At 37.7% G+C, this 57,671-nt stretch carries 56 protein-coding genes (2 of these 56 cut by a window edge); all 56 read left to right on the top strand.

From position 1 onward, the window contains the following. A protein-coding gene (gene plsX, locus C564_RS0105845; protein ID WP_018764721.1) for a phosphate acyltransferase PlsX crosses the window boundary here: on the top strand, positions 1-245 show its 3' portion. It extends 748 nt beyond the left edge of the window; 245 of the gene's 993 nt are visible here — the last part of the coding sequence; its start codon lies off the left edge, out of view; its stop codon occupies positions 243-245. A gap of 14 nt (positions 246-259) precedes the next feature. Next, on the top strand, positions 260-1,210 hold the full coding sequence (fabD, locus tag C564_RS0105840; protein ID WP_018764720.1) for an ACP S-malonyltransferase: 951 nt from the start codon (positions 260-262) through the stop codon (positions 1,208-1,210). Next, on the top strand, positions 1,204-1,944 hold the full coding sequence (gene fabG / locus C564_RS0105835; protein WP_016115974.1) for a 3-oxoacyl-[acyl-carrier-protein] reductase: 741 nt from the start codon (positions 1,204-1,206) through the stop codon (positions 1,942-1,944). Before fabD ends, fabG begins: the two co-directional genes overlap by 7 nt. A gap of 71 nt (positions 1,945-2,015) precedes the next feature. Further along, positions 2,016-2,249 carry an acyl carrier protein gene (acpP, locus tag C564_RS0105830; protein ID WP_000786062.1) on the top strand — a complete coding sequence of 78 codons (234 nt, stop codon included), beginning with the start codon at positions 2,016-2,018 and terminating at the stop codon, positions 2,247-2,249. Between the two features lie 59 nt (positions 2,250-2,308). Continuing rightward, a complete protein-coding gene (rncS, locus tag C564_RS0105825; protein WP_003199450.1) occupies positions 2,309-3,046 on the top strand; it encodes a ribonuclease III in 738 nt (245 codons plus the stop codon). A 148-nt stretch (positions 3,047-3,194) separates the two neighbouring features. Next, positions 3,195-6,764, top strand: coding sequence for a chromosome segregation protein SMC (gene smc, locus C564_RS0105820; RefSeq protein ID WP_018764719.1), 3,570 nt, complete (start codon positions 3,195-3,197; stop codon positions 6,762-6,764). A gap of 14 nt (positions 6,765-6,778) precedes the next feature. Beyond that, positions 6,779-7,768, top strand: a complete 990-nt coding sequence (gene ftsY, locus C564_RS0105815; RefSeq protein ID WP_006095745.1) for a signal recognition particle-docking protein FtsY — start codon at positions 6,779-6,781, stop codon at positions 7,766-7,768. A 279-nt stretch (positions 7,769-8,047) separates the two neighbouring features. Continuing rightward, positions 8,048-8,380 carry a putative DNA-binding protein gene (locus C564_RS0105810; RefSeq protein WP_000891062.1) on the top strand — a complete coding sequence of 111 codons (333 nt, stop codon included), beginning with the start codon at positions 8,048-8,050 and terminating at the stop codon, positions 8,378-8,380. A 12-nt stretch (positions 8,381-8,392) separates the two neighbouring features. Further along, entirely contained in the window at positions 8,393-9,742 is a 1,350-nt protein-coding gene (gene ffh, locus C564_RS0105805; protein ID WP_003199457.1) for a signal recognition particle protein, read from the top strand. Between the two features lie 101 nt (positions 9,743-9,843). Next, the gene (rpsP, locus tag C564_RS0105800) at positions 9,844-10,116 is read left to right on the top strand and encodes a 30S ribosomal protein S16 (protein ID WP_000268750.1); all 273 of its coding nucleotides are present in this window, start codon (positions 9,844-9,846) and stop codon (positions 10,114-10,116) included. 14 nt (positions 10,117-10,130) lie between these two features. After that, positions 10,131-10,358, top strand: a complete 228-nt coding sequence (locus C564_RS0105795; protein WP_018764718.1) for a KH domain-containing protein — start codon at positions 10,131-10,133, stop codon at positions 10,356-10,358. Between the two features lie 119 nt (positions 10,359-10,477). After that, positions 10,478-10,993, top strand: a complete 516-nt coding sequence (rimM, locus tag C564_RS0105790) for a ribosome maturation factor RimM (RefSeq protein ID WP_018764717.1) — start codon at positions 10,478-10,480, stop codon at positions 10,991-10,993. Continuing rightward, positions 10,993-11,727 carry a tRNA (guanosine(37)-N1)-methyltransferase TrmD gene (gene trmD / locus C564_RS0105785; RefSeq protein WP_018764716.1) on the top strand — a complete coding sequence of 245 codons (735 nt, stop codon included), beginning with the start codon at positions 10,993-10,995 and terminating at the stop codon, positions 11,725-11,727. The genes rimM and trmD overlap by 1 nt, the downstream gene beginning before the upstream one ends. Before the next feature lie 146 nt (positions 11,728-11,873). After that, positions 11,874-12,218 carry a 50S ribosomal protein L19 gene (gene rplS / locus C564_RS0105780; RefSeq protein ID WP_001186516.1) on the top strand — a complete coding sequence of 115 codons (345 nt, stop codon included), beginning with the start codon at positions 11,874-11,876 and terminating at the stop codon, positions 12,216-12,218. 101 nt (positions 12,219-12,319) lie between these two features. Beyond that, positions 12,320-12,871 carry a signal peptidase I gene (gene lepB / locus C564_RS0105775; protein ID WP_018764715.1) on the top strand — a complete coding sequence of 184 codons (552 nt, stop codon included), beginning with the start codon at positions 12,320-12,322 and terminating at the stop codon, positions 12,869-12,871. A 21-nt stretch (positions 12,872-12,892) separates the two neighbouring features. Next, on the top strand, positions 12,893-13,765 hold the full coding sequence (ylqF, locus tag C564_RS0105770) for a ribosome biogenesis GTPase YlqF (protein ID WP_003199468.1): 873 nt from the start codon (positions 12,893-12,895) through the stop codon (positions 13,763-13,765). 56 nt (positions 13,766-13,821) lie between these two features. After that, positions 13,822-14,595 (top strand): ribonuclease HII, encoded by a 774-nt coding sequence (locus C564_RS0105765; RefSeq protein WP_018764714.1) that lies wholly within the window; start codon positions 13,822-13,824, stop codon positions 14,593-14,595. Between the two features lie 193 nt (positions 14,596-14,788). Further along, the gene (sucC, locus tag C564_RS0105760) at positions 14,789-15,949 is read left to right on the top strand and encodes an ADP-forming succinate--CoA ligase subunit beta (RefSeq protein WP_003199470.1); all 1,161 of its coding nucleotides are present in this window, start codon (positions 14,789-14,791) and stop codon (positions 15,947-15,949) included. Between the two features lie 19 nt (positions 15,950-15,968). Then, positions 15,969-16,871, top strand: a complete 903-nt coding sequence (sucD, locus tag C564_RS0105755; protein ID WP_003199472.1) for a succinate--CoA ligase subunit alpha — start codon at positions 15,969-15,971, stop codon at positions 16,869-16,871. A gap of 89 nt (positions 16,872-16,960) precedes the next feature. Then, complete coding sequence (dprA, locus tag C564_RS0105750; protein ID WP_018764713.1) at positions 16,961-17,830, top strand: DNA-processing protein DprA; 870 nt, start codon at positions 16,961-16,963, stop codon at positions 17,828-17,830. A 144-nt stretch (positions 17,831-17,974) separates the two neighbouring features. Further along, positions 17,975-20,053: a type I DNA topoisomerase gene (gene topA / locus C564_RS0105745; RefSeq protein WP_016115962.1), complete on the top strand. Its 2,079-nt coding sequence runs from the start codon at positions 17,975-17,977 to the stop codon at positions 20,051-20,053. A 51-nt stretch (positions 20,054-20,104) separates the two neighbouring features. After that, positions 20,105-21,409: an FADH(2)-oxidizing methylenetetrahydrofolate--tRNA-(uracil(54)-C(5))-methyltransferase TrmFO gene (gene trmFO / locus C564_RS0105740; protein WP_003199478.1), complete on the top strand. Its 1,305-nt coding sequence runs from the start codon at positions 20,105-20,107 to the stop codon at positions 21,407-21,409. Positions 21,410-21,474: 65 nt separating this feature from the next. After that, complete coding sequence (gene xerC / locus C564_RS0105735) at positions 21,475-22,374, top strand: tyrosine recombinase XerC (RefSeq protein WP_016133222.1); 900 nt, start codon at positions 21,475-21,477, stop codon at positions 22,372-22,374. A gap of 42 nt (positions 22,375-22,416) precedes the next feature. Next, positions 22,417-22,959, top strand: a complete 543-nt coding sequence (gene hslV, locus C564_RS0105730) for an ATP-dependent protease proteolytic subunit HslV (protein WP_003199482.1) — start codon at positions 22,417-22,419, stop codon at positions 22,957-22,959. A 22-nt stretch (positions 22,960-22,981) separates the two neighbouring features. Next, on the top strand, positions 22,982-24,373 hold the full coding sequence (gene hslU / locus C564_RS0105725; protein ID WP_003199484.1) for an ATP-dependent protease ATPase subunit HslU: 1,392 nt from the start codon (positions 22,982-22,984) through the stop codon (positions 24,371-24,373). A gap of 77 nt (positions 24,374-24,450) precedes the next feature. After that, positions 24,451-25,230: a GTP-sensing pleiotropic transcriptional regulator CodY gene (codY, locus tag C564_RS0105720; RefSeq protein WP_000421292.1), complete on the top strand. Its 780-nt coding sequence runs from the start codon at positions 24,451-24,453 to the stop codon at positions 25,228-25,230. A 361-nt stretch (positions 25,231-25,591) separates the two neighbouring features. Further along, positions 25,592-26,293 carry a 30S ribosomal protein S2 gene (gene rpsB, locus C564_RS0105715; RefSeq protein WP_018764712.1) on the top strand — a complete coding sequence of 234 codons (702 nt, stop codon included), beginning with the start codon at positions 25,592-25,594 and terminating at the stop codon, positions 26,291-26,293. 102 nt (positions 26,294-26,395) lie between these two features. Continuing rightward, positions 26,396-27,283, top strand: a complete 888-nt coding sequence (gene tsf, locus C564_RS0105710; protein WP_018764711.1) for a translation elongation factor Ts — start codon at positions 26,396-26,398, stop codon at positions 27,281-27,283. A 66-nt stretch (positions 27,284-27,349) separates the two neighbouring features. After that, positions 27,350-28,072: a UMP kinase gene (pyrH, locus tag C564_RS0105705; RefSeq protein ID WP_003199491.1), complete on the top strand. Its 723-nt coding sequence runs from the start codon at positions 27,350-27,352 to the stop codon at positions 28,070-28,072. Positions 28,073-28,074: 2 nt separating this feature from the next. Continuing rightward, the gene (frr, locus tag C564_RS0105700; protein ID WP_003199493.1) at positions 28,075-28,632 is read left to right on the top strand and encodes a ribosome recycling factor; all 558 of its coding nucleotides are present in this window, start codon (positions 28,075-28,077) and stop codon (positions 28,630-28,632) included. A gap of 85 nt (positions 28,633-28,717) precedes the next feature. Then, positions 28,718-29,494 (top strand): isoprenyl transferase, encoded by a 777-nt coding sequence (gene uppS / locus C564_RS0105695; RefSeq protein ID WP_006095735.1) that lies wholly within the window; start codon positions 28,718-28,720, stop codon positions 29,492-29,494. Positions 29,495-29,511: 17 nt separating this feature from the next. After that, the gene (locus tag C564_RS0105690; RefSeq protein ID WP_018764710.1) at positions 29,512-30,303 is read left to right on the top strand and encodes a phosphatidate cytidylyltransferase; all 792 of its coding nucleotides are present in this window, start codon (positions 29,512-29,514) and stop codon (positions 30,301-30,303) included. Positions 30,304-30,323: 20 nt separating this feature from the next. Beyond that, positions 30,324-31,466, top strand: coding sequence for a 1-deoxy-D-xylulose-5-phosphate reductoisomerase (gene dxr / locus C564_RS0105685; RefSeq protein ID WP_018764709.1), 1,143 nt, complete (start codon positions 30,324-30,326; stop codon positions 31,464-31,466). 17 nt (positions 31,467-31,483) lie between these two features. Continuing rightward, on the top strand, positions 31,484-32,740 hold the full coding sequence (rseP, locus tag C564_RS0105680; RefSeq protein ID WP_018764708.1) for an RIP metalloprotease RseP: 1,257 nt from the start codon (positions 31,484-31,486) through the stop codon (positions 32,738-32,740). Between the two features lie 152 nt (positions 32,741-32,892). Further along, a complete protein-coding gene (locus tag C564_RS0105675; RefSeq protein ID WP_003208159.1) occupies positions 32,893-34,593 on the top strand; it encodes a proline--tRNA ligase in 1,701 nt (566 codons plus the stop codon). Positions 34,594-34,718: 125 nt separating this feature from the next. Then, positions 34,719-39,020: a PolC-type DNA polymerase III gene (locus C564_RS0105670; RefSeq protein WP_018764707.1), complete on the top strand. Its 4,302-nt coding sequence runs from the start codon at positions 34,719-34,721 to the stop codon at positions 39,018-39,020. 334 nt (positions 39,021-39,354) lie between these two features. After that, positions 39,355-39,825 carry a ribosome maturation factor RimP gene (gene rimP / locus C564_RS0105665; RefSeq protein ID WP_018764706.1) on the top strand — a complete coding sequence of 157 codons (471 nt, stop codon included), beginning with the start codon at positions 39,355-39,357 and terminating at the stop codon, positions 39,823-39,825. A gap of 17 nt (positions 39,826-39,842) precedes the next feature. Next, a complete protein-coding gene (gene nusA, locus C564_RS0105660) occupies positions 39,843-40,943 on the top strand; it encodes a transcription termination factor NusA (RefSeq protein WP_003199512.1) in 1,101 nt (366 codons plus the stop codon). Positions 40,944-40,954: 11 nt separating this feature from the next. Beyond that, positions 40,955-41,227, top strand: coding sequence for an RNase P modulator RnpM (rnpM, locus tag C564_RS0105655; protein WP_017151265.1), 273 nt, complete (start codon positions 40,955-40,957; stop codon positions 41,225-41,227). Further along, on the top strand, positions 41,228-41,539 hold the full coding sequence (locus C564_RS0105650) for a YlxQ family RNA-binding protein (RefSeq protein ID WP_003199515.1): 312 nt from the start codon (positions 41,228-41,230) through the stop codon (positions 41,537-41,539). A gap of 4 nt (positions 41,540-41,543) precedes the next feature. Beyond that, a complete protein-coding gene (infB, locus tag C564_RS0105645; protein WP_018764705.1) occupies positions 41,544-43,610 on the top strand; it encodes a translation initiation factor IF-2 in 2,067 nt (688 codons plus the stop codon). After that, positions 43,607-43,888: a DUF503 domain-containing protein gene (locus C564_RS0105640; RefSeq protein ID WP_018764704.1), complete on the top strand. Its 282-nt coding sequence runs from the start codon at positions 43,607-43,609 to the stop codon at positions 43,886-43,888. The genes infB and C564_RS0105640 overlap by 4 nt, the downstream gene beginning before the upstream one ends. Positions 43,889-43,903: 15 nt before the next feature. Beyond that, positions 43,904-44,260 (top strand): 30S ribosome-binding factor RbfA, encoded by a 357-nt coding sequence (rbfA, locus tag C564_RS0105635; protein ID WP_018764703.1) that lies wholly within the window; start codon positions 43,904-43,906, stop codon positions 44,258-44,260. 220 nt (positions 44,261-44,480) lie between these two features. Then, entirely contained in the window at positions 44,481-45,404 is a 924-nt protein-coding gene (gene truB, locus C564_RS0105630) for a tRNA pseudouridine(55) synthase TruB (protein ID WP_018764702.1), read from the top strand. 43 nt (positions 45,405-45,447) lie between these two features. Next, positions 45,448-46,419, top strand: coding sequence for a bifunctional riboflavin kinase/FAD synthetase (gene ribF / locus C564_RS0105625; protein ID WP_018764701.1), 972 nt, complete (start codon positions 45,448-45,450; stop codon positions 46,417-46,419). 100 nt (positions 46,420-46,519) lie between these two features. Next, a complete protein-coding gene (gene rpsO / locus C564_RS0105620; RefSeq protein WP_001229392.1) occupies positions 46,520-46,789 on the top strand; it encodes a 30S ribosomal protein S15 in 270 nt (89 codons plus the stop codon). A 160-nt stretch (positions 46,790-46,949) separates the two neighbouring features. Beyond that, positions 46,950-49,103: a polyribonucleotide nucleotidyltransferase gene (gene pnp, locus C564_RS0105615; protein ID WP_003199530.1), complete on the top strand. Its 2,154-nt coding sequence runs from the start codon at positions 46,950-46,952 to the stop codon at positions 49,101-49,103. Between the two features lie 162 nt (positions 49,104-49,265). Beyond that, positions 49,266-50,165 (top strand): polysaccharide deacetylase family protein, encoded by a 900-nt coding sequence (locus tag C564_RS0105610; protein WP_018764700.1) that lies wholly within the window; start codon positions 49,266-49,268, stop codon positions 50,163-50,165. 86 nt (positions 50,166-50,251) lie between these two features. Next, the gene (locus C564_RS0105605) at positions 50,252-51,490 is read left to right on the top strand and encodes a M16 family metallopeptidase (RefSeq protein ID WP_018764699.1); all 1,239 of its coding nucleotides are present in this window, start codon (positions 50,252-50,254) and stop codon (positions 51,488-51,490) included. Between the two features lie 197 nt (positions 51,491-51,687). Continuing rightward, on the top strand, positions 51,688-51,939 hold the full coding sequence (locus tag C564_RS0105600; protein ID WP_026008474.1) for a YlmC/YmxH family sporulation protein: 252 nt from the start codon (positions 51,688-51,690) through the stop codon (positions 51,937-51,939). A gap of 410 nt (positions 51,940-52,349) precedes the next feature. After that, positions 52,350-53,252, top strand: a complete 903-nt coding sequence (gene dpaA, locus C564_RS0105595; RefSeq protein ID WP_018764697.1) for a dipicolinic acid synthetase subunit A — start codon at positions 52,350-52,352, stop codon at positions 53,250-53,252. Beyond that, positions 53,249-53,848, top strand: a complete 600-nt coding sequence (locus tag C564_RS0105590) for a dipicolinate synthase subunit B (RefSeq protein ID WP_018764696.1) — start codon at positions 53,249-53,251, stop codon at positions 53,846-53,848. Before dpaA ends, C564_RS0105590 begins: the two co-directional genes overlap by 4 nt. Positions 53,849-53,997: 149 nt before the next feature. After that, on the top strand, positions 53,998-55,044 hold the full coding sequence (gene asd, locus C564_RS0105585; protein ID WP_003203711.1) for an aspartate-semialdehyde dehydrogenase: 1,047 nt from the start codon (positions 53,998-54,000) through the stop codon (positions 55,042-55,044). Positions 55,045-55,067: 23 nt separating this feature from the next. Continuing rightward, a complete protein-coding gene (dapG, locus tag C564_RS0105580; RefSeq protein ID WP_018764695.1) occupies positions 55,068-56,300 on the top strand; it encodes an aspartate kinase in 1,233 nt (410 codons plus the stop codon). Between the two features lie 11 nt (positions 56,301-56,311). Continuing rightward, the gene (dapA, locus tag C564_RS0105575; RefSeq protein ID WP_003203717.1) at positions 56,312-57,190 is read left to right on the top strand and encodes a 4-hydroxy-tetrahydrodipicolinate synthase; all 879 of its coding nucleotides are present in this window, start codon (positions 56,312-56,314) and stop codon (positions 57,188-57,190) included. A gap of 444 nt (positions 57,191-57,634) precedes the next feature. After that, a protein-coding gene (locus C564_RS0105570; protein ID WP_003203719.1) for a ribonuclease J crosses the window boundary here: on the top strand, positions 57,635-57,671 show its 5' portion. It continues 1,634 nt past the right edge of the window; 37 of the gene's 1,671 nt are visible here — the first part of the coding sequence; the start codon lies at positions 57,635-57,637; its stop codon lies off the right edge, out of view.

Below are 57,671 nucleotides of genomic sequence, written 5' to 3'. Positions count from 1 at the left end.
GTTCGTTCACAAGTAAATTAGCAGCGGCAGTATTAAAACCGAAGCTGATGATATTAAAAGATAAAATGGATTATTCGGAGTATGGCGGAGCAGCATTGTTTGGATTAAAAGCTCCTGTCATTAAGGCTCACGGATCTTCTAATGATCAATCGATTTTTAGTGCGATTCGTCAAACGAGAGAAATGGTAGCGAAAGAAGTCATTCCTACAATTTCAAGTGTAATGGAGAAAGAGCCGCTTCAATAAGAGGAGGGTTTGAAATGGGAAAACTAGCATTTCTTTTTCCGGGCCAAGGTTCACAGGCGGTTGGAATGGGACAGCAATTAGCAGGGAATAATAAAGAGGTTGCAAAAATATTTCAAAAAGCGGATGAAGTTTTACAGGAGTCTCTTTCATCATTAATTTTTGAAGGACCTCAGGAGAAGCTAACATTAACGACAAATGCGCAACCAGCACTATTAACGACAAGTATTGCAATCTTAACAGCTTTGAAACAATATGATATTACGCCTGATTATGTTGCTGGCCATAGCTTAGGTGAGTATAGCGCGCTTGTTGCAGCGGGAGCATTAACATTTGAAGATGCTGTTTATGCTGTGAGAAAACGTGGTGAATATATGGAAGAAGCTGTGCCAAGCGGAGAAGGTGCAATGGCCGCTATTTTAGGGGCAGATCCAGATGTTCTGAAACAAGTTACAGAAGAAGTAACGAGTGAAGGTCATGCTGTGCAAATTGCTAATATGAATAGTACGAAGCAAATCGTTATCTCTGGAACGAAACGAGGAGTAGAATTCGCTTCTCAAAAAGTGAAAGAAAATGGTGCGAAACGAGCAATTCCGCTTCGTGTGAGCGGTCCCTTCCATTCTTCATTAATGAAACCAGCAGCTGAGAAGTTTCAAAATGTTTTAAATGAAATTACAATTCAAGATGCAAACATTCCAGTTGTTGCAAACGTTACGGCTAATTGCGTTAATCGCAGTGAAGATATTCAAGAAAAGCTAATTGAACAGCTCTATTCACCTGTTTTATGGTACCCATCTATTGAACAGATGGTAGAACAAGGTGTAGATACATTTATTGAAATTGGTCCCGGGAAAGTTCTTGCTGGTCTTATGAAATCAATTGCTCCATCTGCAAAGGTATATGCGATATATGATGAAGAGACATTGAAAGGTACCATTTCAAGTTTGAGAGGAGAAAGCGGATGTTAAAAGGGAAAGTTGCATTAGTAACAGGTGCATCACGTGGAATTGGCCGCGCAATTGCAATTGATTTAGCGAAGCAAGGGGCAACAGTTGTAGTTAACTATGCTGGTAATGAGCAAAAAGCAAATGAAGTAGTTGATGAAATAAAAAAACTTGGTTCAGAAGCAATCGCAGTGAGAGCAGACGTTGCTAATGTTGAAGAAGTTACAAACCTGGTAAAACACACTGTGGATACATTTGGACGAGTTGATATTCTTGTGAATAATGCAGGGGTAACAAGAGATAATTTATTAATGCGTATGAAAGAAGAAGAATGGGATACAGTTATTGATACAAACTTAAAAGGTGTATTCTTATGTACGAAAGCAGTATCTCGTTACATGATGCGTCAGCGTCATGGTCGTATTATTAATATTGCTTCTGTTGTCGGTGTTACAGGGAATCCCGGTCAAGCAAATTACGTTGCAGCAAAAGCTGGGGTAATTGGATTGACAAAGACTTCCGCAAAAGAATTGGCTAGCCGAAATATAACAGTAAATGCAATTGCTCCAGGGTTTATTGCTACTGATATGACAGATGTATTAGGCGAAAACGTAAAAGAGGAAATGTTAAAATTAATTCCTGCTGCTAAGTTTGGAGAAGCGCAAGATATTGCGAATGCTGTAACATTTTTTGCTGCTGATCACAGCAAATATATTACAGGACAAACATTACATGTTGATGGTGGTATGGTAATGTAATAAAAGAAACGATTTCACCTAGTTTTTTTGTGAAATATTTAATATAATATTTGAGGGGAGGTGAATGAATTATGGCAGATGTTTTAGAGCGTGTAACGAAAATTATCGTGGATCGTTTAGGAGTAGAAGAAACAGAAGTAGTACCAGCTGCAAGCTTTAAAGAAGATTTAGGTGCAGACTCCCTAGATGTAGTTGAACTTGTAATGCAATTGGAAGATGAGTTTGAAATGGAAATTTCTGATGAAGATGCAGAAAAAATTGCTACTGTTGGCGATGCTGTGACTTACATAGAGAGTCATCTATAATGTTTGAGTGAAGTCCCGTTTTATAGCGGGGCTTTCTCGGCTTATATCTGGAGGGACCTATGCCGTACCGAAAATATAGAGAAAAAAAATATGAAACAAAATATCGTGAAGCTTTTAAAATGTTTCAACAAAAAATAGGTATTACGTTTACAGACGAAAAATTATTAATTCAAGCATTTACGCATTCATCGTATGTGAATGAGCATCGAAAAAAGCCACATGAAGACAATGAACGTCTAGAATTTCTTGGAGACGCTGTACTAGAATTAACTGTATCACAGTATTTGTTTCAAAAATATCCGACAATGAGCGAAGGAGAGCTAACAAAGTTGCGTGCAGCTGTTGTATGTGAACCATCTCTTGTCCGCTTTGCGAATGAATTGTCATTTGGTAACCTTGTTTTACTAGGAAAAGGTGAAGAAATGACGGGTGGACGTGAACGACCAGCTTTATTAGCGGATGTCTTTGAAGCGTTTATTGGTGCCCTTTATCTTGATCAAGGGTTGGAGACAGTTTGGGAATTCTTAAAAGAAATTGTATATCCAAAAATTAATGAAGGTGCTTTTTCTCATGTGATGGATTATAAGAGTCAACTACAAGAATTAATTCAGCGTGATGGTAGCGGTAATATTGAGTATCAAATTTTGCAAGAAAAAGGACCTGCTCACAATCGAGAGTTTGTGTCACGTGTTACATTAAATGGCGTGGCTCTAGGTCTTGGTAGCGGTAAGTCGAAAAAAGAAGCAGAGCAACAAGCTGCTTCAGAGGCGTTGAAAAAGTTAAAAGAACAATCATAAGGAATCCCCCTTTACATGAGGGGGATTCCTTATGCATAGAATGAAACTTTATTTTTATTTGGATATGAAAAGATAAATATGAATCCGTACAGTAGTTTGTTTTTATAGGCAGAGACTATAAAAACGGAGAATAGGGGGAAGGCCTTTCGTGTTTTTAAAGAGATTAGAAATAGTAGGATTTAAATCCTTTGCGGAGCGTGTATCTGTTGATTTTGTTCCAGGTGTAACCTCTGTAGTTGGTCCTAATGGAAGCGGAAAGAGTAATATTACTGACGCGATTCGCTGGGTACTTGGTGAACAATCTGCAAAATCATTACGCGGTGCAAAAATGGAGGATATTATTTTTGCGGGAAGTGATACGCGAAGAGCAGTTAATGTTGCAGAGGTAACATTAACCTTAAATAATGAAGATCAGCGTTTACCTATTGAGTATAATGAAGTGAGTGTTACGCGCCGCGTTTCTCGCTCTGGAGATAGTGACTTTTTTATTAACAAACAATCTTGTCGATTAAAAGATATTGTTGATTTATTTATGGATTCTGGTATGGGACGAGAAGCTTTCTCAATCATTAGCCAAGGAAAAGTAGAAGAAATTTTAAGCAGTAAATCTGAAGAGCGTCGTGGTGTATTTGAAGAAGCAGCAGGCGTATTAAAATATAAGCTTCGCAAAAAGAAAGCTGAAGGAAAATTAGCAGAAACACAAGAAAACTTAAATCGTGTGCAAGATATTATTCACGAATTAAGCACTCAAGTAGAGCCGCTTGAAAGACAAGCTTCTATTGCGAAAGACTATCTTGAGAAAAAAGAGGAACTAGAAAAAGTAGAAGCAGCTCTCATTGTATATGAAATTGAAGAATTACATGAAAAATGGGAAGCGCTTAGAAAGCAGTTTGGACACAATAAAGATGAAGAAGTAAAAATGTCAACGCATTTACAAAAAAATGAAGCAGAGCTCGAAGAATTACGCGGACAATTGCAAGCGATTGATGAATCTGTAGATTCCTTGCAAGAAGTTCTCCTTCTTTCTAGTAAAGAGTTAGAAAAGTTAGAAGGGCAGCGTGAATTGCTAAAGGAACGAAAGCAAAATGCAACAACGCACTGCACACAGCTTGAACAGTTAATTATTGAGTTAACAGAAAAAGCCAAGATTTATGATGTGGAAATTGAAACCAGTACAAAAGAACTAATGAAATTTGCAAATCAGGTAAAAGCATTAGAACAAAAGCTACACGAAAATGAGAAACTTCTTTCTACATATGCAGAAAACCTAGAAGAGCAAATTGAGCATTTAAAAGGAGATTATATTGAACTTTTAAATCAACAAGCAAGTAATCGTAATGAATTATCTATGCTTGAGGAACAATTCAAACAACAAAATTCTAAAAATCAACGCCTTGATGAAGAAAATGAAAAGTATGTACAAATGCGTATGCAAATTACAGCTAAAAAGGAAAAATTTGTAGAGAGTTATGAAGAAGTAAAAGAGAAAGTGACAAGCGTTATTACCAATATACAAAAAACAGAAGCGGCGCTTGGAAAATGCAAGGCACAATATAGTGAAAATGAAACAAAATTGTATCAAGCATATCAATTTGTTCAACAAGCTCGCTCTCGAAAAGAAATGCTGGAAGAGATGCAAGAAGACTATTCAGGGTTTTATCAAGGTGTACGTGAAGTATTAAAGGCCCGTGAAAGTAAACTACATGGCATTGAAGGTGCGGTCGCTGAACTACTTACTGTACCGAAGGCATATGAAGTTGCTATGGAGATTGCACTTGGTGCAGCAATGCAACACGTTGTTGTACAAACAGAAGAGCATGCTCGCGAGGCAATTGCCTTTTTGAAACAAAATCGCCATGGACGTGCGACGTTTTTACCACAGGCAGTTATTAAGGGAAGATCGTTATCATTTGAACAGCTACGTATGATAAAGCAACACCCAGCGTTTATAGGTGTGGCAGCAGAACTCGTGCATTACAATAATAAATATGAAAATATAGTTTCAAATTTATTAGGAACGGTCGTCGTTGCAAAAGATTTAAGAGGTGCGAATGAGTTAGCGAAGCAATTACAATATCGCTACCGTATTGTAACGATTGAAGGAGATGTTGTAAATCCTGGCGGTTCTATGACTGGTGGAGCTGTAAAACAAGCGAAATCTTCTCTACTAGGGCGACAACGTGAATTAGAAGAGTGGAGCAAGAAGCTTACTGAAATGGAAGAAAAAACTTCTAAGTTAGAAAACTTTGTTAAAGCGTTAAAACAAGAAATTCAAGAAAAAGAAGTTAAGATAAAAGAATTACGTCACGATGCAGAACAAGAGCGTGTAGATGAACAAAAATTAAAAGAAGAAATTAATCAGCTTGAGCTAGAAGAGCATCGTATTAATGATCGTTTATCTATTTATGATTTGGAAATAGAAGGATTTTTACAAGATCAAGTGAAAATGCAAGGGCGAAAACAAGAGCTGGATAGAATTTTAGTGGAGCTTCAAAAAGATATCACAGAGCTTGATGAAAAAATTGTTTCTTTAACGAAGCAAAAAAGTGACCAGCATTCTTCGAAAGAAAAAGTTCAGGCGGAGATGACGGAGCTGAAAGTACAAGCAGCAGAAAAGCAGCAACGTTTGTCTAATCAAAAAGAGAAAGTAGATCGTTTGACGAAAGAACAAGAGGAAACGCAGCGAACGCTTGTAAAAACAAAAGAAGATTTAGCATTCTTAAAGCAAGAAATGACATCGAATTCAAGCGGTGAAGAGCAAATTACGAATATGATTGAAAAGAAAGCACATGATCGAAATCAAACATCGGAATTAATTAGTTCCCGTCGTGAGCAACGCCTGAGCCTTCAAGAACGGGTAGAACATATAGAGCGTGAAGTGAAAGATACGAAAGGGCGTCATAAATATGTTCTCGAGGTTTTAAAAGATCAAGAAGTGAAAATCAATCGCCTTGATGTTGAATTAGAAAATAGATTGCAACATTTACGCGAAACGTATACGATTTCATTTGAAGCAGCAAAACTGAAGTATACAATGATAATGCCTGCAGAAGATGCGCGTAAAAAGGTGAAATTAATCAAACTATCAATCGAGGAGCTCGGAACAGTAAACTTAGGGGCAATTGTAGAGTATGAACGCGTAGCAGAACGACATACGTTCTTGTTAGAGCAGCGAGATGACTTAGAAGAAGCGAAAGCGACATTGCACCAAGTTATTATGGAAATGGATGAAGAGATGAAAAAACGCTTCTCTACTACATTCCAGGCAATTCGTACAGAATTCCAGACTGTCTTTTGTGAACTATTTGGCGGAGGAAGAGCAGACTTAGTGATGACAAATCCGCAAGATTTATTAAATACAGGCATTGATATTGTTGCGCAGCCACCGGGTAAGAAACTGCAAAATTTAGGTTTACTTTCAGGTGGGGAGCGTGCTTTAACTGCAATTGCACTGCTATTTGGTATTTTAAAAGTAAGACCTGTTCCGTTCTGTGTACTAGATGAGGTTGAAGCGGCGCTTGATGAAGCGAATGTAGCTCGTTTTGCGCAGTATTTGAAAAAGTTTAGTGATGAAACGCAGTTTATTGTTATTACACATCGAAAAGGTACGATGGAAGAATCAGATGTACTGTACGGGGTAACAATGCAAGAATCAGGTGTTTCTAAGCTTGTTTCCGTTCGTTTAGATGACGGAGAAGAGCTTGTTGCAAGCAAATAGGAAGGATGAGAAGAATGAGCTTCTTTAAAAAATTAAAAGAAAAGATTTCGAAACAAACAGATACTGTAACAGAGAAGTTTAAGCAAGGGTTAGAAAAAACGAGAAATTCATTTGCGGATAAAGTAAATGATTTAGTGTATCGCTATCGTAAAGTCGATGAGGATTTCTTTGAGGAATTAGAGGAAATTTTAATTGGTGCAGATGTTGGTGTTGCAACAGTAATGGAACTTATCGATCAGTTGAAGGAAGAAGTACAACGCCGCAATATTCAAGATCCGAGAGAAGTGCAAGCTGTTATTTCGGAAAAACTAGTAGGGATTTACAAAGGTGAAGAAGACTTCAGTAATGAACTTAACATACAACAAGATCAATTAACGGTTATTTTATTTGTTGGTGTTAATGGTGTTGGGAAAACGACAACAATTGGTAAAATGGCTCATAAGTTTAAATCCGAAGGTAAGTCTGTCTTATTAGCAGCAGGGGATACGTTCCGTGCAGGAGCAATCGAACAGCTAGAAGTATGGGGCGACCGAGTTGGTGTGGAAGTTATTAAACAAGGATCTGGTTCTGACCCGGCAGCGGTTATGTATGATGCTGTTCAAGCTGCAAAAGCGCGTAAAGTAGATATCTTGCTATGTGATACAGCAGGTCGCTTGCAAAATAAAGTGAATTTAATGAAGGAGTTAGAAAAGGTGAAACGTGTCATTGAACGCGAAGTTCCAGGTGCTCCTCATGAAGTATTACTTGTTATTGATGCAACGACAGGTCAAAATGGTTTAAGTCAAGCGAAAACATTCCGCGAAGCAACGAATGTTACAGGTATTGTTCTAACGAAATTAGACGGGACTGCTAAAGGTGGTATCGTATTAGCGATTCGTAATGAGATGGACGTACCAGTGAAATTTGTTGGACTTGGAGAACAAATGGACGACTTACAGCAATTTGATCCAGAACAATATGTGTATGGTTTATTTGCAAACTTAGTAGAAAAAGAAGAAGTATAAAGTGAAACTTCCATCCGTGGAGGCATTTTTCATGGATGGTTAGCCCTCACCAATCGGGTATTTATGGGTGGTTATCCTCCACCTATCTTCTTCGCTTCTTTTTGAATCTTAAGGTGGAGGTCTTACTGCCCGCAAATAGCGTGGGAAGTGAAAGAAGCGGTTTTTCCGCTTCTTTTTTATAAAAAATATATCATGTTAAGAAAAAAACTTGACACTCTTTTATACTCCATGTAAACTAATTCATGTAAAGGGAAATCACTTAACAAAGGATGATCCAACATGCTCGAAAAAACAACGAGAATGAATTATTTATTTGATTTTTATCAATCGTTGTTAACGCAAAAACAAAGAAGTTATATGTCGCTTTATTATTTAGATGATTTATCTCTTGGTGAAATTGCGGAAGAATTTGATGTAAGTCGCCAAGCCGTGTATGATAACATTAAACGGACTGAAGCGATGCTTGAAGAATATGAAGAGAAATTAGTATTACTTCAAAAGTTTCAAGAGCGACAGCGACTTGTTGCAAAGCTAAAACAGCTAATCAGCGAAGAAGAGCATGTGAATGAAGAAATGAAACAAGTTGTTGAAGCTATCGAAAAATTAGATTAGGAGGGCGGCAATATGGCATTTGAAGGATTAGCCGACCGACTTCAACAGACGATGCAAAAAATCCGCGGCAAAGGAAAAGTTTCTGAAGCCGATGTAAAAGAAATGATGAGAGAAGTTCGTCTTGCTCTTTTAGAAGCGGATGTTAACTTTAAAGTAGTAAAAGATTTTGTAAAGCGTGTGTCTGAGCGTGCTGTCGGACAAGATGTAATGAAGAGTTTGACACCTGGCCAACAAGTAATTAAAGTTGTACAGGAAGAACTTACAGAACTTATGGGCGGAGAGCAAAGTAAAATTGCTGTCGCTAATAAGCCGCCAACTGTTATTATGATGGTTGGTCTGCAAGGTGCAGGTAAAACAACGACAACAGGTAAACTTGCGAATTTGCTTCGTAAAAAGCATAATCGTAAACCGATGCTTGTTGCAGCCGATATTTACCGTCCTGCAGCGATTAAACAGCTTGAAACATTAGGGAAGCAATTGGACATGCCTGTTTTCTCATTAGGAGATCAAGTAAGTCCTGTTGAAATTGCGAAACAAGCGATTGCGAAAGCAAAAGAAGATCATCATGATTATGTTTTAATCGATACAGCGGGTCGCCTGCATATTGATGAAGAACTAATGGATGAATTAGCGAAAGTGAAAGAAGTTGCGAAACCGGATGAAATCTTCCTTGTTGTCGATGCGATGACAGGACAAGATGCGGTAAATGTTGCACAAAGTTTCCATGAACAGTTAGGTTTAACAGGTGTTGTTTTAACGAAATTAGACGGTGATACGCGCGGTGGTGCGGCACTATCTATTAAAGCAGTAACAAACACACCAATTAAATTTGCTGGTATGGGTGAAAAACTAGATGCGATTGAAGCGTTCCATCCAGAACGCATGGCATCCCGTATTTTAGGGATGGGTGACGTTTTAACATTAATTGAAAAAGCGCAAGCTACAGTTGATGAGGAAAAAGCAAAAGAACTTGAGCAAAAAATGCGTACGCTTTCGTTTACGCTAGACGATTTCCTAGAGCAACTTGGACAAGTGCGTCAACTTGGACCACTTGATGAATTGCTAGGAATGCTTCCTGGTGCAAATAAAATTAAAGGGCTGAAAAATGCACAAGTTGATGAAAAACAAATTGGGCATATTGAGGCAATTATTCGTTCTATGACAAAAGTAGAGCGAGAACATCCGGAAATTATCAATGCTAGTCGTAAAAAACGCATTGCCAAAGGTAGTGGTACAACAGTACAAGAAATTAATCGTCTACTGAAGCAGTTTGAAGATATGAAAAAAATGATGAAGACGATGACAGGCATGCAAAAAGGTAAGAAAAAAGGACTAGGTGGATTGAAGTTTCCATTTATGTAAGGAAAAAAAGATGGCTCTGTTAAGAAAAAATACTTTACAAAGCAATAGTCTTTTTGCTAATATAATTATCTGTGTGAAATAAATTCGGAGGTGCTTTATAAATGGCAGTTAAAATTCGTTTAAAACGTATGGGAGCTAAAAAAACTCCTTTCTATCGTGTAGTTGTTGCAGATTCTCGTTCTCCTCGTGACGGACGTTTCATTGAGGAAATCGGTACTTACAATCCGGTTGCTCAACCAGCTGAAGTGAAAATCAACGAAGAAGCAGCATTAAAATGGTTAGGAAATGGTGCGAAACCATCTGATACAGTTCGCAATCTTTTCTCTAACCAAGGTATCATGGAGAAATTCCACTTATCTAAACAAGGTAAGTAATTGAGGCAATGACAATGGAAAAGTTGATCGAAACAATTGTCAAACCTCTTGTAGATCATCCTGAAGATGTAAAAGTTTCACAGGAACTTTGCAACGGAGAGATAAAGTATCGATTGACTGTGCATCCTGAGGATGTTGGAAAAGTCATTGGAAAGCAGGGGCGAGTTGCGAAAGCAATTCGGATGCTCTTGTATTCAGTGGGACATCACAATGATGAGAAAGTCACACTGGAAATTCAATAAACGTTAAAAGGGCGAGGATTTTTCCTCTCCCTTTTTTAACATTTTTAAAGAAATTGCATGTTCCATATATGGAATGGAAATGCTTAACTTATATAGAAAACAGGGGTGACATGCTGTTTATGACAAAATGGTTTAACGTAGGTAAAATTGTAAATACTCATGGTGTTAGAGGGGAAATTCGAGTTATTTCTCGTACCGATTTTCCTGAAGAACGATATAAAGTAGGGAATACATTATACATATGGCATGATAAAGGGACGGAACCACTTTCGGTAAAGGTCGCTTCTCATCGCCAACACAAAACATTTGATTTATTGACATTTGAAGGGTATAACAATGTAGATGAAGTAGAGAAGCTAAAAGGTTCTTCAATCAAAGTACCAGAAGAGCAGTTAGGTGAACTTGCTGAAGGTGAGTACTATTACCATGAAATTATTGGCTGTAAAGTTGTAACAGAAGAGGGAGAGGATTTAGGTACGATAAAAGAGATTCTATCTCCTGGTGCGAATGATGTTTGGGTGATCAAACGCCCGAAAGGTCAAGATCTTTTAATCCCTTACATTGATGATGTTGTACTTCAAGTTAACATTGAAAATAAATTAGTAACCATTCATGTAATGGAAGGATTGCTATAATGAAAATCGATATTTTAACATTATTTCCAGAGATGTTCACCGGTGTTTTTGGATCTTCGATTTTAAAAAAAGCGCAAGAAAAAGAGGCAGTGGAGCTTAGGGTTGTAAATTTTCGTGATTATACAACAAGTAAGCATAACAGTGTAGATGATTATCCGTACGGTGGGGGCGCGGGGATGGTATTAACCCCACAGCCTATCTTTGATGCGGTGGAAGAGTTAACGAAGGAAACTGACCGTAAACCAAGGGTTGTCTTAATGTGTCCACAAGGAGAGCGTTTCACGCAGAAAAAGGCAGAAGAGCTTGCTGGAGAAGAGCATGTTATTTTTGTATGTGGTCATTATGAAGGATATGATGAACGAATTCGTGAACATCTTGTAACAGATGAGATTTCTATTGGTGATTACGTATTAACGGGCGGAGAATTAGCCTCTATGGTTGTTACCGATAGTGTTGTACGTCTTTTGCCAGGAGTACTTGGAAATCACGCTTCTCAGGTGGAAGATTCTTTTAGTACTGGTTTGTTAGAGCATCCGCACTATACACGTCCAGCTGATTTCCGTGGCATGAAGGTACCGGATGTACTTACGTCAGGGAATCATAAAAATATTGATGAATGGCGTCATAAAGAATCCCTGCGCCGTACGTATACACGTCGACCGGATTTACTTGAAGAACGTCAATTATCAAAGCAAGAAGAAAAATGGCTTGAACAAATTAAAAAAGAGCAATAAGAACTTCATATATTTTCTATTGCAACAGGCCTAGCAATATGATATTATAACATTTGTGTTACTGAAATCAGTAGCCGTATTAACGATGTTCCGCTGTAATTTATTAAGACTTTATAAGAGCATCCGTTTAAAGGAGAGAATTGAATATGCAACAATTAATCGCAGAAATTACAAAAGGCCAATTAAAAACTGACCTACCTTCATTCCGTCCTGGTGACACTTTACGTGTACACGTAAAAGTAGTTGAGGGTACTCGTGAGAGAATTCAGCTTTTTGAAGGTGTTGTAATTAAACGTCGTGGTGGCGGAATCAGTGAAACATTCACAGTACGTAAGATTTCTTACGGTGTAGGTGTTGAGCGTACATTCCCAGTTCACACGCCAAGAATCGCGAAAATCGAAGTACTTCGCCGTGGTAAAGTACGTCGTGCTAAGTTATACTACTTACGTAACCTTCGCGGTAAAAAAGCGCGTATCAAAGAAATTCGATAAGACATGTATGGGAGCTTGTAAATGCACAAGCTCCCTTTTTCCAATCTATATGAAATTTTGATATAATACGAACAGCTTACATAACCGTGGAGGGGAAATACATGAAAAAAGAGAAGAGTTCACTTTGGGAATGGATAAAAGCAATTTTGATTGCTATTGTGTTAGCGGGTGTTATTAGACAATTTTTCTTTGCTCCAATCCTTGTGGATGGTGTATCAATGTTACCGACGCTACATGATCGTGATCGAATGATTGTCAATAAGATCGGCTATCACATTGGTGAACCGAAACGTTTTGACATAATCGTATTCCAAGCAACAGAAGAAAAAGATTATATTAAACGTGTTATCGGCTTGCCAGGCGATGAAATTGAGTATCGAAATGATAAACTCTATATTAACGGAAAACCTTATGAGGAACCGTATTTAGACAAGCAGAAAAAACAACTTGCTGATGGACCACTTACATATGATTTCAAGCTTGAAGAAATTACAGGTAAGAAAACAGTTCCAAAAGGTCAATTATTTGTACTAGGTGACAATCGTCGTTTTAGTAAAGATAGTCGTACTATTGGAACGATTTCGATGGACCAAGTAATTGGAGAAGCGAATATGTTATATTGGCCATTAAAAGACGCACGTATTGTGAAATAAACGAAAAAAGAAGGTGGCAACATGGTAATTCAATGGTTCCCAGGGCATATGGCAAAAGCTAGGCGCCAAGTAACAGAGAAATTAAAGTTAATTGATGTTGTAATCGAACTTGTAGATGCTCGATTACCTTTATCTTCTCGAAACCCGATGATTGATGAAATTATTACACATAAGCCGAGGCTTGTTGTTTTAAATAAAGCGGATATGGCAGATGATCGCTTAACTAAGCAATGGATCGCCTATTTTGAGGAAAAAGGGCATAAAGCAATTTCAATTAATGCGCAGGCTGGACAAGGTATGAAAGAAATTGCAGCTGCATGTAAAGTGCTTGTAAAAGAAAAATTTGACAAAATGGTTGCAAAAGGCATTCGTCCAAGAGCAATTCGCGCTTTAATTGTAGGTATTCCCAATGTCGGTAAATCTACATTGATTAATAAATTAGCAAAGAAAAATATTGCAAAAACAGGTGATCGTCCAGGTGTTACAACAGCCCAACAATGGATTAAGGTTGGTAAGGAAATGGAACTACTGGATACACCAGGTATTTTATGGCCTAAATTTGAAGATGAATTAGTTGGACTTCGCCTTGCGACAACGGGTGCAATTAAAGATTCTATTTTAAATTTACAAGATGTAGCAGTATATGCACTTCGTTTTATGGAAAAGCATTATCCAGAACGTATACAAGAACGTTATAAAATAAGTGAAATTCCAGAAGACATTGTAGAATTCTTTGATGTGATTGGAAGAAATAGAGGTTGCTTAATGGGCGGCGGAATGATTGATTATGATAAAACATCTGAGCTTATTCTTCGCGAGCTTCGCGGTGGTAAACTTGGAAAAATGACATTTGAAACACCGGAAGAATTTGCAGAGGAAGTAGAAGAAGTATAAGACGTGCGTTTGTGCGTCTTTTCTTTTTGGTTATTTTTAAAAGGGAGTGTACATTGATGCAAAAAATCACAATCCAAGAGGCAGAATGTGTATTGCAAGAAATTAAGAATGAAGAAGATGAAAGATTTCAAGTGTTATTGAAGGATGAGCGGAAAGGCGTTCAAAAGCTCATTTTAAAATGGTATAAACAAAAAGAGTTAGCGCAAAAGGAAAAAGAAAAGTTTTTAGAGATGTCAAAATATGAAAAAGCATTACGTGAAAAAGGGCTCACATATATTGCTGGTATCGATGAAGTGGGAAGGGGGCCGCTAGCTGGGCCTGTTGTTACGGCTGCTGTCGTCCTTCCGGAAGATTTCTATATCCCAGGGTTAAATGACTCTAAAAAACTAAGTGAAGCGAAACGTGAGCGTTTTTATGATGAAATTAAAGAACAGGCAATCGCGATTGGGGTTGGAATTGTATCTTCGCAAGCTATTGATGAAATAAATATTTATCAAGCGACGAAACGAGCAATGTTAGATGCAATTGCGAATTTAGCATGTACACCAGAGCATTTATTAATTGATGCAATGAAGCTTTCTACACCAATTCCGCAAACATCTATTATTAAAGGTGATGCAAAAAGTATTTCTATTTCAGCTGCGTCTATTATTGCGAAAGTAACGAGAGATCGCATGATGAAAGAACTTGGGAAAGAATATCCAGCATATGGATTTGAGCAACATATGGGCTATGGAACGAAACAACATTTACAAGCCATTGAAATGTACGGAGTATTAGAAGAGCATAGAAAAACATTTGCGCCGATTAAGGATATGATTCAAAAATAAGCTGTGACTCACAGCTTATTTTTTTATTTTGGTATATAAACATTACTATTTTCAAAAAAGAATAAAGCGATTTCAGTTTTCTGACACTTTATTGTAGACAGCGTGCCAATCATTTTATACAATGGCAATGTAGTGTTTTTTAAACATTAAAAAACTTTTTGAGTAAAACAGGAAAACAGGGGAGGATGGGACCATGAATATCCATGAGTACCAAGGTAAAGCAGTCCTTAGAAGCTATGGGGTTAGCGTTCCGAACGGGAAGGTTGCATTTACAGTAGAAGAAGCTGTAGAAGCAGCGAAAGAATTAGGAACAGATGTATGTGTAGTGAAAGCACAAATTCACGCTGGTGGACGCGGCAAAGCTGGCGGAGTAAAAGTTGCGAAAAATTTAGATGAAGTTCGTACATATGCGGAAAGTATTTTAGGCACTACGCTTGTTACGCATCAAACAGGTCCTGAAGGTAAGGAAGTAAAACGCTTACTTATCGAAGAAGGTTGCGATATTAAAAAAGAATATTATGTTGGTTTAGTTTTAGACCGTGCGACTTCTCAAGTTGTTTTAATGGCGTCTGAAGAAGGCGGAACAGAAATTGAAGAAGTAGCAGAAAAAACACCAGAAAAAATCTTTAAAGAATATATTGATCCAGCAGTAGGTCTGCAAGGTTTCCAAGCACGCCGCATTGCATTTAACATCAATATTCCAAAAGAGCTTGTAGGACAAGCTGTGAAGTTTATGATGGGCTTATATCGTGCTTATATCGAAAAAGATTGCTCTATTGCAGAAATCAACCCACTTGTTACAACAGGTGATGGAAAAGTTATGGCATTAGATGCAAAATTAAACTTTGATTCTAATGCATTATATCGTCATAAAGACATTCTAGAACTTCGTGATCTTGAAGAAGAAGATCCGAAAGAAATTGAAGCTTCTAAATACGACTTAAACTATATTCCTTTAGATGGAAATATTGGTTGTATGGTAAATGGTGCAGGATTAGCAATGGCAACAATGGATATCATTAAACATTACCATGGCGATCCAGCTAACTTTCTAGATGTTGGTGGCGGTGCTACAGCTGAAAAAGTTACAGAAGCTTTCAAAATTATTCTTTCTGACAAAAATGTAAAAGGTATTTTCGTTAACATTTTTGGTGGCATTATGAAATGTGATGTTATTGCAGAAGGTGTTATTGAAGCGACAAAACAAGTAGGCCTTGAATTACCACTTGTTGTTCGTCTTGAAGGTACAAATGTTGAGCTAGGTAAGAAAATTTTAAATGAATCTGGTTTAAATATTGTTGCAGCAGAATCTATGGCAGACGGTGCACAAAAAATTGTTTCACTAGTGGGCTAATAGAAAGCGGGGGAGAAAAATGAGCGTATTAGTTAATAAAGATACAAAAGTTATTGTACAAGGTATTACTGGTTCACAAGGTTTATTCCATACAAAACAAATGATTGAATATGGTACGAAAATTGTCGGTGGTGTAACACCTGGTAAAGGTGGCACTGAAATTGAAGGTGTACCTGTCTTTGATACGGTAGAAGATGCTGTAAAAGCAACGGGCGCAAATGCTTCAGTTGTGTACGTTCCACCCGCTTTTGCGGCTGATGCGATTATGGAAGCGGTTGATGCAGAGATTGACTTAGTAGTATGTATTACAGAAGGAATCCCTGTATTAGATATGGTTAAAGTTAAGAAGTATATGGCAGGTAAACAGACGCGTTTACTTGGACCAAACTGCCCAGGTGTTATTACACCAGATGAATGTAAGATTGGTATTATGCCAGGATATATTCATAAAAAAGGTCATGTAGGTATTGTATCTCGATCTGGTACATTAACATACGAAGCTGTACATCAATTAACACAAGAAGGCATTGGTCAATCTACTGCTGTAGGTATCGGTGGCGACCCTGTCAATGGTACAGACTTTATTGATGCGTTAAAAGCGTTTAATGAAGACGAAGAAACACATGCTGTTATTATGATTGGTGAAATCGGTGGAACAGCAGAAGAAGAAGCTGCTGAGTGGGTAAAAGCAAATATGACAAAACCTGTTGTTGGATTTATCGGTGGTCAAACAGCGCCTGCAGGAAAACGTATGGGCCATGCTGGTGCGATTATTTCTGGCGGTAAAGGTACAGCTGCTGAAAAAATCAAAACAATGGAAGCTTGTGGTATTAAAGTTGCTGAAACACCAGCTGTTATGGGCGAAACTTTAATCGCTGTTTTAAAAGAAAAAGGATTATTTGAAACTTGTAAAAACTATTAATCTTTTTGAAAGACACCTTCGTGCTAGAGGGTGTCTTTTTACACTTTTTCCTGTTTACATAATAAAAATTATGGGTAAGGAGAATGATCATGAAAAGGGAACGATTGCTCCATCTTCATTATGTGTTAGCGGATCATTGGAAAGCGCTAACTCGCTTATTGCATATAGATCCAGAGATAAAGAAACTGTATAAATTTAGTTCAGTGGAATTTGAAAAGTATGCTGGGCTGACTCCGAAAAAATCTGCTGAATTAGTTAACTTCTTACAAACATCTACCCCGGCACAATGTATACATCATTTAGAAGAAAAGCATATTTTTTATGTCACAATATGGGATGATGATTATCCAGAATTATTACGTGAAATATCAGATCCGCCTTTCATTTTATATGGAAAGGGAAAGAGAGAATTATTAGGAGAAATAAATAAATTTGCAGTAGTTGGAACAAGAAAACCTTCTTTATACGGGAAAGAAAGCATACAATCTATTTTACAACCGCTAATAGACAAAGAATGGCTAATTGTAAGTGGTTTTGCAAATGGAATTGATACCATTGCTCACCAAATCGCAGTGCAACAACATAGCCCTACTATTGCTGTCTTAGGGCATGGATTACAGTATATGTATCCAAAAGAGAATTGCTACTTTTATAAAATATGGAAGAATACTGTACTGTTATTAACAGAATATCCGCCACATTACGCGCCTAGAAAATGGTATTTTCCAAAGCGAAATCGAATTATCAGTGGTCTTTGCAAAGGGGTTCTAGTAGTGGAAGCGAAATCGGAAAGTGGCTCGCTTATTACTGCAGATCTCGCTTTAGAACAAAATAGGGAGGTATTTGCTCTTCCAGGTCCTATTTTTACAGAAAGTGCAGCAGGAACAAATCAACTTATAAAGCAAGGGGCGAAACTTGTTCAAAAAGCAGAGGATATTCTCGAGGAATTTTTAAATTAACCGTATATTTTTATGTTTTTATTAAACAATTATTGACAAATGGTAGAGTGGCACTGTATGTTATACTCATTCTTGATTGACAAAAACAAGAGAAATCAATAAGATTAATGAAGACTTGAATCCACCTCTTAAGGAGGCACTAGCATGTCAGATTACCTCGTAATCGTGGAGTCGCCTTCTAAGGCGAAAACCATTGAGAAATATTTAGGGAAAAAATACAAAGTCGTCGCGTCTATGGGACATGTTCGCGATTTGCCTAAAAGTCAAATGGGGATAGAAGTAAAAAATAATTTCACCCCGAAGTATATTACCATCCGTGGTAAAGGTCCTGTTTTAAAAGATTTAAAATCAGCAGCAAAAAAAGCAAAAAAAGTCTATCTCGCGGCCGATCCAGACCGCGAAGGAGAAGCGATCGCTTGGCATTTAGCGAATACGCTAAATGTGGATGTTGAATCAGATTGCCGGGTTGTATTTAATGAAATTACAAAAGATGCGATTAAAGAGTCATTTAAGCATCCTCGTGCAATTAATATGGATTTAGTAGATGCACAGCAAGCAAGACGGATACTTGATCGCCTTGTTGGTTATAATATTAGTCCTTTATTATGGAAGAAAGTCAAAAAGGGATTAAGTGCAGGACGTGTACAATCTGTAGCGGTTCGCTTAATTATTGATCGTGAAAAAGAAATTCAAAGTTTTATTCCGGAAGAGTTCTGGACAATTAAAACAGAATTTGTCAAAGGAAAAGACACATTTGAAGCATCTTTTTATGGTGTGAATGGAGAAAAGGTTCAATTAACAAATGAAGCGCAAGTAAAAGACATAATTGAAACAATGAAAGACAATGCGTTTTCAGTTGAAAATGTAACGAAAAAAGAGCGGAAACGTAATCCTGCATTACCATTTACAACGTCTTCTTTACAACAAGAAGCTGCACGTAAATTAAATATGCGAGCAAAGAAGACAATGATGCTTGCGCAGCAGCTATACGAAGGGATAGATATTGGTAAACAGGGAACCGTAGGTCTTATTACGTATATGAGAACAGACTCAACGCGTATATCGGAAACTGCTCAAGAGGAAGCTCGCTCTTATATTACTGAGGCGTTTGGTTCAGAATACATAGGGACAGAGAAGAAGAAGGAAACGAAAAAAGCGAATGCACAAGATGCGCATGAAGCAATTCGTCCAACTTCGGTAATGAGAAAGCCAGAGGAACTAAAAAGTTTCTTAAGCCGTGATCAACATCGTTTGTACAAATTGATTTGGGAGCGATTTGTTGCAAGTCAAATGGCATCTGCTGTAATGGATACTGTTACAGCTAGACTCATTAATAATAACGTTCAATTCCGTGCAAGTGGCTCAGTAGTGAAATTTTCAGGGTTTATGAAAGTTTACGTAGAATCGAAAGATGATGGTGCGGAAGAAAAAGATAAAATGTTGCCTCCTTTAGAAATAGGAGAAACTGTATTTTCAAAAGATATGGATCCAAAGCAGCACTTTACGCAGCCGCCACCACGTTATACAGAGGCCCGTTTAGTTAGGATGCTTGAAGAGCTTGGAATCGGGAGACCGTCTACTTACGTACCAACACTTGAAACGATTCAGAAGCGAGGATATGTTGCGTTAGACAATAAACGCTTTGTTCCGACTGAACTTGGAGAAATTGTAATTGAACTTATTTTAGAGTTTTTCCCAGAAATTATTAACATTGAATTTACGGCCAATATGGAGCAAAACCTTGATGAAGTAGAAGAGGGGAAAGCAAATTGGGTGAAAATTGTTGATGATTTCTACGTAGGCTTTGAACCCCGCTTAGAAAAAGCGGAAAAGGAGATGCGTGAAGTCGAAATTAAAGATGAACCTGCTGGGGAAGATTGTGAATTATGCGGTCACCCAATGGTCTTTAAAATGGGCAAATACGGGAAGTTTATGGCTTGTTCTAATTTCCCTGATTGTCGCAATACAAAACCGATTGTGAAAGAAATCGGTGTAACTTGTCCGAAATGTGATAAAGGACAAATTATTGAACGTCGAAGTAATAAAAAGAAACGTCTTTTCTATGGATGTGGCACATATCCAGAATGTGACTTTGTATCTTGGGATAAACCGATTGGCCGGAAATGCCCGAAATGTGAAGGTATGCTCGTAGAGAAGAAGCTGAAAAAAGGCGTTCAAGTACAATGTATTTCTTGTGATTATGAAGAAGAACAACAAATGTGAGCGTAACTGCTCACATTTTTTTCGGGATAGAAAAGGAAAGGTGATAAATACATGACAACACAAGTAGTAAACGTCATTGGCGCAGGTCTTGCAGGAAGTGAAGCAGCTTATCAAATTGCAAAACGTGGTGTTCAGGTAAAATTATATGAAATGAGACCAGTAAGACAAACGCCGGCTCATCACACAGATAAATTTGCTGAGTTAGTATGCAGTAACTCACTTCGTGCAAATACATTAACAAATGCTGTTGGGGTCATTAAAGAAGAAATGCGCAAAATGGACTCTGTTATTATCCGTGCGGCAGATGAGTGTTCTGTGCCAGCAGGAGGAGCATTAGCGGTTGATCGGCATGAATTTGCAGCAAAAGTAACGGAGTATGTGAAAAATCATCCAAACGTAACTGTGATGAACGAAGAAATGACAGAAATTCCAGAAGGACCAACTGTTATCGCGACAGGTCCACTCACATCTCCAGAACTTTCTGCACAGTTAAAAGAGTTAACGGGTGAAGATTATTTTTATTTCTATGATGCAGCTGCACCAATTGTGGAAAAAGAAAGCATTGATATGAACAAAGTATATTTAAAATCTCGTTACGATAAGGGAGAAGCGGCTTATTTAAACTGCCCAATGACAGAAGAAGAGTTCGATCGTTTTTATGATGCTTTAATTGCTGCAGAGACAGTGCCATTAAAAGAATTTGAGAAAGAAGTATTCTTTGAAGGTTGTATGCCTGTAGAAGTAATGGCAAGCCGTGGTAGACAGACATTGTTATTTGGACCGATGAAACCAGTGGGGCTGGAAGATCCGAAAACAGGTAAAACGCCATATGCTGTTGTTCAATTACGTCAAGATGATGCAGCAGGAACGTTATACAATATTGTTGGGTTCCAAACACATTTAAAGTGGGGACCTCAAAAAGAAGTATTACAATTGATTCCTGGACTTGAAAATGCAGAAATTGTACGCTATGGTGTAATGCATCGTAATACGTTTATTAATTCACCAAGATTACTTCGTCCAACATACCAATATAAACATCGTGATGATTTATTCTTTGCTGGACAAATGACAGGTGTAGAAGGATATGTAGAATCGGCTGCTTCAGGGCTGTTAGCAGGTATTAATGCAGCTCGTCTTGTAAAGGGAGAAGAGCCTGTTGTATTACCTCCTGTAACAGCAATGGGCAGTATGGCGAATTATATTACTGCAACTAATGCGAAAAACTTCCAACCGATGAACGCAAACTTTGGTTTATTTGCGCCATTAGAAAAGAAAATTAAAAAGAAACAAGAGCGAAATGAAGCATACGCAACACGCGCTTTAGAGACGATTCAAAATTTTGTAAATATTTAGTTAAATTTCTTGCAAAGGCTACTGAGTTGTGATACGATTTAGTAGCCTTTATTGAGGTGAGTTATGTGAATGTGAAGAAATTGTTACAATTATTCGTTGGATATTTACAAATTGAAAGAAATTATTCAAAATATACAATTGCAAGTTATCAAAATGATTTAGAACATTTTGTGCAATTTATGGAGCGAGAAGGCATATCCTCTTTTTTAGACGTTACATACGTAGATGTTCGTTTGTACTTAACGACATTACACGATGAAAAGCTAGCCCGTAAATCTGTCGCAAGAAAAGTATCGAGCTTACGAAGTTTATATCGTTTTCTGATGCGTGAAGGATATCGAGAAGATAATCCGTTTGCACTTGCGTCACTCCCCAAAAAAGAACTGTCAATCCCAAAGTTTTTGTATGTTGAAGAATTGGAGAAATTGTTTGAAGTTTCTGATGTAAAAACACCACTTGGTCAAAGGGATCAAGCTTTATTAGAGCTTATGTATGCAACGGGAATCCGTGTGAGTGAATGTGTAAGTTTACAACTTACTGATATTGATTTCTCGGTAGGGACAATTCTAGTGACGGGAAAAGGCAAAAAACAAAGGTACGTTCCGTTTGGAAGTTATGCCCAAGATGCTTTAATTACTTATATAGAAAACGGTAGAAAACAGTTAGCTAAAAAAACAGAGGAACATTCTCAAATGGTGTTTTTAAATGCAAAGGGTAAGCCGTTAACGGATCGCGGTGTTCGTTATATTTTAAATGAGCTCATTAAGAAAGCTTCTCTTACAATGCGAATAAGTCCACATATGTTAAGGCATACATTTGCTACACATATGTTAGATGAAGGTGCAGATTTACGAACTGTGCAGGAGTTATTGGGTCATGAAAATCTATCAACGACACAAATTTATACGCATGTTTCAAAAGAAAGATTGCGTTCTGTTTACATGAAGCATCACCCGCGGGCATAAATTGCTTTTAAAGCTATAAAAACATATAAAGGAGTTTTTTCTATGGGAAATTTCCACGCTACAACGATATTTGCCATTCACCATAATGGAGAGTGTGCTATGGCCGGCGACGGACAAGTGACATTTGGCAATGCTGTTGTGATGAAGCACACAGCACGAAAAGTTCGAAAGCTATTTCAAGGGAAGGTGTTAGCTGGATTTGCAGGTTCCGTTGCGGATGCGTTTACTCTTTTTGAAATGTTTGAGGGGAAGTTAGAAGAGTATAATGGAAATTTACAACGTGCTGCAGTTGAAATGGCGAAACAATGGCGTGGTGATAAAATGCTGCGTCAATTGGAAGCGATGTTAATCGTTATGGATCAAACAACGTTACTTCTTGTTTCAGGAACAGGAGAAGTAATTGAACCGGATGATGGCATTTTAGCAATCGGTTCAGGTGGACATTATGCGCTTGCAGCTGGCCGCGCTTTAAAGCAACATGCGAGTGAACATTTAACAGCAAAAGCAATTGCGAAAGCAAGTTTAGAAATTGCTGGTGACATTTGTGTGTATACAAATCACAACATTATTGTGGAAGAATTGTAGAATCGTAAGGGAGGCATTTTATATGCATTTACATTTTACTCCGCGTCAAATTGTAGAAAAATTGGATCAATATATTATTGGTCAAAAAGATGCGAAAAAAGCGGTTGCAGTAGCGCTTAGAAATCGATATCGTCGCAGTAAATTAGCGGAAGATTTACGCGATGAAATTGCTCCGAAGAACATTTTAATGATTGGACCGACAGGGGTCGGAAAGACAGAGGTAGCACGACGAATGGCGAAGCTCGTTGGAGCACCTTTTATTAAGGTTGAAGCGACGAAATTCACAGAAGTTGGATATGTCGGTCGAGATGTAGAATCTATGGTGCGTGACCTTGTAGAAACTTCAGTTCGCATCGTAAAAGAAGAAATGGTCGTCAAGGTTAAAGATAAGGCTGAGGAACAAGCAAATCAACGGCTTGTTGAAATTTTGGTGCCAAGTCCGCAAAAACAATCCGGATTCAAAAATCCGTTAGAGATGTTATTTGGTGGAAATCAAAATGCGAATCAGACATCTGAAACACAAGATGACACAGAAATTGAAAAGAAGCGCAGAGAAGTTGAAAAGAAACTTGCCGCAGGTTTACTTGAAGATGAAATTGTATCGATTGAAGTGACGGAACAACAGTCTTCTATGTTTGATATGTTGCAAGGTACTGGTATGGAGCAAATGGGGATGAATTTCCAAGATGCATTAGGAAGTTTTATGCCGAAAAAAACGAAAAAACGTAAACTTTCTGTAAAAGAAGCAAGAAAAGTCTTGACAAATGAGGAAGCACAGCGCTTAATTGATATGGATGAAGTTACACAAGAGGCTGTTTATCGTGCTGAACAGCTCGGGATTATTTTTATTGATGAAATTGACAAAATTGCTGGTAAGCAGTCGAATAGCGTGGATGTATCGCGTGAAGGTGTACAGCGTGACATTTTGCCAATTGTAGAAGGATCGAACGTTGCAACGAAATATGGATCGGTGAAAACAGACTATATTTTATTTATTGCGGCTGGTGCCTTCCATATGTCCAAACCGTCTGATTTAATTCCAGAACTGCAAGGAAGATTCCCGATTCGAGTGGAATTAACAAAATTATCGGTAGATGATTTTGTTAAAATTCTTGTAGAACCTGATAATGCTTTAGTGAAGCAATATATAGCATTATTAGCAACTGAGGGTATAGAAATTGAATTTTCTGACGAAGCTATTCGTAAGATTGCTGAGATTGCTTATCAAGTTAATCAAGATACGGATAATATTGGAGCGAGAAGACTTCATACCATTATGGAGAAACTTCTTGAAGATTTATCGTTTGAAGCATCTGAGATTACGTTAGAGAAAATAACGATAACACCTCAATATGTAGAGGAAAAATTAGCAACGATTGCTAAAAATAAAGATGTGAGCCAGTTTATTTTGTAATAGTGTCATCAGGTGACTCGCCCTAGTTTCCAAGTGATGAAAAAATATGTAAGTAACATGTAGGAGGAACTTTTGAAATGGAATTATTAGCAAAAACGAGAAAATTAAATGCGTTATTACAGAGCGCAGCAGGAAAGCCTGTAAACTTTAGAGAAATGTCAGATACAATGTGTGAAGTAATTGAAGCAAACGTATTCGTTGTAAGTCGTCGTGGTAAATTATTAGGATATGCAATTCACCAACAAATCGAGAATGAGCGCATGAAACAAATGCTTGCAGAGCGTCAATTCCCAGAAGAGTATACACAAAGCCTATTCAACGTTACAGAAACATCTTCAAACTTAGATGTAAACAGTCAATTTACAGCATTCCCTGTAGAAAACAAAGAATTATTCGGTCAAGGTTTAACTACAATTGTACCGATCGTTGGTGGCGGTGAGCGTCTAGGTACACTAGTGTTAGCGCGTCTAGGTCAAGAATTTTTAGATGATGATTTAATTCTTGCTGAATACAGCTCAACTGTAGTAGGTATGGAAATCTTACGCGAAAAAGCGGAAGAAATCGAAGAAGAAGCGCGTAGTAAAGCGGTCGTTCAAATGGCAATTAGCTCGTTATCATACAGTGAGTTAGAAGCAATTGAGCACATCTTCGAAGAATTAAATGGAACAGAAGGTTTACTTGTTGCAAGTAAAATTGCTGATCGTGTAGGAATTACTCGTTCTGTAATCGTAAACGCACTTCGTAAATTAGAAAGTGCAGGCGTTATTGAATCTCGTTCTTTAGGTATGAAAGGAACATACATTAAAGTATTAAACGACAAGTTTTTACATGAACTTGCTAAATTAAAAACAAACTAATTGTTAAGGGAAGCTCTCCTCATGTGAGGAGAGCTTTTTTATTTTCTAAAAGATTCATTGCGTTCTGATGGGGAAAAAGCCGTAGTTTTGCTTTATTAGGTACGGCTGCTTAAAGTAAAGGAAGAGTGGTAATACTGAAGTTAGAATTGAGAAATAGATGAGTAAAATCATAATTAAAAAGAAAGTTTTACATTGTTCGCATTTTCGACTTGATTGTAATATTTCATTATGATATAGTAAGCAGTGGTGTCAGTACAAAGTACACACGTTTACCGATTTAAGTGTTGGTGCTACGCTTGTAGTTTCGCTTAAAGATGAAGTAAACGGAGGATATCAAAAACCATTTAGGAGGAACTAAATTATGTCAGTAATTTCTATGAAGCAATTGCTTGAAGCTGGTGTTCATTTCGGACATCAAACTCGTCGTTGGAACCCAAAAATGAAACGTTACATTTTCACAGAGCGTAACGGTATCTACATCATCGACTTACAAAAAACTGTGAAAAAAGTTGAAGAAGCTTTCAACGTAATGCGTAACATCGCTGCTGAAGGTGGCGACATTTTATTCGTAGGTACAAAAAAACAAGCACAAGAAGCTATTAAAGAAGAAGCAACTCGTGCAGGTATGTACTTCGTTAACCAACGTTGGTTAGGTGGAACGTTAACAAACTTCCAAACAATCCAAAAGCGTATCAAGCGTCTTAAAGACATCGAAAGAATGCAAGAAGATGGTACATTCGATGTACTTCCTAAGAAAGAAGTTGTTCAACTTAAAAAAGAGTTAGAGCGTCTTGAAAAATTCTTAGGCGGTATTAAAGATATGAAAGGTCTTCCAAGTGCATTATTCGTAGTAGACCCTCGTAAAGAGCGTATCGCAGTTGCTGAAGCACGCAAATTACACATTCCAATCATCGGTATCGTTGATACAAACTGTGATCCAGACGAAATCGATCACGTAATTCCAGCAAACGATGATGCAATTCGTGCTGTAAAACTTCTTACATCTAAAATGGCAGACGCGATCCTTGAAGCAAAACAAGGTGAAGAAACTGTTACTGCGTAACAAATTTGAAAGGTGATAAGGGGTTCGGCCTTTTATCACCTTTTTTAAGGTATAAACACCTTTTCAAAAGGTATAAATACATATTTTAGGAGGATGAAAAATATGGCAATCACTGCACAAATGGTAAAAGAACTTCGTGAAAAAACTGGCGCGGGTATGATGGACTGCAAAAAAGCTTTAACAGAAACTAACGGCGACATGGAGAAAGCAATTGACTTCTTACGTGAAAAAGGTATTGCGAAAGCTGCTAAAAAAGCAGACCGCATCGCTGCTGAAGGTTTAACTTTCATCGAAACAAACGGTAACGAAGGTTTAATCTTAGAATTAAACTCTGAAACTGATTTCGTTGCGAAAAACGAAGGTTTCCAAACATTAATTAAAGAATTAGCTGCTCATTTATTAGCTAACAAACCTGCTAACATTGAAGAAGCTATGGCTCAAACAATTGCAAACGGCAAAACAGTAGAAGAGTACATCAACGAAGCAATCGCTAAAATTGGTGAAAAACTTACACTTCGTCGTTTCGAAATCGTATCAAAAACTGATGCAGATGCATTCGGTGCTTACCTACACATGGGTGGACGCATTGGTGTATTAACAGTTCTTGAAGGTTCTACAGATGAAGCGGCTGCTAAAGATGTAGCAATGCACATTGCAGCAGTTAACCCTAAATACATCGACCGCGATGCTGTAACAGCTGAAGAAGTTGAGCACGAGCGTCAAGTATTAACACAACAAGCTTTAAACGAAGGCAAGCCTGAAAAAATCGTTGCTAAGATGGTTGAAGGCCGTCTAGGTAAATTCTTTGAAGAGATTTGCTTACTTGACCAAGCATTCGTTAAAAACCCTGATATGAAAGTTCGTCAGTTCGTTGAGTCTAAAGGCGGAACATTAAAAGGATTCGTTCGCTACGCTGTTGGTGAAGGTATCGAAAAACGCGAAGACAACTTTGCTGAAGAAGTAATGAACCAAGTAAAAGGTAACAACTAATACAGATTAGGGAACACATTGTGTTCCCTTTTTTAAAATAAAGATGTAAGCAATTGGAGGTTCATTATGAGTAAACCGAAATATGATCGTGTCGTTTTAAAACTAAGCGGAGAAGCTTTAGCTGGTGAACAAGGATTTGGAATTAACCCAGCTGTTATTAAGTCAGTTGCAGAACAAGTGAAAGAAATTGCAGAACTTGATGTAGAGGTTGCTGTTGTTGTTGGCGGCGGTAACATTTGGCGTGGGAAAATTGGAAGTGAAATGGGCATGGACCGTGCAGGAGCGGACTACATGGGCATGTTAGCGACAGTTATGAACTCATTAGCTCTTCAAGATAGCTTGGAGAACATTGGAATTCAAACACGCGTTCAAACTTCTATTGAAATGCGTCAAGTGGCAGAACCTTACATTCGCCGCAAAGCAGTTCGTCACTTAGAGAAGAAGCGTGTTGTTATCTTTGCAGCGGGTACAGGTAACCCGTACTTCTCTACAGATACAACTGCAGCATTACGTGCAGCAGAAATCGAAGCTGATGTTATTTTAATGGCGAAAAACAATGTAGATGGCGTATATAATGCAGATCCATCTATTGACCCAACAGCTACGAAATATGAAACACTTACTTACTTAGATGTATTAAAAGAAGGTTTAGGTGTAATGGATTCTACTGCTTCTTCTTTATGTATGGATAATGATATTCCATTAATTGTATTCTCGGTTATGGAAAAAGGTAATATTAAGCGTGCCGTTTTAGGCGAAAATATTGGAACAATTGTAAGGGGGAAATAAAAATGGGACAACAAGTATTAAAAGCTGCAAATGAAAAAATGGAAAAAGCAGTTGCTGCTTATTCTCGCGAATTAGCTTCAGTTCGTGCTGGTCGTGCAAGCGCGTCTGCATTAGATAAAGTACAAGTTGATTATTATGGTGCACCAACACCTGTTGTGCAATTAGCGAACATTACAGTTCCTGAAGCACGTTTGCTTGTTATTCAGCCGTATGATAAAACTTCTATCGGTGATATTGAAAAAGCAATTTTAAAAGCTGATTTAGGTCTAAATCCTTCTAACGACGGATCAGTAATTCGTATTGCATTCCCTGCATTAACAGAAGAACGTCGTAGAGACCTGGTGAAAACTGTTAAGAAATATGCTGAAGAAGCAAAAGTAGCAGTTCGTAACGTACGTCGTGATGCTAATGATGATCTTAAAAAGCTTGAAAAAGCTGGAGATATTACAGAAGACGACTTAAGAGGATATACAGAAGATATCCAAAAAGAAACAGATAAATATATTGCAAAAGTTGACGAAATCGCAAAAAACAAAGAAAAAGAAATCATGGAAGTGTAATAGCGATACCTTCGCAAATATGACCCTCTTCTTAAGGGGGTCTTTTTACACTTTTAGACATACGTCTGCTTGTTGGAGGGTATGAATGATGTTTAAAAAGTTTCCTTTTTTTAAAGGTAAAAAGGTCACATCGTTTGATCATCTCATTGAAAAAGTGAAAAAGGGACATATACCAGAGCACATTGCGATCATTATGGATGGTAATGGAAGATGGGCAAAGAGAAGAGCAATGCCCCGCATTGCCGGACATCATGAAGGAATGCAAGTAGTAAAAAAAATTACGAAATTTGCTAGTAAACTTGATGTGAAAGTGCTGACTCTTTATGCTTTTTCTACTGAGAATTGGAAAAGACCGAAAAAGGAAGTCGATTATTTAATGAAGCTTCCAGAAGAATTTTTAGGTGCATTTTTACCAGAATTAATTGAAGAAAATGTACAAGTTCGAGTAATTGGACAAAAAGATCGTCTTCCTACGCATACGCGCAGAGCGATGGAAAAAGCCATGGAAGATACAAAAGAGAACACGGGATTAATTCTCAATTTTGCGTTAAACTATGGAAGTCGCGATGAAATCGTTTCTGCTGTGCAACATATGATGAAAGATAGCGAAGAAGGGAAAGTTCGTTCAGAAGATGTAAATGAAGAAATGCTTTCTTCATACTTAATGACAAGCTCTTTACCTGACCCAGACTTGCTTATTCGTACAAGTGGGGAGCTACGTATTAGTAATTTCATGCTATGGCAAATTGCGTATTCGGAGCTTTGGTTTACAGATGTGTATTGGCCAGATTTTACCGAGGAACATTTGCTAAATGCGATTACAGACTTTCAACATAGAGGGCGCAGATTCGGAGGCGTGTAGAAAGAGAGGGTTTGGTAGTGAAACAGAGAATTATTACTGGAGTGATTGCTGCCGCGCTGTTCATTCCCATCGTAATTTACGGTGGCGTGCCTTTTACAGTTTTAGTGTATGCACTTGCTTCTATAGGATTATATGAATTAATTCGTATGAACAAGCTTACACTTATTTCGGTGCCAACAGTTTTAGCCGCATTATTATTGTGGAGTATTTTAGTTCCAAGTAATGCATCAGGAGTGTTCAATTGGATTGGATTAGATAAACTAGAAATCACATTTGTGATTGTTTTATTACTTTTATCATATACAGTCCTTTCAAAGAATACATTTACTTTTGACAATGCTTCTTTTTTACTTATGGCAACAACGTATGTTGCAATGGGATTCTTATATTTAAATGAAACGAGAATAGCGGGAATCCATTTTGTATTTTATGCGTTATTTGTCATTTGGGCAACTGATTCAGGTGCATATTTCATAGGGAAAGCAATCGGAAAAAGAAAATTGTGGCCAGAAATTAGTCCGAATAAAACGATAGAAGGTTCACTAGGTGGTATTGTTTGTGGGATTGTCGTTGCTTTTGTATACAATATGTTTTTCCAAGTTCAAGGGAACGTTGGGATGTTAATAATTGTTACAATTGCAATCTCCATTTTTGGACAACTCGGTGATTTAGTACAATCTGCTTTTAAACGCCATTACGGTGTGAAAGATTCAGGTACAATTTTACCTGGACATGGTGGAATCTTAGATCGAACAGATAGTTGGTTGTTCGTATTACCGATTTTACACTTCTTACATTTCATTTCATAATAAAACGAGGGGTTGGAGTCATGAAAAACATTAGTTTATTAGGGGCAAGCGGATCAATAGGGACGCAAACTTTAGATGTAGTACGCTCGCACCCAGACCAATTCCGTCTCGTTGCTTTTTCTGTAGGGAAAAATATTGACTACGCAGTAAAAGTTATTCAAGAATTTTCTCCTCAGCTTGTTTCTGTACAAAGAGAGGAAGATGTTGTAAGGTTACAATCAGTTTCTGGAAATACAAAAGTAGTATATGGTGACGAAGGACTATTAGAGGTAGCTCTTCACCCAAGTGCAGAAGTTGTAATAAATGCTGTTGTAGGTAGTGTAGGGTTGTTACCAACACTCCGTGCAATTGAGGCGAAAAAAACAATTGGAATTGCAAACAAAGAAACATTAGTAACTGCGGGACATATTGTAATGGAAGCTGCACGCAAACATAATGTGCCGTTACTTCCAGTAGATAGTGAGCATTCGGCTATTTTTCAATGTTTGAATGGAGAAAATGAAAAGCGAATTTCTCGCTTAATTATCACTGCTTCAGGTGGGAGTTTCCGCGATAAAACGAGAGATGAATTACAACATGTGACTGTGGAAGATGCGCTTCGTCATCCAAACTGGTCAATGGGTTCGAAAATTACAATTGATTCTGCTACAATGATGAATAAGGGGCTGGAAGTAATTGAAGCGCATTGGCTTTTCGGCATACCTTATGAGCAAATTGATGTTGTTTTACATAAAGAAAGCATTATTCATTCTATGGTTGAATTTGAAGATCGTAGTGTAATGGCACAGCTCGGCTCACCAGATATGCGTGTACCAATTCAATATGCACTTACATATCCAGATCGATTACCTCTCTCAGATACAAAACAGTTAAATTTATGGAAAATTGGAACACTGCATTTTGAACAAATGAATCAAGATCGTTTCCGTTGCCTACGTTTTGCATATGAAGCTGGAAAGATGGGCGGGAGCATGCCAGCTGTTATGAATGCAGCAAATGAAGTAGCTGTAGCAGCCTTTCTACAAAAGAAAATTGGTTTCTTAACAGTAGAAGACCTCATTGAAAAAGCAATGCACCATCACAATGTCATTGCACGTCCGAGCTTAGAAGAAATTCAGGAAATTGATGCGGCCACAAGACGGTTTGTGATGGAACAAATTTAGCAAAGGTGGTTATGGAATTGAATACAGCGATTGCCTTTATATTAATTTTCGGTGCACTCGTATTTTTCCATGAGCTAGGGCATCTATATTTCGCAAAAAGAGCGGGTATTTTATGTCGCGAGTTTGCAATTGGTTTTGGACCAAAAATATTTTCATTTGAAAAGAATGAAACAGTTTATACAGTTCGGCTGCTACCTCTTGGAGGCTATGTTAGAATGGCTGGTGAGGATGCAGAAACGGTTGAATTAAAACCAGGAAAAAAAGTTGGACTCGTGTTAAATGAAAACGAAGAAGTTATGAAATTAGTTTTAGACGGGCGCGAAAAGTATCCGAATGTTCGCGTGATTGAAGTAGAGCAAGCTGATTTGGAACACAATCTCACAATTGCTGGTTACGAAGAATACGAGGAGGAATTGCAAACATTCCGTGTGAGTGAAAAAGCTCGTATTGTTTCAGCAGGAGAAGAAATACAAATCGCCCCGTTTAACAGACAATTTGGTTCTAAAACGCTAGGACAGCGAGCATTAACAATCTTTGCAGGTCCTGCTATGAACTTCATTCTTGCATTTGTTATTTTTGTTATCATTGGATTGGTACAAGGTATTCCTGTTGATAAGCCAATGGTTGGGAAAGTAATGAAGGATAGTGTTGCAGAACAAGCAGGATTGAAACAAGATGATACGATTCAAGCAATCGATGGGAAAGACACGAATACATGGAAAGATGTTGTCACGATTGTACGTGAACACCCAAATAAAGAAATTACGCTTCATGTAAAACGTGACAGCGAACAATTGAATGTAAAAGTAACGCCATCAGCTGATAAAGAGGGGAAAGAAGAGGTTGGTAGAATTGGTGTATACTCGCCTGTAGAGAAATCTATTTTTGGTTCTATTAAATCAGGTTTTGAGCAGACGTATACATGGACAAAATTAATTTTTGATTCCCTTGTAAAACTAGTGACGGGTCAGTTTTCTATTAATGATTTATCAGGTCCCGTAGGAATTTATAATTTAACAGACCAAGTAGTAGATTATGGCTTTATTCGTGTTCTTAGTTTGGCGGCTGTTTTAAGCATAAACCTCGGTCTATTCAACCTATTACCGGTTCCTGCTCTTGATGGAGGACGCTTGTTCTTCTTCTTAATTGAAGCTTTGCGTGGGAAACCAATTGATCGCCAAAAAGAAGGAATGGTTCATTTTATTGGCTTTGCGTTATTGATGTTACTTATGTTAGTTGTAACGTGGAATGACATTCGGAGATTTTTCTTGTAAAATAAAGTGAAACTTGTAGTAAGTATAAAATTCACGATGTTTTTTGTGAATAGTGAATGAAATGAATAAAACTCTTAGAGTCGTAATCCCTCACCTAATTTGAGGTGGGGGGTTTTACTGCGTATTAGAGTAAATTAAAGAGGTGCGAATAGATGAAACAAAGTATGGTATTTAGTCCTACATTACGTGAAGTACCAGCCGATGCTGAGATTAAAAGTCATCAATTGCTACTTCGTGCAGGATTCATGCGTCAAAATGCTTCTGGTATTTACAGCTTTTTACCACTGGGGCTAAAAGTATTGCATAAAGTGGAACGTATTGTTCGAGAAGAGATGGAACGAGCAGGAGCTGTAGAATTATTAATGCCAGCATTACAAGCAGCTGAATTGTGGCAAGAATCAGGTCGTTGGTATTCTTACGGTTCTGAGTTAATGCGTATGAAAGATCGTAATGATCGTGAGTTTGCACTAGGAGCAACGCATGAAGAAGTTATTACAGACCTTGTACGTGATGAAATTAAATCTTATAAAAAGCTACCGTTAACATTATATCAAATCCAAACAAAATTCCGTGACGAGCAAAGACCCCGTTTTGGTTTATTACGCGGAAGAGAATTTTTAATGAAAGATGCTTATTCTTTCCATGCGACACAAGAAAGTTTGGATGAAGTTTATAGTGGCCTATACCAAGCATATTCTAATATCTTCGCTCGCTGTGGATTGAATTTCCGTGCGGTTATTGCTGATTCTGGAGCAATGGGTGGTAAAGATACACATGAATTTATGGCATTATCTGATGTAGGAGAAGATACAATTGCGTATTCTGATACATCTGATTATGCAGCAAATATTGAAATGGCACCTGTTGTTGCTTCCTATGCAAAAAGCGATGAAGCAGAAAAAGCACTTGAAAAAGTAGCAACGCCAGATCAAAAAGCAATTGAAGAGGTTTCTGCATTCTTAAATATGGAAGCGTCAAATTGCATCAAATCTATGGTCTTTAAAGTCGATGAAAAGTTTGTTGTTGTACTTGTTCGCGGGGATCATGAAGTAAATGATGTAAAAGTGAAGAATGTCTATGGTGCTTCAGTTGTTGAACTTGCTTCACATGAAGAGGTAAGAGAACTGTTAAATTGCGAAGTTGGTTCTTTAGGACCAATTGGTGTAACAGGAGACATTGAAGTCATTGCTGACCATGCTGTAGCAGCAATTGTAAATGGTTGCTGTGGTGCAAACGAAGAAGGATTCCATTATATAAATGTAAATCCAGAGCGTGATTTCAAAGTGAGTCAATATACAGATTTACGTTTCATTCAAGAAGGAGATCAATCTCCAGATGGAAATGGGACAATCCGTTTTGCTCGTGGTATCGAAGTTGGACATGTGTTTAAATTAGGTACACGTTATAGCGAAGCAATGAATGCAACGTTCTTAGATGAGAATGGAAAAACGAAGCCACTTATCATGGGATGCTATGGTATCGGGGTATCTCGCACAGTTGCGGCAGTCGCTGAGCAATTTAACGATGAAAATGGTTTGGTTTGGCCAAAAGCTGTTGCACCATTCCATGTACATGTAATTCCAGTAAACATGAAGTCTGATGCACAGCGTGAAGTAGGTGAAACGATCTACAATTCATTACAAGAACAAGGTTATGAAGTATTGTTAGATGATCGTGCAGAGCGTGCAGGTGTTAAATTTGCTGATGCAGACTTATTTGGTCTTCCAGTTCGAGTAACAGTTGGTAAAAAAGCTGATGAAGGCATTGTTGAAGTAAAAGTGCGTGCTACAAATGAATCTGCAGAAGTAAAGGTAGAAGAACTTCATGCATACATTGCTAATATTTTGAAATAAGAAGAGGTACCTCCAGGTGAGGTACCTTCTATTTCTATGTAAAATAAAAAATAATCAGTTAAAAGGAAGAAATCTTTCTTTGCGGAACGTTTCAATTTATAATAGCAGATGGAAGGAGGTTGCTTATGTCATTAACAAGCGAACAACAAGAGCGATTTCAAATTTTGCTCCAACAGCTGCAAATGCCTGAAGACCTTATCAATCAATATTTACAAGGTGGCGGTATTCAAAGGCTAGTTGTTGATAAAGCAAATAAGAGTTGGCATTTTGATTTACAAGTGCCACGTATTTTGCCAACAGAATTATATGAACTGTTAGAAACACAGCTCAAGCAGTCATTTTCACATATTGCAAAAACGTCATTTGCACTAGAAACAGAGAATAAACAATTTACAGAAGAAGAGGTCAAAGCATATTGGCCACTTTGTACAGATCGAATTACTTTTTCACCTATGTTTGCGTATTTAAAAAAGCAACTTCCGCATGTAAACGGAGTGAAGTTGTTACTTGATGTGAATAATGAGTTAGAATCTACTGCGCTAAAGAAAAATCTTGCGAAGTCGGTAGGGGATCAATATGAAGTTTTCGGATTTCCACGTTTTCAGCTTGAAACAAATATAAAGCAAAACGAAGAGGAAGTTCAAAAATTTCGTGAACAAACACAGCAAGAAGATCGTCAGCGTGTTATACAAGCTATGGAAGAAATGGCCAAGAAGCAAGCTGAAGAAAGTGATGTTGTACATGAAGGGCCGATTGTACTCGGTTACCTTATTAAACCTGATGAAGAGATTACACCGCTACGCGAAATTCAAGATGAAGAAAGAAGAAAAACTGTTCAAGGTTATGTCTTCAATGTGGAAACAAAAGAGCTGCGTAGTGGACGTACGTTATTAACGTTAAAAATAACGGATTATACGGATTCTATTATGATTAAAATGTTCTCACGTGATAAAGAAGATATTCCGATGCTGCAATCCTTAAAAAAAGGAATGTGGGTAAAAGCGCGAGGTTCGGTCCAAAACGATACGTTTGTTCGTGACTTAGTAATGATTGCGAACGATATTAACGAAATAACAGGGCCTTCTCGTAAAGATAAAGCACCTGAAGGAGAAAAACGGGTAGAGCTTCATTTGCATACCCCAATGAGTCAAATGGATGCTGTTACATCGGTATCTAAGCTTGTTGCTCAAGCTGGAAAATGGGGACATGAGGCTATCGCTGTTACAGACCATGCTGTTGCACAGTCTTTCCCAGAAGCGTATTCCGCTGGTAAAAAAGCCGGTGTAAAAGTCATTTATGGTGTAGAAGCCAATTTAGTAAATGACGGTGTTCCTATTGCTTATAATGAGACTCATCGACTACTTGCAGATGAAACATACGTTGTTTTCGACGTTGAAACGACAGGGCTATCAGCTGTATATGATACGGTTATTGAATTAGCCGCTGTAAAAGTGAAAGGCGGCGAAATTATCGATCGCTTTGAATCTTTTGCAAATCCGCATCAACCATTATCAGCAACAATTATTGAATTAACAGGTATCACAGATGATATGTTGACGGATGCACCAGAAGTAGGAGAAGTATTTAAAAAGTTCGAATCATGGATGGGTGACCATACACTTGTTGCCCATAACGCAAGTTTTGATATGGGATTCTTAAATGTTGGGTTTAAGAAATGTGGCTTAGACAAGCCGGAAAATCCAGTTATTGATACATTGGAGTTAGCTAGATTTTTATTCCCAGAGATGAAGAATCATCGTTTAAATACGATGTGTAAAAAGCTTGATATTGAATTAACGCAACATCACCGTGCAATTTATGATACAGAGGCAACAGGTTATTTACTTGTGAAAATGTTAAAAGATGTCATTGAAAAAGGTTTTGAATATCATGATCAATTAAATGACAGCATGGGGCAAGGGGATGCGTATAAACGTGGACGTCCAAGTCATATGACACTACTTGCAACATCAGATGTTGGTTTAAAAAATTTATATAAGCTTGTTTCATATTCTCATTTGAATTACTTTTACCGCGTACCACGGGTACCACGTTCTTTATTAAAAAAATATCGCGAAGGTATATTAGTTGGTACTGCTTGTGATAAGGGTGAAGTATTTGAAGCGATGATGCAAAAGGCTCCTGAAGAGGTAGAAGAGATTGCGCAGTTCTATGATTACATTGAGGTTATGCCTCCGGAAGTGTTGCGTCATTTAGTAGAACGTGAACTCGTTCGAGATGAAGGACAGTTAAAAACAATTATTTCTAACTTAGTAAAACTAGGTGAAACGTTAGATAAACCTGTTGTTGCTACAGGGAATGTGCATTATCTAGATCCAGAAGATGCAATGTATCGCAAAATCTTAGTAAGTTCGCAGGGCGGGGCAAATCCATTAAATCGTCATTCATTACCGCCTGTATATTTCCGTACAACAAATGAAATGTTAGATTGCTTCTCATTCTTAGGAGAAGAGAAAGCAAAAGAAATTGTTGTGACGAATACACAAAAGGTCGCATCGTTAATTGGTGATGTTCATCCAGTAAAAGATGACCTATATACACCGAAAATTGAAGGTGCTGATGATGAAACACGTGACATGAGTTATAAAATGGCACGCAGCATCTACGGTGAAGAATTGCCAGAAATCGTAGAAGCACGTTTGGAAAAAGAATTAAAAAGTATTATTGGGCATGGATTTGCCGTTATTTATTTAATTTCACATAAGCTTGTGAAAAAATCGCTGGTTGACGGCTACCTTGTAGGTTCACGTGGATCGGTAGGGTCATCATTCGTTGCGACGATGATGGAAATTACCGAAGTAAATCCATTGCCGCCACACTATGTCTGTCCGAATTGTAAGCAATCAGAGTTCTTTAATGATGGTTCTGTAGGCTCTGGTTTTGACTTACCTGATAAAGAGTGTCCAACATGTAATATCCCGTATGTAAAAGATGGACATGATATTCCGTTCGAAACATTCCTTGGTTTTAAAGGAGATAAGGTTCCCGATATTGACTTGAACTTCTCCGGAGAGTACCAACCACGTGCCCATAACTATACGAAAGTACTGTTCGGTGAGGACTATGTATACCGTGCTGGAACAATCGGTACAGTTGCGGAGAAAACAGCTTATGGTTATGTAAAAGGGTATGCATCTGATCATAACTTAACCATTCGAAATGCAGAAATTGATCGTCTTGTTGCTGGTTGTACTGGTGTAAAACGCACAACAGGGCAGCATCCAGGCGGAATTATTGTTGTGCCCGATTACATGGATATTTTTGATTTTTCACCAATTCAATTCCCAGCCGATTCAGTAGGGGCAGAATGGAGAACAACACACTTTGACTTCCATTCTATTCATGATAATTTATTAAAACTGGATATTCTGGGACACGATGATCCGACCGTTATTCGTATGCTGCAAGATTTAAGCGGCGTGGATCCAAAAACAATACCAACAGATGATCCAGAAGTAATGAAGATTTTCTCTGGACCAGAATCTTTAGGTGTAACAGAAGAACAAATTAATTGTAAAACCGGTACACTAGGTATACCGGAGTTTGGTACAAAATTCGTAAGGCAGATGTTAGAGGAAACAAAGCCAACAACATTCTCAGAACTTGTCCAAATTTCTGGACTATCCCATGGTACAGACGTATGGCTTGGTAATGCTAACGAACTCATTTATAACGGTACATGTACACTGAGTGAAGTTATCGGTTGTCGTGATGATATTATGGTCTATCTGATTTATCAAGGATTAGATCCATCCTTAGCATTTAAAATCATGGAATCGGTGCGTAAAGGTAAAGGTGTACCAGAAGAGTGGGAAGAGGAAATGCGTAATAACAATGTACCTAGTTGGTATATTGATTCTTGTAAAAAGATTAAGTACATGTTTCCTAAGGCCCATGCGGCTGCTTATGTACTTATGGCTGTACGTATCGCTTACTTCAAAGTACACTTTGCACTCTTGTTCTACGCAGCATATTTTACAGTACGTGCAGATGATTTTGATGTAGATGCGATGGTCAAAGGCTCGGCATCAATCCGTGCAAGAATTGATGAAATTGCACAAAAAGGATTGGATGCAGCGCCGAAAGAGAAAAGTTTACTAACAGTGTTAGAAATGACACTTGAAATGTGTGAACGTGGTTATTCATTCCAAAAGGTTGATTTATATCGTTCACATGCAACTGACTTTATTATTGATGGAGATACGTTAATTCCTCCATTTAATGCGATACCTGGTCTTGGTACAAATGCGGCCTTAAGTATTGTGGAAGCACGTGGAAATGGTGAGTTTTTATCAAAAGAAGATTTGCAACAACGTAGTAAGCTTTCTAGAACAATCATTGAGTATTTAGATAGCCAAGGTTGTTTAGGAGATCTACCGGATAAAAACCAATTATCACTGTTCTAACAGGCAGGAAAAATCTTTGCAAATCGTTATTTGCTATGGTATACTATTAACCGAGATAACCATGTCATGTATATTTTGCGAAAAGAAGAGTGGGGAAACCCACTCTTTCGTGTTACTATCTATGTTTTATCTATGGATGTAGGTGAGACATTTCTGTCGTATATACATATTTTGTTACAAGTTTTACTTCTTAAATTTGGTAATACTAAGACAGATATTCCCTGCTTAATGGCAGGGGCTTTTGTTAGCTAACAAGAAAGAATAAGATAGACCGTTTTAAATAGGGCGGATTTTTTCTTTCAAATGGTACATGGCGGCAGAAAGGAGGCTGTTTATGGATAAGAAAGTCACAGAAGTTGTTGAAGCACTTGCGCAGCCGATTGTTGAAGAGTTAAATCTTGAACTTGTAGATGTAGAATATGTGAAAGAAGGAAAAGACTGGTTCCTACGCGTATCCATCGATTCAGAGACAGGAGTAGACATTGAAGAATGCGGAGCGGTAAGTGAACGTTTAAGCGAAGCTTTAGATAAAGAGGATCCAATTCCTCATCTTTACTTTTTGGATGTATCATCTCCTGGAGCGGAACGCCCATTAAAGAAAGAAAAAGACTTCCAGCAAGCGGTAGGAAAGCAAGTGGCAATTAAAACATATGAGCCGATCGATGGTGAAAAGATGTTTGAAGGAAAGCTACTATCCTACGATGGTACAACAATTACACTACTATTAACAATTAAAACACGTAAAAAAGAAATTCAAATTCCAATGGACAAAGTTGCGAATGCGCGACTTGCTGTTACGTTTTAGTAAGAAGGGGGATCTTCATGAGCACTGAGTTGTTAGATGCTTTGCTCGTATTAGAATCAGAAAAAGGTATTAGCAAAGATATTATTATTGATGCGATTGAAGCAGCTTTAATCTCTGCTTATAAACGCAATTTTAACCAAGCACAAAACGTTCGTGTTAGCTTTAATCCAGAAGTGGGAACAATTCAAGTTTTAGCACGTAAAGACGTTGTTGATAATGTGTTTGACCCACGTCTTGAAATTTCTGTAGAAGAAGCAAGACAAATCAATCCGAACTATCAAGATGGCGATGTATTAGAAATTGAAGTAACGCCAAAAGATTTTGGTCGTATTGCAGCACAAACTGCAAAACAAGTTGTAACACAACGTGTGCGTGAAGCGGAACGCGGTGTTATTTATTCAGAATTTAGTGATCGTGAAGAAGACATCATGGTTGGTATTGTACAACGTCAAGATGCTCGTTTTATTTATGTAAGCTTAGGAAAAGTAGAAGCACTACTACCAGTAAGTGAGCAAATGCCTAACGAACAATATAAACCACATGATCGCATTCGCGTGTTCATCACAAAAGTAGAAAAAACGACAAAAGGACCACAAATTTATGTATCACGTACACATCCAGGTCTTTTAAAACGTTTATTTGAAATTGAAGTGCCGGAAATTTACGATGGAACTGTAGAAATTCGTTCGGTAGCACGTGAAGCAGGCGACCGCTCTAAAATTTCTGTATATGCAGAGAATATCGATGTTGATCCAGTAGGTTCTTGCGTAGGTCCAAAAGGTCAACGTGTACAACGCATCGTAGATGAACTAAAAGGTGAAAAGATTGATATTGTTCGCTGGTCGAATGATCCAATTGAATATGTAGCAAATGCTTTAAGCCCATCACAAGTTGTAAAAGTACTTGTGAATGAAGAGGAAAAAGCAACAACTGTTGTTGTTCCAGACCATCAGCTTTCATTAGCAATTGGTAAACGTGGACAAAACGCACGTCTTGCAGCAAAATTAACAGGCTGGAAAATTGATATTAAGAGCGAGTCTGATGCGAAGCAACTTGGCATTGTAACAGAAGAAGACAACATGATCGCATTCGATTCAGTTGAAGATGAAATCGAATAGAGGTGATGAGTATGAGCAATCGAAAAGTTCCGTTACGAAAATGTATTGCAACGCAAGAAATGAAATCAAAACGCGAGCTCGTTCGCATTGTTCGTTCCAAAGAGGGCGAAGTGTCTATTGATTTAACTGGAAAGAAATCAGGACGTGGTGCATATTTGTCAAAAGACAAGGAATGCATCATCCAAGCGCAAAAGAAAAATATTTTGGAACATCATCTAAAAGCGAAGGTCGACAGTTCTCTTTATGAAGAGCTCCTTGAGCTTGTTGAGAAGGAGTCGAAATAAGTGTCCGATTGGAAATCGTTTTTAGGACTAGCAAACCGTGCTCGAAAAATAATTTCGGGTGAAGAACTCGTTTTAAAAGAGGTACGAAGTGGCAAAGCAAAGCTTGTATTGCTTTCTGAAGATGCGTCAGCGAACACAACAAAACGTATTACTGATAAAACAACGTACTACAACGTACCAATGAAAAAAGTCGAAAATCGACAACAATTAGGGCATGCGATTGGGAGAGATGAGCGAGTCGTTGTAGCCGTGTTAGATGAGGGCTTTGCGAAAAAGCTGCGTAGCATGCTCGATACAACTTACCGGGGGTGAAGGTATGAGTAAAATTCGAGTGTATGAATATGCGAAGAAACACAATGTCTCAAGTAAAGATATTATTACAAAACTAAAAGAAATGAATATTGAGGTCTCCAATCATATGACAATGTTAGACGATGAAGTAGTAAATAATTTAGATAATCAATATAATACTGGAGCAGAAAAACCTTCTGTTGCAGATGAGTTTGAAGTAGAAGAAAAAGTTGTTCGCAGCAAAAAGAACAGCAATAAGAAGAAGAAAAAAGGCAAAGGAAATGAAGACAAACGTCAAGAAAACTTTGCTGGAAGACAACCAACACAAATAGTAGAGACACCGGATAAAGTTACTTTCACCGGTTCTCTTACAGTAAGTGAACTTGCAAAAAAACTAGGAAAAGAGCCATCTGAACTTATTAAAAAGCTCTTTATGCTAGGTATTATGGCGACAATTAACCAAGATTTAGATAAAGATACAATTGAGCTAATTGCTAGTGATTACGGTATTGAAGTAGAAGAAGAAGTGATTGTTAGCGAAACAGAATTTGAAACTTTCATGGACGAGCAAGACGATGAAGAAAACTTAAAAGAACGTCCTGCGGTTGTTACAATTATGGGACACGTTGACCATGGTAAAACAACACTGCTTGATTCTATTCGTAATTCAAAAGTAACTGCTGGCGAAGCTGGTGGAATTACACAGCATATTGGTGCATACCAAGTTGAAGTAAATGACAAAAAAATTACGTTCTTAGATACACCAGGTCACGCAGCGTTTACAACAATGCGCGCACGTGGTGCACAAGTAACAGATATTACAATTCTTGTTGTTGCAGCTGATGACGGTGTTATGCCACAAACAGTTGAAGCAATTAACCATGCGAAAGCAGCTGGAGTACCAATTATCGTTGCTGTGAATAAGATGGATAAACCATCAGCAAATCCAGACCGCGTAATGCAAGAGTTAACAGAGTACGAATTAGTTCCAGAAGCTTGGGGCGGAGATACAATTTTCGTACCAATTTCTGCGATTCAGGGCGAAGGAATTGACAACCTGTTAGAAATGATTCTTCTTGTAAGTGAAGTAGAAGAATATAAGGCAAATCCAAATCGCTATGCAGCTGGTACTGTAATCGAAGCACAGCTTGATAAAGGTAAAGGAACAATCGCAACATTACTTGTGCAAAACGGTACACTTCGAGTAGGAGATCCAATTGTTGTTGGTACATCATTCGGACGTGTTCGTGCGATGGTAAATGATATTGGTCGTCGTGTGAAAGTTGCTGGTCCGTCTACTCCTGTTGAAATTACAGGTCTAAATGAAGTACCACAAGCAGGCGATCGCTTTATGGCATTTGCTGACGAGAAGAAAGCACGCCAAATCGGTGAATCACGTGCACAACAAGCATTGCTTGCACAACGTGGTGAAAAATCTAAATTAAGCCTTGAAGATTTATTCCAACAAATTCAAGAAGGCGAAATGAAAGAAATTAACTTAATTGTGAAAGCGGACGTACAAGGTTCTGTAGAAGCAATGGCAGCATCACTTCGCAAAATTGATGTTGAAGGCGTAAAAATAAAAATCATTCACACAGGCGTAGGTGCAATTACAGAATCTGATATTATTTTAGCTTCTGCATCAAATGCAATCGTGATTGGATTTAACGTACGTCCTGATGTAAACGCGAAACGTACAGCTGAATTAGAAAATGTTGATATTCGCTTACACCGCATTATTTACAAAGTAATCGAAGAAATTGAAGCAGCAATGCAAGGTATGCTGGATCCTGAATTCGAAGAAAAAGTAATTGGTCAAGCAGAAGTTCGTCAAACATTCAAAGTTACTAAAGTTGGAACAATTGCAGGCTGTTATGTAACTGATGGTAAAATCACACGTGATAGCGGCGTACGTATCATTCGTGATGGCGTAGTTATTTTCGAAGGACAGCTTGATACGTTAAAACGTTTCAAAGATGACGTAAAAGAAGTTGCACAAAACTATGAGTGTGGTATCACAATTGAAAGATATAATGATCTTAAAGAAGGGGACATCATTGAGGCGTACATTATGGAAGAAGTGAAGCGATGATTATCGCTTCACTCTCATTTGAGTGTATGATTTATGATGTGCATTCTTTAAAAGAGAAACGAGCAATTTTACAGCGTATTTTAACTCGTGTGAAACAAAGGTACAATGTATCTGTTTCAGAAGTTGGACACCAGGATGTATGGCAACGTACAGAAATTGCAATCGTTTCCGTATCCTCAAATCGTGTTGTCTGCGAAAAAGAAATGAATCGTGTACTTGCGTATGTTGACTCGTTTCCTGAGATTGAACGTACGATAACACAATTGGAATGGTATTGAATGAGGTGATTAGTTATGAAGCTACGTGCAAATCGCGTAGGCGAGCAAATGAAAAAAGAACTAGGCGAAATTATCAGTCGCAAAATTAAAGATCCACGTATTGGTTTTGTGACGGTAACAGATGTGCAAGTAAGTGGGGATTTACAGATTGCCAAAGTATATATTTCTGTTTTAGGAGACGAACAACAGAAAGAAAATACATTAAAAGGCTTAGCGAAGGCAAAAGGATTTATTCGTGCTGAAATTGGGCAGCGTATTCGTCTTCGTAAAACACCTGAAATTACCTTTGAATTTGATGAGTCTATCGCTTATGGACATAGAATTGATACGCTTTTACATGAAATTAATAAAGACGGTAAACGTGAAGAATAATGGATAGACATTTGTCTATCCATTTTTTCAATGGAAAGTAAGTTTTGCATACAAGTGCATGTTCAAAAAGGAGGATAAAGAGAGTCCACCATTTTGAGGAACAGAAGCTAGGGGGGCCTACATCAGTACCGGACTGGCGACGCAGGCGAAGAAATGCGATAGCTACCTTTACCGGATTTTTTGAACATCATCTACAAAAGTATAACGATGAGGTGAACATATGGAAGGTGTATTATTGTTACATAAACCAAAAGGAATGACATCACACGATTGTGTATTTAAGTTAAGAAAGATATTGCGTGAAAAGCGAATTGGCCATACAGGGACATTAGACCCAGATGTAACAGGAGTATTACCAATTTGTGTAGGGCGCGCTACAAAGATTGCGCAATTTTTAACAAGTGAAACAAAAACATATGAAGGTGAAGTTACACTAGGATTTTCGACAACGACTGAAGATGCTTCTGGTGAAGTAGTGGAAAAACAGGATGTAAATCGTGTAATTACACGTGCGGAAGTGGAAACTGTATTAGCGGAACTAACGGGTACAATTGAGCAAGTACCTCCTATGTATTCAGCTGTAAAAGTAAACGGAAAGAAACTATACGAATACGCAAGAGCGGGGCAAGAAGTTGAACGTCCAGTTCGTGTAATAACAATTCATGAATTTGTGTTACTTGATGATCGTGAGGTATTTGAAGGGAAGAATATTTCATTTCGCTTCCGCGTTACATGTAGCAAAGGAACGTATGTGAGAACATTAGCGGTTATGATTGGAGAAAAGTTAGGATTCCCAGCACATATGTCACATCTTGTGAGAACAGCTTCAGGAGAATTTTTGTTAGAAGATTGCATATCATTTGAAGAAATTGAAGAAAACATGCAAAATGGAACAGTAGAGTCTATTTTTATCTCAATCGATGAAGCGTTAAGTAAATTTCCAAAAATGGTTGTAGATGAAAAACAAGCGGAAAAAATAAAAAATGGTATGTTTTTAAAGAATGAACTGCAAGTGACAGCGCCGTTTATTACAGTATTTGATAAAAATGAACGTTGCTTAGCAATTTACGAACATCATCCAAAACACCCTGGCATGTTAAAGCCAATGAAAGTACTTGTGAATAATCAGGAACTAAAGCTATAATGAATTATTGGAAGGATTATTACAGAAAAAGGTGAATTCAAGCGTGAAACTCATTCATTTAACTCATCCACATGAACAAAATAAAATAGAATTACCACCTACTGTAATGGCATTAGGATTTTTTGATGGCATTCATTTAGGGCATCAACGTGTGATTCGCACAGCAAAAAAAATAGCGGATGAAAGAGGATGTAAAAGTGCTGTCATAACGTTTCATCCACATCCATCTGTTGTCTTAGGGAAAAAGGAAGCGCATGTGGAGTATATTACACCGCTACGTATTAAAGAAAAAGTAATTGCAAGCCTAGGGATTGATATGTTATATGTGGTGAAATTCGATGAATCATTTGCTGGATTGTTACCACAACAGTTTGTAGATGAATATATTATTGGGCTAAATGTAAAGCATGTAGTAGCAGGATTTGATTATTCATATGGACGTTTAGGAAAAGGGACGATGGAGACTTTACCATTTCATGCAAGAGGGGAGTTTACACAGACCGTGATTGAAAAAGTTGAATTTCAAGAAGAAAAAGTAAGTTCCACAGCATTACGAAAATTGATTCGAAATGGAGAAATGGAACAAATCCCATCTATTTTAGGTAGAGCTTATACAGTAGAAGGAATGGTTGTTCACGGAGATAAACGTGGACGTCAAATTGGTTTTCCAACAGCTAATGTAGCTTTAAGTGAGGAGTATCTTCTGCCGCCTGTTGGTGTGTATGCAGTAAGATTAAAAGTTCATGGTGAGTGGCATGATGGTGTATGTAATATCGGTTATAAACCAACTTTTAAAGATGATGAGCGTAATCTGTCTATTGAAGTACATCTATTCCATTTTAATGAGGATATATATGATCAGGTTGTTACTGTTGAATGGCACATGCGTATTCGAGAAGAGAAAAAGTTTAATGGCATCGATGAGTTAGTTGCTCAAATTGCCAAAGATAAAAAAACAGCACAAGAATATTTTAGCACAACAAAGAATATACTTGCTTTTTCCAATGAAAAGTAGTATTCTATGTTATGTACTTTATGACAACCATTGCTTGGCATTGCGACTCACCGACGCTTGCTAGGTAATTGGGGGTTTAATTATTAGGAGGTGAAATAGGATGGCTTTAACACAAGAGCGTAAAAATGAAATCATTGCACAATTTAGAACTCATGAGACTGATACAGGTTCTCCAGAGGTTCAAATTGCTGTCCTAACGGAGCAAATTAACACTCTAAACGAGCACTTACGTACTCACAAGAAAGATCATCATTCACGTCGTGGTCTATTAAAGATGGTTGGTAAACGTCGTAACTTACTTACTTACCTTCGTAATAGCGATATCACACGTTACCGTGAATTAATCACAAAGCTTGGCTTACGTCGATAGTCAAAGAAGCGGGAATATTCCCGCTTTTTTGTTAGGTAAAAATATATCTTTTACTCTTAATAGCTTACTTAAATTTCGGTAATACTAGAGGAAGAATATTGTGATATATTATCCATTTACATAGAAGAATTGAATATTTTAAATTGAGAGGGGTACTTAAATGAGTCAAGAAAAGCAAGTCTTCTCGATAGATTTAGCTGGTCGTCAGCTAACAATTGAAACAGGCCAGCTTGCAAAACAAGCAAACGGGGCAGTATTAGTAAGATATGGCGACACAGCGGTTCTATCTACAGCAACTGCATCAAAAGAGCCAAAAAATGTAGATTTCTTCCCACTTACAGTAAACTATGAAGAACGTTTATATGCAGTCGGAAAAATCCCAGGCGGTTTTATTAAACGTGAAGGTCGTCCAAGTGAAAAAGCAATTTTAGCAAGTCGCTTAATTGACCGACCAATTCGTCCACTTTTCGCAGATGGCTTCCGTAATGAAGTGCAAGTTGTCAGCATCGTTATGAGTGTTGACCAAGATTGTTCTTCTGAGATGGCAGCTATGCTTGGTTCTTCATTAGCGTTATCGATTTCAGATGTTCCATTTGAAGGACCAATCGCTGGTGCAACAGTTGGTCGCATCGACGGCGAATTCATTATTAACCCAACGGTAGAACAACAAGAAAAAAGTGATATTCACCTTGTTGTAGCTGGGACAAAAGATGCAATTAACATGGTAGAAGCAGGGGCTGATCAAGTACCTGAAGAAATAATGTTAGAAGCGATTATGTTCGGTCATGATGAGATTAAACGTTTAGTTGCTTTCCAAGAAGAGATTGTACAAGCAGTTGGTAAAGAAAAAACAGAAGTGAAATTATATGAAGTAGATGCTACAATCAATCAAGATGTACGCGAAATGGCAGAGAAAGATATGCATGCTGCGATTCAAGTACATGAAAAACATGCACGTGAAGATGCAATTAACGAAGTGAAAAAGCGTGTGATTGAGCACTATGAAGCAAATGAAGCTGATGGAGAAACATTAGGACAAGTAAATGAGATTTTATATAAAATTGTAAAAGAAGAAGTACGTCGTCTTATTACAGTTGAAAAAATCCGCCCGGATGGACGTAAAGGTGATGAAATCCGTCCTTTAGCATCAGAGGTAGGTATTTTATCTCGTACGCACGGTTCTGGTTTATTTACACGTGGACAAACACAAGCGCTTAGTATTTGTACGTTAGGTGCATTAGGCGATGTGCAAATTTTAGACGGTCTTGGTGTAGAGGAATCAAAACGTTTTATGCATCACTATAACTTCCCATCCTTTAGTGTTGGAGAAACAAGACCAATGCGTGGACCTGGTCGTCGTGAAATCGGTCACGGTGCATTAGGTGAACGTGCGCTTGAGCCTGTTATTCCATCTGAGCAAGACTTCCCGTATACAGTTCGTCTTGTATCAGAAGTATTAGAATCAAATGGTTCTACTTCACAGGCAAGTATTTGTGGAAGTACGTTAGCGATGATGGATGCAGGTGTTCCACTTAAAGCACCAGTTGCTGGTATTGCAATGGGACTTGTGAAGTCTGGTGAGCACTACACAATTTTAACTGATATCCAAGGTATGGAAGATCACTTAGGTGATATGGACTTTAAAGTAGCAGGTACAGCTCAAGGTGTAACAGCGCTACAAATGGATATTAAAATTGCTGGTTTATCTCGTGAAATTTTAGAGGAAGCATTACAACAAGCGAAAGTTGGCCGCATGCACATTCTAGATCATATGCTATCTGCTATTGCCGAGCCTCGTAAAGAGTTATCTGCGTATGCTCCGAAAATTATTACAATGACAATTAATCCGGACAAAATCCGTGATGTTATTGGACCGAGCGGTAAGCAAATTAACAAAATTATTGAAGAAACTGGCGTGAAAATTGATATTGAGCAAGATGGTACAGTCTTTATTTCTTCTATTGATCAAGAGATGAATGAAAAGGCGAAGAAAATCATCGAAGATATTGTTCGTGAAGTACAAGTAGGCGAAATTTACTTAGGAAAAGTAAAACGCGTTGAAAAATTCGGTGCTTTCGTTGGATTATTTAGTGGTAAAGATGGACTTGTTCATATTTCTGAGCTTGCACTTGAACGTGTAGGTAAAGTAGAAGACGTTGTGAAAATCGGTGACGAGATTTCAGTAAAAGTTATCGAGATTGACAAACAAGGCCGTGTAAACTTGTCTAGAAAAGTATTGCTAAAAGAAGAGCAAGAAAAAGAAGCGGCAAAAGAAGAAGCTTCAAAACAAGAAAATATACAAGAACAGAAGTAAGTAAAAAAGCCAGGATTCCTGGCTTTTTTTGTTAAATAAAAATACATTCGATGGATAGATTTTTATTAGTGAAAAGGTATAGTTTTCATAATAACGCTCAAATTAACAAGGATAAGAAGAAAATGGATTTTTCTTATGTGTATAGTTAATGGGAGGGTTTATATGAGAACTCGTATATTTGTATTCATATCTATATTCTTTCTTTGTATGGGTTTATGCTCATATTCAGCGCTAGCAAATGATGATCTTTATGAAGAAATTCAGAAACAAGCGAAGCAATATTCAATTGCACCGCAAAATGCGATAATTGATAAGATTTGGAAAGCGACGCCAGGGTATAATGGTAAAGAGGTTGATATTGAAGCGTCATATAATAACATGAAGAAAATAGGGAGGTTTGATGAGAAGCAACTTGTATATCGGGAAGTTTCACCAAGCACGCATTTAGAAGATTTATCGTATTCTCCCATTTATCGTGGGCATCCACATAAAAAAATGGTAGGATTAACGATAAATGTGGCGTGGGGAAATGAGTATCTTCCGCGTATATTAGAAACATTGAAAAAGCATGATGTAAAGGCAACGTTCTTTTTAGAAGGACGCTGGGTAAAAGAAAATTTAAGATTTGCAAAAATGATTGTAGATGCAAAGCAAGAAGTAGGAAATCATTCTTATACGCATCCGGATATGAAAACGCTGTCTAGAAATCAAATACAAGAACAATTACAAAAAACGAATCAAATTATTGAGGCAGCTACAAGTCAAAAAGTACGATGGTTTGCACCACCAAGTGGAAGTTTCCGCGATGAAGTTGTAGAAGTGGCGGGCGGATTGAAGATGGGGACTATTATGTGGACAGTTGATACAATTGATTGGAAACGTCCAGAGCCTGAAGTGCTTCTTCAGCGTGTGATGCGGAAAGTACACCCAGGTGCAATTGTATTAATGCATCCGACATCTCCAACAGCTGAGGCGTTAGATACGATGATTTCACAGTTAAAAAAACAAGGGTATAAAGTAGGGAATATTACAGAATTATTAGATGAAAAACGCATTGATTAAATACATTTACATGACATTCATGTTCAAACTTGTTATCATTAAATAATAGCAATTATTTAGAGAAACTGGCATTAGGAGGAAAGTTTTTGATTAAAAAATATACTTGTAAAAATGGTGTAAGAATCGTTATGGAGAATATACCAACTGTTCGTTCTGTTGCAATTGGTATATGGATTCATGCAGGTTCAAGAAATGAAAATGAAAAAAACAATGGAGTTTCGCACTTTTTAGAGCACATGTTTTTTAAGGGGACAGAGACGCGTAGTGCGAGAGAAATTGCAGAGTCATTTGATAGCATTGGTGGTCAAGTGAATGCATTTACTTCAAAAGAATACACGTGCTATTATGCAAAGGTACTTGATGAGCATGCAAAATATGCACTAGATGTGTTAGCTGACATGTTCTTCAATTCCACATTTGATGAAGAAGAATTGAAAAAAGAGAAGAACGTTGTATTTGAAGAAATTAAAATGTATGAGGATACGCCAGATGATATTGTGCATGACATGTTAACGAAAGCGACATATGAAACGCATCCACTTGGATACCCAATTTTAGGTACAGAAGAAACGCTTGAAACATTTACAGGGGATACATTACGTCAATATATAAAAGATCATTATACACCTGAAAATGTTGTAGTTTCGATTGCTGGAAATATTGATGAAACATTTGTTCAAACAGTGGAACAATATTTTGGCAACTACGAGGGAACAACAAATCGTGAACAAGTACATAGTCCGATTTTTCATTTTAATAAAGTGGCCCGTAAAAAGGAAACAGAGCAAGCTCATTTATGTTTAGGGTTCCAAGGATTACAAATGGGACATGAAGATATTTATAACTTAATTGTATTAAATAATGTATTAGGTGGCAGTATGAGTAGCCGCTTATTCCAAGAAGTACGTGAGCAACGAGGATTAGCATATTCAGTGTTCTCTTATCATTCTTCATATGAAGATACAGGAATGTTAACACTTTACGGTGGTACAGGAAGCCAACAATTAGATACTTTATATGATACAATGCAAGAAACGTTAGAGACATTGAAAAATACAGGTATTACAGAGAAAGAACTTGTTAATAGTAAAGAGCAGCTTAAAGGAAATCTGATGTTAAGTTTAGAAAGTACGAATAGCCGTATGAGTCGCAATGGAAAAAATGAATTGCTCCTTAGAAAACATCGTTCGCTTGATGAAATTATTGAGAGTGTGAATAAGGTTACCAAAACAGATGTGGATCAATTGATTCGCAGTATATTTACAAATGAATTTTCCGCAGCGCTAATTAGTCCGAATGGAGAGCTTCCAAAAGGAATGAAATAAGACGAAATAACCGTATCTCGTACGAGGAGATACGGTTATTTTTATGTACGAAGCTTTTTATAAGTATAACAGATTTTGAATGCTAGGGAGAGGAGTTCATTTTCTTGGTATTTTTTAGAGACGTGTAGAATACGTACTTATTATAGGCTAGGATTTGAGGATGTTGTATGGAAGATGCTCGTAAAGGGGAGAATCATATGCGTTTAAGTGAATTAAGTGGAAAAGAGATTGTGGACTTGGAGCGTGCGGAAAAAATGGGAGTTTTAGGTCACGCTGATTTAGAAATAAACGAGAAGGATGGGAGAATTCAAGCTCTCATTATACCGGTAGGAAAATGGGGTGGGTTTAAAAGGGAGCAGCAAGAAGTTCGTGTAGAATGGAACCGTATTAAAAAGGTCGGTCATGATATGATTATTTTTGACCTTGCAAGCCGCCCAAGCTCACAGTAAAAGATAACCATTTTGGTTGTCTTTTTTTTATTCCACTATTCACAGGCAAGTAATACTCCTACCTCAAGATTCAGTAAAACAAAGAAGATAGGTTGGAAGATAAACTGTCGGTAAAGGTCCAAGTTATGCAGCCTAATAATCGGTGGGAGATGTCGTTGATTAAAGTTTCGCTTTATTGGAACAGGTGTAGCACGTTCAAATGAAAATGAAGTGAGGGAGTAGTAGTTAAGTAATGAGGAAGAGTGTAACTCTAATGGAAGTTTTATCTTATAGAATTTCACATATTTAGAAATATTGAATGCTTTTTGCTTTTCAATCACCTCTAACTCGTACGGTACATATGATGTGGAGGAAAAAGAAAAAGTAGGCACTTTTCTTATAAATGAAAGAAAAAGAAGGTGAAGTAGGGAATGTTGACTGAGATGCACATTGCTGTCATAGGAGGAGATGCAAGGCAGCTAGAAGTGATTCGTAAGTTGGTTGAACTTGATGCAAAACTTTCATTAGTAGGATTTGATCAATTGGATCATGGTTTTACAGGGGCAGCAAAAGAGAGTATGCAAGATCTAGATTTCACTTCTTTAGATGCAATTATTTTGCCGGTAGCAGGAACAAATGCAAAAGGAGAAGTAGATACTATTTTTTCAAATGAAAAAGTTGCGCTTACGAAAGAACAGATTGAAAAAACACCAGCAAACTTTACTATATATTCAGGAATTGGTACACCGTATTTAGAAAGTATTACATCTACAACAAATCGAAAACTTGTGAAACTATTCGATCGTGATGATGTGGCGATCTATAATTCTATTCCAACGGTAGAAGGAACATTAATGATGGTTATTCAACATACAGATTATACAATTCACGGTTCGAATGTAATGGTTTTAGGATTTGGTAGAACTGGAATGAGTGTAGCGAGAGCTTTTCAATCACTAGGAGCTCATGTCAAAGTAGGAGCACGACGTTCAGAACATATCGCTCGTATTTCGGAAATGATGTTTTCTCCTTTTTATATGCAGGATATTGAGAAAGAAGTAAGTGATGTTGATATTGTCATTAATACGATTCCGCACCTCGTTGTAACGGCAAGGGCTATTTCTAGGATGCCAGCTCATACGTTGATTATTGACTTGGCTTCTAAGCCTGGTGGTACGGATTTTCGTTATGCAGAGAAACGAGGGATTAAAGCCTTGTTAGCACCCGGTCTTCCAGGAATTGTTGCACCAAAAACAGCAGGGCAAATTTTAGCGAATGTTCTTTCTCAGTTATTAACGGCAGATATGATGGCAAAGGAGGAGAATGGAAAATGAGTTTAAAAGGAAAACGAATTGGGTTTGGATTTACAGGATCACATTGTACGTATGCGGAAGTTATGCCGCATGTAGAGAAACTAATTGTAGAAGGAGCAGAAGTGCTGCCGGTTGTTTCATATACTGTACAAACAACAAATACTAGATTTGGTGAAGGAGCAGAGTGGATTGAAAGGATTGAAGAGATAACAGGAAATAAGGTTATTAATTCTATTGTAGGCGCAGAACCACTCGGTCCTAAAATTCCATTAGACTGCATGGTGATTGCTCCATTAACAGGGAATTCAATGAGTAAATTTGCCAATGCAATGACAGATTCTCCTGTATTAATGGCAGCAAAGGCGACGCTTCGGAATGGAAAACCAGTTGTGTTAGCTGTTTCAACAAATGATGCTCTTGGCCTTAATGGTGTAAACCTTATGCGTTTAATGGCGACAAAACATATTTATTTTGTGCCATTTGGGCAAGATGCACCAGAAAAAAAACCAAATTCAATGGTAGCTCGTATGGAACTTCTTGAAGATACAATTATAGAAGCAATAGAAGGGAAGCAATTACAGCCAGTTGTTGTAGAAAAATTCAGATATATGAATTAAAAAACGAAAAAAAACAGACAATTTTTTACGAAACCATCATTCTTATCGCAGAATATGATAAAATTAATGTTATTAAGATTAGAAGGAGTACTCTATACTCCTTCTAATTCTAAGTATAGAAGGATTGGTATCTAGAAAGGGGCATAGTGATGGAAAAGGAAAAATCTTTTCATGTCGCTGTAGTTGGAGCAACCGGCGCAGTTGGTGAACAAATGTTAAATACTTTAGAGAAACGAGAATTTCCAATTGGGAAGTTAACGTTACTTTCATCTAAACGTTCTGCAGGCAAGAAGCTTGTATTTAAAGGAGAAGAATTCACAGTACAAGAAGCAACTCCTGAAAGCTTTGAAGGAGTCGATATTGCACTCTTTAGTGCAGGTGGATCTGTATCGAAACAACTAGCACCAGAAGCAGCAAAACGTGGTGCAATTGTTGTTGATAATACAAGTGCATTCCGTATGACAGAAAATGTACCACTTGTTGTACCTGAAGTGAATGAAAATGACTTAAAAGAACATAGTGGTATCATTGCAAATCCAAACTGTTCTACAATTCAAATGGTAGTTGCTCTTGAACCAATTCGTCAGCAGTTTGGTTTAAAACGAGTAATCGTTTCCACATATCAAGCGGTGTCAGGTGCAGGTGCTGCTGCAATTGAAGAGCTTCATGAACAATCACAAGCAATCTTAAATGGAGAAGAAGTAAAAGCAAATGTTTTACCTGTATCAGGCGACAAAAAACATTTCCAAATTGCTTTTAATGCCATTCCACAAATTGATAAGTTTCAAGATAATGGATTTACATTTGAAGAAATGAAAATGATTAATGAAACGAAAAAAATTATGCATATGCCCGAGTTAGAAGTAGCAGCGACATGTGTACGTTTGCCAGTTGTATCAGGTCATTCTGAGTCCGTTTACATTGAAGTGGAAAAAGAAGGCGTAACTGTAGAAGAACTGAAAAACTTGCTTGCGGATGCGGAAGGAATTGTACTGCAAGATGATCCAGCAGAACAATTATATCCAATGCCATCTACTGCGGTAGGGAAAAATGAAGTATTTGTTGGGCGTATTCGTAAAGATTTAAATAATGAAAAAGGATTCCATCTTTGGGTCGTATCTGATAACTTATTAAAAGGTGCTGCATGGAACTCTGTTCAAATTGCAGAACGATTAGTAAAATTACAATTAGTGTAAACGGCTAAGAGAAGGTGCAAAAAATGAAAATTATTGTTCAAAAATTTGGTGGTACATCGGTACGTGATGAAAACGGACGTAAGCATGCACTTCACCATATTAAAAAAGCATTAGATGCTGGTTATAAAGTAGTTACGGTTGTATCAGCTATGGGACGTAAAGGTGAACCATATGCAACGGATACATTATTAAGTCTTGTAAATCAACAGGAATCTAGCATTTCAAAACGTGAGCAAGATTTATTATTATCATGCGGAGAATTAATCTCGGCAATCGTCTTTTCAAATATGCTAAATGAAAATGGTGTGAAAGCAGCAGCACTAAATGGTGCACAAGCTGGTTTTGTAACAAATGATGATTTTACGAATGCAAAGATTATTGAAATGAATTGTGATCGTATACATGGAGAGTTACAAAACGTAGATGCTGTTGTTGTTACTGGATTCCAAGGGCGAACTAAAGAAGGCGATACGACAACACTTGGACGCGGAGGTAGTGATACTTCAGCTTCAGCACTAGGTGTTGCGCTTCAAGCTGAATATATCGATATTTTTACTGATGTAGAAGGTGTGATGACTGCTGATCCAAGGATTGTAAAAGATGCGCGTCATCTTCAAAACGTAACATATAATGAAATTTGCAACATGGCTTATCAAGGTGCAAAAGTTGTTCATCCGCGCGCCGTTGAAATTGCAATGCATGCAAAAGTACCACTTCGTGTGCGCTCCACGTACTCTGATAGTGAAGGGACACTTATTGCTGCATATGATGGTGCTACAAAAGGCCGTGATGTAGAAGAACGACCTGTTACAGGTATCGCTCACGTATCAAACGTGACGCAAATTAAAGTGCTTGCAAAAGACGGATCGTATGATTTACAAAAGCATGTTTTTAAAGAGATGGCAAATGAAGGAATTAGTGTAGACTTAATTAACATTTCGCCTACAGGTGTGGCTTATACAGTAAATGATAATGTATCAAGTCGTGCTGTTGAAGTTCTTCATAAGCTTGGATATGATCCGATCGTGACGGAGCACTGTGCAAAAGTATCTATTGTAGGAGCTGGAATGGCAGGTATTCCAGGGGTTACTGCGAAAATTGTCACAGCATTAGCAGAAAAAGGTATTCAAATTTTACAATCGGCAGATAGTCATACGACCATTTGGGTGCTTGTAAAAGAAGTAGATTTAGTGGAAGCTGTGAATGCATTGCATAGTGCGTTTGAGCTTTCAAAAGAAAAGCAACTGGAACAATAAGGAGTGAGATCATGATAGATTTTGGGACAATTGCGACAGCGATGGTAACACCGTTTGATAAAAATGGAAACGTCGATTTTGCAAAGACAACTAAATTGGTAAATTATTTAATTGATAACGGTACAACAGCAATCGTGGTAGGAGGAACAACCGGAGAGTCTCCTACATTGTCATCAGAAGAAAAAGTAGCGTTATATCGCCATGTTGTATCTGTTGTCGATAAAAGGGTGCCCGTAATCGCTGGAACAGGTAGTAATAATACACATGCTTCTATCGAATTAACGAAGAAAGCTACAGAAGTTGGTGTCGATGCAATTATGTTAGTGGCGCCGTATTATAATAAACCGAGTCAAGAAGGCATGTATCAGCATTTTAAAACAATTGCTGAAAGTACAGAACTTCCGGTTATGCTATATAATGTTCCAGGACGATCTATTGTACAAATCTCCGTTGATACAGTTGTTCGTTTATCAGAAATACAAAACATTGTTGCAATTAAAGATGCTGGCGGCGATGTATTAACAATGACAGAAATTATTGAAAAAACAGCGGACGACTTTGCTGTATACAGCGGTGATGATGGTTTAACGTTACCAGCTATGGCAGTTGGAGCTAAAGGTATTATTTCTGTTGCATCTCATGTGATTGGAAATGAAATGCAAGAAATGATTGCGGCATTCCAAGCAGGAGATTTCAAAAAAGCACAGAAATTACATCAGTTACTTGTCAAAGTGACAAATGCATTATTTATGGCGCCGAGCCCAACTCCAGTCAAAACAGCGTTACAAATGGTTGGATTAGACGTAGGATCTGTACGTCTTCCACTTCTTCCATTAACAGAAGAAGAACGATTAACATTACAAGAAGTAATCCAATCGATTCCTCGCTAAATAAAAAATGGCTTAGTAAAAACTAGGCCATTTTTTATTTATCATTTTAACCGAGAAGACCCCCTCCTCTAAACGAAGTGAAGGTGGGGGTAGTTCAATTTATATAAAATTTCTATGCTTCTCTTCTCTTTCTCGCAAATTAACTTGTGTTCTATTTCTGGTATCAGTTATAATATGGCTAAGTAGCTTAGTACGGGTATGCTTAGCAAGATTGGAAAAAATTATGGTTTAACGGAATTTTTATATCATATCGCATAAGATATTTGATTTATATAATGAAAGAGAGGTGAAACCTGGTTTAAAAAACGAACAAGAACATGATATCGCATAACGGTAAGGACATTCGTCTTGGACGGTGAATATATGGTGGTTGTAGAGCTTCCCTGGTGTCTCTACGATTTTAGTGAAATCAGTGTTTGTAAGATTTTTAAACCAGGCAACAACATGAAGAGAAAAGAGATTGATTCTGTAAAGGTATTTG

The organism is Bacillus sp. 105MF, assembly GCF_000374885.1.
GTDB lineage: Bacteria > Bacillota > Bacilli > Bacillales > Bacillaceae_G > Bacillus_A > Bacillus_A pseudomycoides.
Note: the sequence above shows the minus strand (reverse complement) of the source record. Positions and strands in the feature narration are given on the sequence as shown.

Bases quoted from the DNA above. Each gene is read 5' to 3' on its own strand.
- dapA (WP_003203717.1), top strand. From the start codon at position 56,312: ATGATAGATTTTGGGACAATTGCGACAGCGATGGTAACACCGTTTGAT.
- hslU (WP_003199484.1), top strand. From the start codon at position 22,982: ATGCATTTACATTTTACTCCGCGTCAAATTGTAGAAAAATTGGATCAA.
- rnpM (WP_017151265.1), top strand. From the start codon at position 40,955: ATGAGCAATCGAAAAGTTCCGTTACGAAAATGTATTGCAACGCAAGAA.
- rpsO (WP_001229392.1), top strand. From the start codon at position 46,520: ATGGCTTTAACACAAGAGCGTAAAAATGAAATCATTGCACAATTTAGA.
- rplS (WP_001186516.1), top strand. From the start codon at position 11,874: ATGCAACAATTAATCGCAGAAATTACAAAAGGCCAATTAAAAACTGAC.
- fabD (WP_018764720.1), top strand. From the start codon at position 260: ATGGGAAAACTAGCATTTCTTTTTCCGGGCCAAGGTTCACAGGCGGTT.
- truB (WP_018764702.1), top strand. From the start codon at position 44,481: ATGGAAGGTGTATTATTGTTACATAAACCAAAAGGAATGACATCACAC.
- dapG (WP_018764695.1), top strand. From the start codon at position 55,068: ATGAAAATTATTGTTCAAAAATTTGGTGGTACATCGGTACGTGATGAA.
- infB (WP_018764705.1), top strand. From the start codon at position 41,544: ATGAGTAAAATTCGAGTGTATGAATATGCGAAGAAACACAATGTCTCA.
- C564_RS0105765 (WP_018764714.1), top strand. From the start codon at position 13,822: ATGCAAAAAATCACAATCCAAGAGGCAGAATGTGTATTGCAAGAAATT.
- frr (WP_003199493.1), top strand. From the start codon at position 28,075: ATGGGACAACAAGTATTAAAAGCTGCAAATGAAAAAATGGAAAAAGCA.
- pnp (WP_003199530.1), top strand. From the start codon at position 46,950: ATGAGTCAAGAAAAGCAAGTCTTCTCGATAGATTTAGCTGGTCGTCAG.
- C564_RS0105600 (WP_026008474.1), top strand. From the start codon at position 51,688: ATGCGTTTAAGTGAATTAAGTGGAAAAGAGATTGTGGACTTGGAGCGT.
- ftsY (WP_006095745.1), top strand. From the start codon at position 6,779: ATGAGCTTCTTTAAAAAATTAAAAGAAAAGATTTCGAAACAAACAGAT.
- acpP (WP_000786062.1), top strand. From the start codon at position 2,016: ATGGCAGATGTTTTAGAGCGTGTAACGAAAATTATCGTGGATCGTTTA.
- C564_RS0105810 (WP_000891062.1), top strand. From the start codon at position 8,048: ATGCTCGAAAAAACAACGAGAATGAATTATTTATTTGATTTTTATCAA.
- rbfA (WP_018764703.1), top strand. From the start codon at position 43,904: ATGAAGCTACGTGCAAATCGCGTAGGCGAGCAAATGAAAAAAGAACTA.
- tsf (WP_018764711.1), top strand. From the start codon at position 26,396: ATGGCAATCACTGCACAAATGGTAAAAGAACTTCGTGAAAAAACTGGC.
- fabG (WP_016115974.1), top strand. From the start codon at position 1,204: ATGTTAAAAGGGAAAGTTGCATTAGTAACAGGTGCATCACGTGGAATT.
- rimM (WP_018764717.1), top strand. From the start codon at position 10,478: ATGACAAAATGGTTTAACGTAGGTAAAATTGTAAATACTCATGGTGTT.
- topA (WP_016115962.1), top strand. From the start codon at position 17,975: ATGTCAGATTACCTCGTAATCGTGGAGTCGCCTTCTAAGGCGAAAACC.
- uppS (WP_006095735.1), top strand. From the start codon at position 28,718: ATGATGTTTAAAAAGTTTCCTTTTTTTAAAGGTAAAAAGGTCACATCG.
- rpsB (WP_018764712.1), top strand. From the start codon at position 25,592: ATGTCAGTAATTTCTATGAAGCAATTGCTTGAAGCTGGTGTTCATTTC.
- rpsP (WP_000268750.1), top strand. From the start codon at position 9,844: ATGGCAGTTAAAATTCGTTTAAAACGTATGGGAGCTAAAAAAACTCCT.
- C564_RS0105610 (WP_018764700.1), top strand. From the start codon at position 49,266: ATGAGAACTCGTATATTTGTATTCATATCTATATTCTTTCTTTGTATG.
- ffh (WP_003199457.1), top strand. From the start codon at position 8,393: ATGGCATTTGAAGGATTAGCCGACCGACTTCAACAGACGATGCAAAAA.
- codY (WP_000421292.1), top strand. From the start codon at position 24,451: ATGGAATTATTAGCAAAAACGAGAAAATTAAATGCGTTATTACAGAGC.
- sucC (WP_003199470.1), top strand. From the start codon at position 14,789: ATGAATATCCATGAGTACCAAGGTAAAGCAGTCCTTAGAAGCTATGGG.
- lepB (WP_018764715.1), top strand. From the start codon at position 12,320: ATGAAAAAAGAGAAGAGTTCACTTTGGGAATGGATAAAAGCAATTTTG.
- ylqF (WP_003199468.1), top strand. From the start codon at position 12,893: ATGGTAATTCAATGGTTCCCAGGGCATATGGCAAAAGCTAGGCGCCAA.
- C564_RS0105670 (WP_018764707.1), top strand. From the start codon at position 34,719: ATGTCATTAACAAGCGAACAACAAGAGCGATTTCAAATTTTGCTCCAA.
- rimP (WP_018764706.1), top strand. From the start codon at position 39,355: ATGGATAAGAAAGTCACAGAAGTTGTTGAAGCACTTGCGCAGCCGATT.
- dpaA (WP_018764697.1), top strand. From the start codon at position 52,350: ATGTTGACTGAGATGCACATTGCTGTCATAGGAGGAGATGCAAGGCAG.
- C564_RS0105675 (WP_003208159.1), top strand. From the start codon at position 32,893: ATGAAACAAAGTATGGTATTTAGTCCTACATTACGTGAAGTACCAGCC.
- trmD (WP_018764716.1), top strand. From the start codon at position 10,993: ATGAAAATCGATATTTTAACATTATTTCCAGAGATGTTCACCGGTGTT.
- C564_RS0105590 (WP_018764696.1), top strand. From the start codon at position 53,249: ATGAGTTTAAAAGGAAAACGAATTGGGTTTGGATTTACAGGATCACAT.
- trmFO (WP_003199478.1), top strand. From the start codon at position 20,105: ATGACAACACAAGTAGTAAACGTCATTGGCGCAGGTCTTGCAGGAAGT.
- C564_RS0105640 (WP_018764704.1), top strand. From the start codon at position 43,607: ATGATTATCGCTTCACTCTCATTTGAGTGTATGATTTATGATGTGCAT.
- dprA (WP_018764713.1), top strand. From the start codon at position 16,961: ATGAAAAGGGAACGATTGCTCCATCTTCATTATGTGTTAGCGGATCAT.
- pyrH (WP_003199491.1), top strand. From the start codon at position 27,350: ATGAGTAAACCGAAATATGATCGTGTCGTTTTAAAACTAAGCGGAGAA.
- C564_RS0105795 (WP_018764718.1), top strand. From the start codon at position 10,131: ATGGAAAAGTTGATCGAAACAATTGTCAAACCTCTTGTAGATCATCCT.
- dxr (WP_018764709.1), top strand. From the start codon at position 30,324: ATGAAAAACATTAGTTTATTAGGGGCAAGCGGATCAATAGGGACGCAA.
- asd (WP_003203711.1), top strand. From the start codon at position 53,998: ATGGAAAAGGAAAAATCTTTTCATGTCGCTGTAGTTGGAGCAACCGGC.
- rncS (WP_003199450.1), top strand. From the start codon at position 2,309: ATGCCGTACCGAAAATATAGAGAAAAAAAATATGAAACAAAATATCGT.
- sucD (WP_003199472.1), top strand. From the start codon at position 15,969: ATGAGCGTATTAGTTAATAAAGATACAAAAGTTATTGTACAAGGTATT.
- hslV (WP_003199482.1), top strand. From the start codon at position 22,417: ATGGGAAATTTCCACGCTACAACGATATTTGCCATTCACCATAATGGA.
- nusA (WP_003199512.1), top strand. From the start codon at position 39,843: ATGAGCACTGAGTTGTTAGATGCTTTGCTCGTATTAGAATCAGAAAAA.